At 70.0% G+C, this 57,671-nt stretch carries 51 protein-coding genes and 1 pseudogene (1 of these 52 only partly in view); 28 read left to right on the top strand and 24 right to left on the bottom strand.

Annotated features, from left to right (window positions below):
* Positions 1–292 precede the first annotated feature (292 nt).
* The 3 genes and pseudogenes from ACYVLQ_RS02500 to ACYVLQ_RS02490 all read left to right on the top strand — a co-directional run.
* Positions 293–1,309 (top strand): annotated as a pseudogene (locus ACYVLQ_RS02500) (hypothetical protein); the annotation flags it as partial.
* 294 nt (positions 1,310–1,603) lie between these two features.
* A complete protein-coding gene (locus tag ACYVLQ_RS02495) occupies positions 1,604–2,497 on the top strand; it encodes an HAD-IIA family hydrolase (RefSeq protein WP_460695708.1) in 894 nt (297 codons plus the stop codon).
* Positions 2,498–2,648: 151 nt separating this feature from the next.
* Positions 2,649–3,248, top strand: a complete 600-nt coding sequence (locus tag ACYVLQ_RS02490; protein ID WP_460695707.1) for a GNAT family N-acetyltransferase — start codon at positions 2,649–2,651, stop codon at positions 3,246–3,248.
* A 29-nt stretch (positions 3,249–3,277) separates the two neighbouring features.
* On the opposite strand, the gene ACYVLQ_RS02485 is transcribed toward ACYVLQ_RS02490, so the two are convergent.
* The 17 genes from ACYVLQ_RS02485 to ACYVLQ_RS02405 form a co-directional block, all read right to left on the bottom strand.
* On the bottom strand, positions 3,278–3,946 hold the full coding sequence (locus tag ACYVLQ_RS02485) for a YdcF family protein (RefSeq protein ID WP_460695706.1): 669 nt from the start codon (positions 3,944–3,946) through the stop codon (positions 3,278–3,280).
* A gap of 247 nt (positions 3,947–4,193) precedes the next feature.
* Positions 4,194–5,309, bottom strand: coding sequence for a hypothetical protein (locus ACYVLQ_RS02480; RefSeq protein ID WP_460695705.1), 1,116 nt, complete (start codon positions 5,307–5,309; stop codon positions 4,194–4,196).
* A 24-nt stretch (positions 5,310–5,333) separates the two neighbouring features.
* A complete protein-coding gene (locus ACYVLQ_RS02475; RefSeq protein WP_460695704.1) occupies positions 5,334–5,948 on the bottom strand; it encodes a hypothetical protein in 615 nt (204 codons plus the stop codon).
* Complete coding sequence (locus ACYVLQ_RS02470) at positions 5,945–9,715, bottom strand: LamG-like jellyroll fold domain-containing protein (RefSeq protein WP_460695703.1); 3,771 nt, start codon at positions 9,713–9,715, stop codon at positions 5,945–5,947. The genes ACYVLQ_RS02475 and ACYVLQ_RS02470 overlap by 4 nt, the downstream gene beginning before the upstream one ends.
* Positions 9,712–11,010 carry a baseplate J/gp47 family protein gene (locus ACYVLQ_RS02465; protein ID WP_460695702.1) on the bottom strand — a complete coding sequence of 433 codons (1,299 nt, stop codon included), beginning with the start codon at positions 11,008–11,010 and terminating at the stop codon, positions 9,712–9,714. The genes ACYVLQ_RS02470 and ACYVLQ_RS02465 overlap by 4 nt, the downstream gene beginning before the upstream one ends.
* A 1-nt stretch (position 11,011) precedes the next feature.
* A complete protein-coding gene (locus ACYVLQ_RS02460; protein WP_460695701.1) occupies positions 11,012–11,392 on the bottom strand; it encodes a hypothetical protein in 381 nt (126 codons plus the stop codon).
* Positions 11,393–11,435: 43 nt separating this feature from the next.
* The gene (locus ACYVLQ_RS02455; protein WP_460695700.1) at positions 11,436–11,768 is read right to left on the bottom strand and encodes a hypothetical protein; all 333 of its coding nucleotides are present in this window, start codon (positions 11,766–11,768) and stop codon (positions 11,436–11,438) included.
* On the bottom strand, positions 11,768–13,507 hold the full coding sequence (locus ACYVLQ_RS02450) for a hypothetical protein (protein ID WP_460695699.1): 1,740 nt from the start codon (positions 13,505–13,507) through the stop codon (positions 11,768–11,770). The genes ACYVLQ_RS02455 and ACYVLQ_RS02450 overlap by 1 nt, the downstream gene beginning before the upstream one ends.
* On the bottom strand, positions 13,495–13,872 hold the full coding sequence (locus ACYVLQ_RS02445) for a hypothetical protein (RefSeq protein WP_460695698.1): 378 nt from the start codon (positions 13,870–13,872) through the stop codon (positions 13,495–13,497). Before ACYVLQ_RS02445 ends, ACYVLQ_RS02450 begins: the two co-directional genes overlap by 13 nt.
* A complete protein-coding gene (locus ACYVLQ_RS02440; protein WP_460695697.1) occupies positions 13,869–14,369 on the bottom strand; it encodes a hypothetical protein in 501 nt (166 codons plus the stop codon). Before ACYVLQ_RS02440 ends, ACYVLQ_RS02445 begins: the two co-directional genes overlap by 4 nt.
* Positions 14,366–15,514: a polymorphic toxin type 4 domain-containing protein gene (locus ACYVLQ_RS02435; protein WP_460695696.1), complete on the bottom strand. Its 1,149-nt coding sequence runs from the start codon at positions 15,512–15,514 to the stop codon at positions 14,366–14,368. The genes ACYVLQ_RS02440 and ACYVLQ_RS02435 overlap by 4 nt, the downstream gene beginning before the upstream one ends.
* On the bottom strand, positions 15,514–18,408 hold the full coding sequence (locus ACYVLQ_RS02430; protein ID WP_460695695.1) for a hypothetical protein: 2,895 nt from the start codon (positions 18,406–18,408) through the stop codon (positions 15,514–15,516). The genes ACYVLQ_RS02435 and ACYVLQ_RS02430 overlap by 1 nt, the downstream gene beginning before the upstream one ends.
* A 32-nt stretch (positions 18,409–18,440) precedes the next feature.
* Complete coding sequence (locus ACYVLQ_RS02425; protein ID WP_460695694.1) at positions 18,441–18,707, bottom strand: hypothetical protein; 267 nt, start codon at positions 18,705–18,707, stop codon at positions 18,441–18,443.
* A gap of 2 nt (positions 18,708–18,709) precedes the next feature.
* Complete coding sequence (locus tag ACYVLQ_RS02420) at positions 18,710–19,099, bottom strand: hypothetical protein (RefSeq protein ID WP_460695693.1); 390 nt, start codon at positions 19,097–19,099, stop codon at positions 18,710–18,712.
* Positions 19,100–19,113: 14 nt separating this feature from the next.
* Positions 19,114–20,220, bottom strand: a complete 1,107-nt coding sequence (locus ACYVLQ_RS02415; protein ID WP_460695692.1) for a hypothetical protein — start codon at positions 20,218–20,220, stop codon at positions 19,114–19,116.
* 17 nt (positions 20,221–20,237) lie between these two features.
* Entirely contained in the window at positions 20,238–21,068 is an 831-nt protein-coding gene (locus ACYVLQ_RS02410) for a hypothetical protein (RefSeq protein ID WP_460695691.1), read from the bottom strand.
* A gap of 114 nt (positions 21,069–21,182) precedes the next feature.
* Entirely contained in the window at positions 21,183–22,109 is a 927-nt protein-coding gene (locus ACYVLQ_RS02405) for a LysR substrate-binding domain-containing protein (RefSeq protein WP_460695690.1), read from the bottom strand.
* A gap of 234 nt (positions 22,110–22,343) precedes the next feature.
* Here ACYVLQ_RS02405 and ACYVLQ_RS02400 point away from each other — a divergent pair, with 234 nt between their 5' ends.
* Positions 22,344–22,628, top strand: coding sequence for a UBP-type zinc finger domain-containing protein (locus ACYVLQ_RS02400; protein ID WP_460695689.1), 285 nt, complete (start codon positions 22,344–22,346; stop codon positions 22,626–22,628).
* Positions 22,629–22,971: 343 nt separating this feature from the next.
* Here ACYVLQ_RS02400 and ACYVLQ_RS02395 read toward each other — a convergent pair whose 3' ends face one another.
* From ACYVLQ_RS02395 to ACYVLQ_RS02385, 3 genes are all read right to left on the bottom strand, one after another.
* Positions 22,972–23,460 carry a hypothetical protein gene (locus ACYVLQ_RS02395; protein ID WP_460695688.1) on the bottom strand — a complete coding sequence of 163 codons (489 nt, stop codon included), beginning with the start codon at positions 23,458–23,460 and terminating at the stop codon, positions 22,972–22,974.
* 574 nt (positions 23,461–24,034) lie between these two features.
* Positions 24,035–24,559, bottom strand: coding sequence for an RICIN domain-containing protein (locus ACYVLQ_RS02390; protein ID WP_460695687.1), 525 nt, complete (start codon positions 24,557–24,559; stop codon positions 24,035–24,037).
* Positions 24,560–24,863: 304 nt separating this feature from the next.
* Positions 24,864–25,277 (bottom strand): MerR family transcriptional regulator, encoded by a 414-nt coding sequence (locus tag ACYVLQ_RS02385; protein ID WP_460695686.1) that lies wholly within the window; start codon positions 25,275–25,277, stop codon positions 24,864–24,866.
* 72 nt (positions 25,278–25,349) lie between these two features.
* Between ACYVLQ_RS02385 and ACYVLQ_RS02380 the strand changes: the two genes are divergently transcribed.
* The 7 genes from ACYVLQ_RS02380 (at position 25,350) to recN (ending at position 33,911) form a co-directional block, all read left to right on the top strand.
* Positions 25,350–27,941, top strand: coding sequence for a PEP/pyruvate-binding domain-containing protein (locus ACYVLQ_RS02380; RefSeq protein WP_460695685.1), 2,592 nt, complete (start codon positions 25,350–25,352; stop codon positions 27,939–27,941).
* Entirely contained in the window at positions 27,938–28,660 is a 723-nt protein-coding gene (locus ACYVLQ_RS02375; protein WP_460695684.1) for a tyrosine-protein phosphatase, read from the top strand. The genes ACYVLQ_RS02380 and ACYVLQ_RS02375 overlap by 4 nt, the downstream gene beginning before the upstream one ends.
* 344 nt (positions 28,661–29,004) lie before the next feature.
* Positions 29,005–29,928, top strand: a complete 924-nt coding sequence (locus ACYVLQ_RS02370) for a pentapeptide repeat-containing protein (protein WP_460695683.1) — start codon at positions 29,005–29,007, stop codon at positions 29,926–29,928.
* A 129-nt stretch (positions 29,929–30,057) separates the two neighbouring features.
* Positions 30,058–30,357, top strand: a complete 300-nt coding sequence (locus tag ACYVLQ_RS02365; RefSeq protein WP_460695682.1) for a hypothetical protein — start codon at positions 30,058–30,060, stop codon at positions 30,355–30,357.
* A 1-nt stretch (position 30,358) separates the two neighbouring features.
* Positions 30,359–31,204, top strand: coding sequence for a TlyA family RNA methyltransferase (locus ACYVLQ_RS02360; RefSeq protein WP_460695681.1), 846 nt, complete (start codon positions 30,359–30,361; stop codon positions 31,202–31,204).
* Complete coding sequence (locus tag ACYVLQ_RS02355) at positions 31,201–32,136, top strand: NAD kinase (RefSeq protein ID WP_460695680.1); 936 nt, start codon at positions 31,201–31,203, stop codon at positions 32,134–32,136. The genes ACYVLQ_RS02360 and ACYVLQ_RS02355 overlap by 4 nt, the downstream gene beginning before the upstream one ends.
* Positions 32,130–33,911 carry a DNA repair protein RecN gene (gene recN, locus ACYVLQ_RS02350; protein WP_460695679.1) on the top strand — a complete coding sequence of 594 codons (1,782 nt, stop codon included), beginning with the start codon at positions 32,130–32,132 and terminating at the stop codon, positions 33,909–33,911. Before ACYVLQ_RS02355 ends, recN begins: the two co-directional genes overlap by 7 nt.
* A gap of 1 nt (position 33,912) precedes the next feature.
* Here recN and ACYVLQ_RS02345 read toward each other — a convergent pair whose 3' ends face one another.
* The gene (locus tag ACYVLQ_RS02345) at positions 33,913–34,335 is read right to left on the bottom strand and encodes an SRPBCC family protein (RefSeq protein WP_460695678.1); all 423 of its coding nucleotides are present in this window, start codon (positions 34,333–34,335) and stop codon (positions 33,913–33,915) included.
* A gap of 180 nt (positions 34,336–34,515) precedes the next feature.
* Between ACYVLQ_RS02345 and steA the strand changes: the two genes are divergently transcribed.
* The 15 genes from steA (at position 34,516) to ACYVLQ_RS02270 (ending at position 50,183) form a co-directional block, all read left to right on the top strand.
* Positions 34,516–35,730 carry a putative cytokinetic ring protein SteA gene (gene steA, locus ACYVLQ_RS02340; RefSeq protein WP_460695677.1) on the top strand — a complete coding sequence of 405 codons (1,215 nt, stop codon included), beginning with the start codon at positions 34,516–34,518 and terminating at the stop codon, positions 35,728–35,730.
* Between the two features lie 9 nt (positions 35,731–35,739).
* Positions 35,740–36,663, top strand: coding sequence for a copper transporter (locus tag ACYVLQ_RS02335; RefSeq protein ID WP_460695676.1), 924 nt, complete (start codon positions 35,740–35,742; stop codon positions 36,661–36,663).
* Positions 36,664–36,858: 195 nt separating this feature from the next.
* Entirely contained in the window at positions 36,859–37,464 is a 606-nt protein-coding gene (locus tag ACYVLQ_RS02330) for a CatB-related O-acetyltransferase (protein WP_460695715.1), read from the top strand.
* Between the two features lie 122 nt (positions 37,465–37,586).
* Positions 37,587–39,326: a CTP synthase gene (locus tag ACYVLQ_RS02325; protein WP_460695675.1), complete on the top strand. Its 1,740-nt coding sequence runs from the start codon at positions 37,587–37,589 to the stop codon at positions 39,324–39,326.
* The gene (locus ACYVLQ_RS02320) at positions 39,323–39,976 is read left to right on the top strand and encodes an NUDIX domain-containing protein (RefSeq protein ID WP_460695674.1); all 654 of its coding nucleotides are present in this window, start codon (positions 39,323–39,325) and stop codon (positions 39,974–39,976) included. Before ACYVLQ_RS02325 ends, ACYVLQ_RS02320 begins: the two co-directional genes overlap by 4 nt.
* A gap of 189 nt (positions 39,977–40,165) precedes the next feature.
* Entirely contained in the window at positions 40,166–40,474 is a 309-nt protein-coding gene (locus ACYVLQ_RS02315) for a hypothetical protein (RefSeq protein WP_460695673.1), read from the top strand.
* A 249-nt stretch (positions 40,475–40,723) separates the two neighbouring features.
* A complete protein-coding gene (xerD, locus tag ACYVLQ_RS02310; protein WP_460695672.1) occupies positions 40,724–41,650 on the top strand; it encodes a site-specific tyrosine recombinase XerD in 927 nt (308 codons plus the stop codon).
* A 287-nt stretch (positions 41,651–41,937) separates the two neighbouring features.
* On the top strand, positions 41,938–42,879 hold the full coding sequence (locus ACYVLQ_RS02305; RefSeq protein ID WP_460695714.1) for a ParA family protein: 942 nt from the start codon (positions 41,938–41,940) through the stop codon (positions 42,877–42,879).
* The gene (locus tag ACYVLQ_RS02300) at positions 42,876–43,814 is read left to right on the top strand and encodes a segregation and condensation protein A (RefSeq protein ID WP_460695671.1); all 939 of its coding nucleotides are present in this window, start codon (positions 42,876–42,878) and stop codon (positions 43,812–43,814) included. The genes ACYVLQ_RS02305 and ACYVLQ_RS02300 overlap by 4 nt, the downstream gene beginning before the upstream one ends.
* A 380-nt stretch (positions 43,815–44,194) precedes the next feature.
* Complete coding sequence (scpB, locus tag ACYVLQ_RS02295) at positions 44,195–44,842, top strand: SMC-Scp complex subunit ScpB (protein WP_460695713.1); 648 nt, start codon at positions 44,195–44,197, stop codon at positions 44,840–44,842.
* A gap of 160 nt (positions 44,843–45,002) precedes the next feature.
* Positions 45,003–45,803: a hypothetical protein gene (locus ACYVLQ_RS02290; RefSeq protein ID WP_460695670.1), complete on the top strand. Its 801-nt coding sequence runs from the start codon at positions 45,003–45,005 to the stop codon at positions 45,801–45,803.
* Positions 45,725–46,672 carry a pseudouridine synthase gene (locus ACYVLQ_RS02285; protein ID WP_460695669.1) on the top strand — a complete coding sequence of 316 codons (948 nt, stop codon included), beginning with the start codon at positions 45,725–45,727 and terminating at the stop codon, positions 46,670–46,672. Before ACYVLQ_RS02290 ends, ACYVLQ_RS02285 begins: the two co-directional genes overlap by 79 nt.
* A gap of 89 nt (positions 46,673–46,761) precedes the next feature.
* On the top strand, positions 46,762–47,430 hold the full coding sequence (cmk, locus tag ACYVLQ_RS02280) for a (d)CMP kinase (protein WP_460695712.1): 669 nt from the start codon (positions 46,762–46,764) through the stop codon (positions 47,428–47,430).
* A complete protein-coding gene (gene der / locus ACYVLQ_RS02275) occupies positions 47,427–48,848 on the top strand; it encodes a ribosome biogenesis GTPase Der (RefSeq protein ID WP_460695668.1) in 1,422 nt (473 codons plus the stop codon). The genes cmk and der overlap by 4 nt, the downstream gene beginning before the upstream one ends.
* A 624-nt stretch (positions 48,849–49,472) precedes the next feature.
* Positions 49,473–50,183: a MerR family transcriptional regulator gene (locus tag ACYVLQ_RS02270; RefSeq protein WP_460695711.1), complete on the top strand. Its 711-nt coding sequence runs from the start codon at positions 49,473–49,475 to the stop codon at positions 50,181–50,183.
* A gap of 833 nt (positions 50,184–51,016) precedes the next feature.
* On the opposite strand, the gene ACYVLQ_RS02265 is transcribed toward ACYVLQ_RS02270, so the two are convergent.
* Entirely contained in the window at positions 51,017–53,131 is a 2,115-nt protein-coding gene (locus tag ACYVLQ_RS02265; protein ID WP_460695667.1) for a putative bifunctional diguanylate cyclase/phosphodiesterase, read from the bottom strand.
* Between the two features lie 132 nt (positions 53,132–53,263).
* Between ACYVLQ_RS02265 and ACYVLQ_RS02260 the strand changes: the two genes are divergently transcribed.
* Both ACYVLQ_RS02260 and ACYVLQ_RS02255 read left to right on the top strand, forming a co-directional pair.
* Positions 53,264–54,070 (top strand): SAM-dependent methyltransferase, encoded by an 807-nt coding sequence (locus ACYVLQ_RS02260; protein WP_460695666.1) that lies wholly within the window; start codon positions 53,264–53,266, stop codon positions 54,068–54,070.
* 157 nt (positions 54,071–54,227) lie between these two features.
* Entirely contained in the window at positions 54,228–54,662 is a 435-nt protein-coding gene (locus tag ACYVLQ_RS02255; protein ID WP_460695665.1) for a protease inhibitor I42 family protein, read from the top strand.
* 154 nt (positions 54,663–54,816) lie between these two features.
* Here ACYVLQ_RS02255 and ACYVLQ_RS02250 read toward each other — a convergent pair whose 3' ends face one another.
* Together ACYVLQ_RS02250 and glpK are read right to left on the bottom strand one after the other, a co-directional pair.
* The gene (locus ACYVLQ_RS02250; protein WP_460695664.1) at positions 54,817–56,493 is read right to left on the bottom strand and encodes a glycerol-3-phosphate dehydrogenase/oxidase; all 1,677 of its coding nucleotides are present in this window, start codon (positions 56,491–56,493) and stop codon (positions 54,817–54,819) included.
* A gap of 32 nt (positions 56,494–56,525) precedes the next feature.
* On the bottom strand, positions 56,526–57,671 hold the 3' portion of the coding sequence (gene glpK, locus ACYVLQ_RS02245) for a glycerol kinase GlpK (protein WP_460695663.1). Its footprint extends 375 nt past the window's final position; 1,146 of the gene's 1,521 nt are visible here — the last part of the coding sequence; its start codon lies off the right edge, out of view — the gene reads right to left on this strand; it ends in the stop codon at positions 56,526–56,528.

Here is a 57,671-nt window from a genome sequence, read left to right as displayed (position 1 = left end):
CCGCGGGGAAGGCCGTCGCGGCGACAGCGGCCGCGGCGAAGGGGGTTTCCGGCGCGGAGAGGGGCGTCGGGAGGATGCCGGCCGGGGTGGATCGAACCGCGGCGAAGGGCAGCGTGGCGGCGCGGGCCGTGGTGGTTTCGACCGGGGTGAAGGTCGCCGGAGCGATGCCGACCGCGGCGCGGGCCGTGGTGGTTTCGATCGCGGGGCGGGGCGGCGCGGCGATGCGGACCGTGGCGGGTTTCGCCGTGGTGATGCGGACCGTGGCGGGAGTCGTGGTGGCTTCGATCGCGGAGTGCGGCGGAACGATGCCGATCGCGGCGGCTTCGGCCGTGGGTCGGACCGCTCGTACGGTGCGGGTCGCGGGAGCTTCGGCCGTGGTGAGGGCCGCAGTGGTGATGGCGATCGTGGCGAGGGGCGTCGTGAATCGGGCAGCGGTGGTCCGGGCCGAGGCGCGGACTTCTCGCGTTCGCCGGGTGCGGGCCGAGGCGATGACCGGAGCGGGTCCGAACGTGATGCGGATCGCGGATTCGGCAGGGACAGTGGGGTATTCGGCTCGGGTGGTGACTCCGGGCATCGACGCGGGGGCGAGGGTGCGCAGGGGCCGGGTGGCCGGGGGCTCGACCGTCGCGACGCGCGGCCGGACGAACCGGCGCTGCCGGAGGACGCGCAGGCCGCCGATCTGGATTCGGCAGTTCGCCGCGACCTGCTGAGTTTGGACAAGAACAATGCCGAGACGGTGGCCCGGCATCTCGTGATGGCCGCCCGGCTCCTGGACGAGGACCCGGAGCTGGCGTTGGCGCACGCTCGCGCGGCGCGGCAGCGGGCCGGGCGGATCGCGGTGGTCCGCGAAACCGCCGGTGTGATCGCGTATCACGCCGGTGAATGGGCGGAGGCGCTGTCGGAACTGCGGACCGCGCGCCGGATGTCCGGTGGCTCCGGCCTGCTCGCGGTCATGGCCGACTGCGAACGCGGACTGGGCCGTCCGGAACGGGCGATCGAGCTGGGTCGCAGCGACGAGGCACGGCAACTGGCCGGCGACGAGGCCACCGAGCTTCGGATCGTGGTCGCCGGTGCGCGCATGGATCTAGGCCAGTACGACCAGGCCGTGGTCACCCTGCAGACGCCCGACCTGGATCCCGCTCGTACGGGTTCGACCGCGGCGCGACTGTTCTACGCCTACGCGGAGGCCCTGCTGGCCGCAGACCGCGCCGACGAGGCCCTGAAATGGTTCCTGAACGCGGCCTCCGCGGACCTCGACGGCGAAACCGACGCCGAGGAGCGCGCCGACGAACTCGCGGGCGGCGAGGACTACGCCGAGGATGCCGATGACGAACCTGCCGACGACGAAACCGACGCACGCGGTGGCGCCGATGACCCGAATTCCGGTGTGAATTAGCGTCCTGCGCCGAATCCACCGGTAGGTGTGCCCAACCCGGCGATCGAGCGCCTAGGCGACCTGCGCTGCGGCGCGCGTGGTCGACCGATTCGGGTGAAGGGCGGCCGGACGGGACGCTGCCGCGACGGTATGCGATTGTGCAGGTGGGGGACGAGGACGCGGGAACCGGAAGTGGCATCGCTGCGGGTGCCGGAGTAGGTGGAGCTAGTGACGCGGTTGAGGGAGCGGTTCGGGGCGCTGCTGCTGGATCTGGACGGCACGCTGTATCGCGGTCATGACGTGATTCCCGGTGCGCCGGAGGCGCTTTCGGGGTCGACGAGTGCGCAGGCGCTGATGTACGTCACGAACAACGCCAGCCGGTCGGCCGCGACGGTCGCGGGCCACCTGGCCGAATTGGGCTTCGCCGCAACGGAGAACGAGGTCGTGACCAGTGCGCAGGCGGCGGCGCGTGTGCTGGCGGGACGGGTGCGGGCGGGCGCGACCGTGCTGGTCGTCGGCACCGATGATCTGGCGGCGGAGGTCGAGCGGGTCGGTCTGCGCCCGATTCGCCGGTTCGGCGATGTGACGCCCGACGCTGTGGTGCAAGGACATTCGCCGCAGACGGCATGGCCGGATATGGCGGAGGCGGCGTACGCGTTGCGTGCCGGGGCGCTCTGGGTCGCCGCCAACACCGACGCCACGCTGCCCAACGAGCGCGGTCTGGCGCCCGGCAACGGTTCCATGGTCGCCGCCCTGCGCGCGGCCACCGACCTCGAGCCGACCGTGGCGGGCAAGCCGTACGCGCCACTGCTCGAGGATGCCCTGGACCGTGCCGCCACACGCAATGCCCTGGTGGTCGGCGATCGCCTCGACACCGATATCGACGGCGCGCACTGTGTGGGGCTGCCCTCACTGCTGGTTCTCACCGGTGTCAGCACTCTGGCGGACCTCCGCAAGCAGCCCGCCGACCGCCTCCCCACCTACGTCGCCGACTCCCTCGAAGCGCTGAATCATCCATTGGCGCAGTGCGATTCGATCCGGGCGGAGGACGTCGACATCGCCGACCGTCTGGCCGAACTCCTGCACCAGCACCCCGGCCGAGCGATCCCCCTCGCCGGTTAGCACTCATGCTCCCGCATCACATTCGGGGCGAGGCGCGGTAGGGAGCCGTACCTCGAGAGACCCTGGCGGGAGCTTTCGCCGCGGACTGGGACCGGTTTCGGGCGTGGGCCGCATCGGGAGGATAAGGTCGGATCACGGACCGGGAGGCGCGATGGCGGATGTGGAGATACGTGACCTCGGTCGCGACGAACTCGGTGACGCGGTGACGCTGCTCGGGCGGGGGATGCGGGACAATCCGATCGTGGTGCGGGTCTTCGGCTCCGCACCGGTGGCTCGGGAGCGGGCGCTCACCAGGTTCTTCAGGTCCGGGCTGCCGGGTGTGTTCCGGCACGGGGCGGTGGCCGGGGCATTCCGCGACGGGCGGCTCGTCGGGGTGTGCGGAATGGGGCGGCCCCGCAGCCGTCCGCCGGGGCCGATCGAGAAATTCGCCGCGGTGCCGGTGATCGCGCTCAGCTATCCGCCCGCGACGGCGATCCGCATCCTGCGGTGGACGGGTGCGTGGGGTGAGCACGATCTGATCTCACCGCATTGGCATCTCGGCCCGGTCGCCGTCGACACCGCCTCGCGGGGACGGGGCATCGGCGGCGCCATGCTCGAGGAGTTCTGCGGCCGTATGGAATCCGAGCGCGCGATCGCCTACCTCGAGACCGACAAGCCCGAAAACGTCCGCTTCTACACGAAATTCGGATTCGTGGTCGTGGCGCAGGCCGAAGTCCTGGGAGTACCCAACTGGTTCATGCGGCGTGACTAGCGTGCGGGAACGTGTACGGGGTGCGTGCGTCAGTCGGGTGGGTGGGAGCCGCGGCCGAGGCGGGTCATGAGGGCTGCGCCCGCGCGGCGGCGGGCGATGGCCGCGAGTTCGTGGGCAGCGGTCGGGATCTTCAGCCACCACTGTTCGGCGAAGCGATAGTCGGCGGTGGGGGACAGGCGCGCGGCCAGGTCGGGGCGCTGGAGCAGTAGGTAGCGGCGGGCGCGGGCGGCGTGCATCGGATCCGAGGCGATCTTGATGTGGTCGGCGTGCTCGATCAGCGGAATCGCGAATTCGATGTTCTGCCAAGTGCTTTCGGCCTTGGTCTCGGTCACGATACGGGTGACGGGCACGCCGAGCGCCTCGTGCGCATAGCGGGCCATCACCTCCGCCTCCACCCAGTCGCCGTGGACCGCCCCGCCGGTGCAGACCAGGATGCTGTCGCGGCGCGGGTCCCGCGATCGGGCGGCGATGCGGCAGCGCCAGCGCTGCAGCGGATGCGTGCTGCCATCCGGCCGCGCCGGATAGCCCAGCAGCACAACGGCTTCCGTGGCGCCCTCGGGCACCGGTGGCAGACGGGCGTTCGGATACCTGTGCGACGCGCGCCGGTGCAACCACTCGGCGGCGGCGAACAGCATGACCGGGCCGGCCGCCGCGGTGACGGCGGCCGCACGATTCAGACGGCGTCGATCGGCTCGCACCGCCACATTGTGCCAAGTGGCAGCCGCATGGTCCGAGCACGGGGCGGGGTCGCTGTCCTTTACTGCCGCGCAGCGGTCCGGACGTAGTGAGAGGAGACGCGTCCGGGGAGTGCGCGCGTCCTCGGGACACGTTATCGCTGGCTCGCCGTTCCGAGTGTTGCGAGCGGCCGGTCGTCCTATCGCCGCCCGCCCGGACACACTGGTGCAGTGCGGACGGGCGGGCGGCGCGGATCGGTCGGCGGCACCGTCATTGCGGGCAGCCGCAGGGGTCGAGTATTTCGTCGGTGACCGCAAGGGCGTGCACCCGCAGGCCGCCGACCAGGGCGCCCTCCTCGTCGTACTGGCTGATCTGGAAGGTGTGCAGGCCCCCGGCTCCCGTGTCCTCGGCCAGGGTGACGTCCAGCGCCACCGGGACCAGCGTGCCGGGCCGCACCTCCACCTCGGCCTCCTGATCGCCGTATCGAGAGCCTTCGCCGCCGCGGGGGAGCAGGTTGAAGGAGGAGAGTTCGACCTTCTCGGCGCGGCGTTTCGGCGGTCGCAACTCGTAGGTGTTCTCGGAATCGACCAGGATCGGCACCCCGCCGTTGTCCAGCAGGACTCGCTCCAGCGGCTGGCCCGGATTCTCGCAATCGGCATCGATGCGCATCCGGACCAGGTCGTCCAGGTCGAGACCGGCCACGGTGGCGAAGGAGCGCTGCAGCACCTGCTCGCGCACCAGCGTGTCCAGCCCGTCCTCGCCGAGGATCTCGCGCACCGCGAGCGTGTACCGCTGCGGTGTCGCACCGACGTTGGCGACCCGGAACGCGAACTGCATCTTCCCGCCGTTCTGCTGCGCATCCGCGATGGCGATATTGCGTTGCCCCATGTGCTGATACTTGGCGGCATCGAACGGCGTGGCACCGCCCGCCGCGACGAACTCCACGCCTTCGGGAGTCGAGCCGCCGGTGACGAAGCAATTCGCGCCGATGCACCGATGTGGATGGGCCTGCTCCGGAGTCCACTCGATACTGGCGACACCGAAACCGCGCGGCGGGACGGTGAGCTTGCTCTTGTACGGAATCGGCTGCTGGCGAGGGTTGAACGGGTTGGGACTACCCGGGACTCGGCCCTGTTGTGGTTGGAATCCCACCGTCGGATCCGCTACCCACACCTGCACCTGCACGTCCATATGGTTGTTGTCGCTGTGATTGTCGACCCGCACATTGATGGTGTCCTTCTGATTGACGTGCGCCGTACCTCCGCCCGTGGTGAGCCACAGCGACGGACTCGCCCAGAACACGGTGCCCTGAGGGACGGGTCGGGTGTTGCCATCGTCGTCCGCGGCATATTTGATGTAGACGTCTCCGGGATCGGGTGTTGGCATGGTGATACTCCTTCTTGTGTCGAATTACTGTGGGACGTAGGTGATCTGGAAGAGCTGGAGGGCGACCGGATCGTTCGCCCCGGCGTTGATGACATCGCCGATGAGGTAATAGATGAATGCCTTGTTGTCCACGGTGGCGCGTTGCGCGTCGGCGGCCGCGGTCTGATCGAAGCCTCCGGCCGTCGCGGGCGCCGTGATGTCGGCTATCGACTCCGGGGCGGCCGCTCCGGAGAGCGATTGCCGGAACAGGCCGGCGCCGACGGTGCCGGTGGCTCGCTTCGTCCCGACGAGCCGCATCGATTGAATGAGCGCCCCTTGCGGCAGGGTGACATTGATCAGTCCACCGGCCTGGGTCGCGCCGACCGGTTTGCTGGCCGCGCCCGGATCCAGCGACCACCCGCCGCTGCTCAGCGGCGCCAGGATCGGCGCCAGCGTCAGTGTGACGGGCTTCGGCGGCGGCTTGTGGCCGAGCGTGTCCAGGGTGTCGCTGATGGCCTTGACCACCGCCGCGAGTGCGACGAAATCGGTTTCTATGTTGTGGAATCGGACGTTGAAGCCGTCGTCGCCGGCGGCTTGCACCAGGCTCTGGTTGTCGATCCAATCCTTGTGCGCGAAACGGGGAGTGAAGCTGACGCTCATGACGGTCTCCTGAGATTGCCTGCGGGGAAACGGGTTCCGCCGGGGCGGAATGGCGGGTAGGTGTAGGCGGGGTCGACATCCTGCAGCCCGGCCCCGCGCAGTTCGAGGACGTGGGCGCGCAGCACCCGGGTGTCGATCTCCACGCCGATCGGATGCAGTTCGTGCAGGACGTTCATCACCAGGTCGTACTGGTCCTTGCGCAATACCACCGGTTCGGTGAGCGCGGGGGAGAGCCGGATCGCTGCCGTGTAGGGCTGGTTGTGGTCGCGCCAGACGTAACCGGCCTCCACCAGCAACGGCCCGGGCGACCGCGCGATCAGGTCGACGTCCGGCGCGGTGGTGCTCGACACCTGCCCGGCGGCGTCGCCGACGGTGTGCACCGTCCAGGTCAGCCGTTCGCCGTGCCCGGTGCCCAGCGGCCAGACGGTCGCCAGCGCCCGCGGGTGGGCGAGGTCGAGGACCGCGATATTGTCCCCGCCGCCGTCGACGGCCTGGTCGACGATGTACAGCCGCGCGGCATCCGCCAGCAGGGCGACCGGGGTGCGGCCGGTGCGCACCGGATCGGCCGCCGCGGTGCCGTCCGGCAGTCGCGGCCGGATCGTTCCCTCGGCCCGGTCGGCGACGAAAACCCTGGTGCCGTCCGGGATTACGGCGATCGGGCCGGGCGCCGCGCCGACATCGGCGAGCTTCGCCGGATCCGGCGGGACTACGACCGTCCGGGTGCCGGTGTCGATCACCACGAGCTGCGGCGGCGCGGTCACCGTGACGTATGCGCGACTGGCGGAGACCGCGATGCCACCGGCCGGGCCGGGCAGCGTGATCGATGCCGCGACCGTGTTCGTCGCGGTGTCGAGCACCTGCACGACCGGGGCGCCGGCACACGCCACCCACACCGCCGCGCCGCCCGGCTGCACGGCCAGCGCCACCGGCTTGCTGCCGGTCGCGACGGTCGCCTGCACCGCCAGCGTCGAATCGTTCAGTACGGTCAGGCGATTCGTGCCCTGCGCGGCCACGTAGAGCCGGGGCGCGGTCGGATGGTGCGCGACGGCCGCGGGTTGTCCCGGAATCGCCGCCGTCCGCCCGGACGGCAGCGCGGTCACGGTTCCGGCCCGATCGGCGGTGTACACAGTGGCCGAGGCGGGGTCCGCGGCGATCGAGACCGGGCCGAACCCGGTCTTCAGCACCCGGGTCACGGTGCCGTCGGCGGCCAGGACCGACACCGTGCCGGTTCCCGAATTCGCCACGCACACAGTCGTTCCGGACAGCACGGCCGCCGCCGGAAGCGCTCGCGGCAGCACCGACAGCGGAATCGCCGCCCCCTCGGTCGCCGTGTCGGGGCCGGTGATCACCACCGGGTCGCCGGATCGGGCGGCCACCCGCACTGCGGTCCCGGTGTTGCGGACGTAGTCGAATCCGACGGCGTGCGCCAGCGCCGCGAGCCGTCCGACGGTCACCGGCGACGTCCCGGGCTCGACGGTCGCCGCGCGTCCGACGGTCTCGAGCCCGGCCCCCGCGGGATTCCACGCGGCGGTGAGGGCGGGCGTCCCGGTGGCGGCCGTCGCCAGCGCGGTGAACAGGGCCGCCGTCGCCGGTTGCAGCCGGTGCCCGGCGATATCGACGAGGTAGGCCGGATCGGCGAATCCGTCGTCGGGCGTGCCCGCGACCGATTCGCCGACGCCGCGGCGGCCGTCCGCGGCGATCGAATCGCCGGACGCGAGCGCATCGAGGCCGATGCGCAGTGTCGTGGTGGCGCTGAAGGCCCGCGCCCCCTTGTTCACCTGCGCCTCGACCGTGACCGTGCCGGTGTGCCTGGCGGTCAGCCGCGCCTGCGGGCTGTCGGGCGTGGTGATCAGCTCGGCGCGTCCGGCGCCGGTATGGACGATCGTCCACCGGCAGCGCGCACCCGGCGGCGGCGCCGGGTCGACCCGCACCGAGATCGTCTGCGACTCGACGAGTTCGGTGCTGTCACAAACTATTTCGATGGTCTCGAGGCTGCGCACCGAGACCTGCACCGCCCGCCGATCGGCGCGGTTGCGAACCCAGGAGAATCCGGCGCGATGGGCGAGCACGGCCAGCTGGTCCGGCGGCACCGTCGGATGCGACAGCAGCAGGGTGCGCCCGACGGCCCGCAGGTCCGCGGCGGCGGGATCGTATCCGGCGTCCACGCGCAGGCGGGCGGGCGCCAGGTCCAGCAGGGCACGCAGGCTGCGGCGGGTGCCGACGCGCATGCGCGTGGCCCCGGCGGCGAAATCGGCGCGGGCATCGCCGCCGTCGGCCAGCAGCGCCGGATCGAACCGGTCGTCGTCGGCGACGGTCCCGCACACCTGCGCCTCGGTGCTGCGCCGCCGCCCCAGATCGTCGATGCTGCCGTCGGGCCGGATCGTCGCGGGCAGCACCCGCACCGGATGCCGCCCGGCGGCGAGGGTGCTGGTGACGTCGTCGACCACGAGCGGCTTCTCCACCCCCTGTACGGGCCCGGCGACGGCATTGACGGCCTCGGACAGGGCGCCCGGTGTGGGCAGGATCCACCGCTGAAATATGGTGAGCCGCTTGCGATATCCGGCGTCGCTCTCCCCGAGCACCGGGTGGAAGCCGGTGCGCGCGGCCCGCGAGTACCGCAATTCGTCCACGGCTCCGGTGAATCCGCCCACGGTGAGCGGTGCGGCGCTGGTCAGCACCCCCGGCGGTGCGCCCGCCACGGCCCGCACGGCGCCGTCCAGCAGCAGCCGCGCCTGTCCGGCGGTGCGGTCGAGGACCAGCGCGACGTGATGGAACCGTGCGGTCTCGAGATTCACATCCGCGAACAGCGTGACCGTCGCGACGCCGTCGGTGAGGATCGCGCTCACGTCCCGGCCGAACCCGCGGCCGAAGTCGCCGTAGTCGATGGACCAGCCTCGGGAATCGCGTTTGGAGACAACGGTTCCCGGATCAGCGGGCCGCACGAACAGCTCCACCGTGACGTCGGTGACCGGCTCGACCGCGAAATCGGGATGATCGGGGACGGTGACCCGCGCGGCCGGGATGGGCAGTGCGCAGCCGGTGCCGAACCGGCCCGGAACCCCGAGCGTCACGCCGCTGCCGGTGCCGTCGTGACCGGCGCCGCCGTAACGCGCCTGCGCGTCGACGATGCGGGTGGGATCGCCGAAATGGTAGAGCGCCACCGTGTCCGCCTCGAAGGCGTAGGGCAGCGGAGGGAAGCGCGGCACGCCCAGATCGGAACCGATCAGGTCGAGGGTGTACCCACCGGCGACGGGCAGCCGGGTGCCGATGTGCACGCGCCGTGCGTGGCCGGCCAGCGCGTCGCGTTCGGCGCCGACGACCCACAGCAGCTTCGCCAGGTTGCCCAGCAGCGCGGTGACCTCCCAATCCCGGTAGTCGCCACCGCCGCTGACGGCCACGGTGCGCAGGCGGGTTCGGATGCCGTCGTCCGCGCCGAGCGGGACGAGCAGGGAGGTGCAGGCGGGGGTGCCCGCGAGGACCCGCACCGCGGTCGCGCCGCTGCGGGGCGGCGCGCCGGGGACGAGTACCTCGTAGCCGATGGTCACCACCGTGTCGGCGGTGACGTCGGTGCGGGCGCGTAGCAGATAGCGGGGATCGGGATCGGTGCCGAATCGGGCGATGTGTTCGCGGAAGTCGTAGGCGGCGAAGGTATTCGGCGTCGCGAACCGGAGGGTGAGCCGGTCGGCGCCCGCGGCGAACGGCGTGGTCAGGTTGGCGGCCATCCGGTCGACGGCGGCGACGGGCAGCGCGGGCAGCGGGGCGGTCACCGGTCCACCACCTGCAGGTCGATCAGCGGGCTGTCGGGTTCGAAGAGGGCGATCTCGGTCGCGCCGATCGGCAGGTTCTCGCCGGGTCCGGACTCGATCGGCCCGGCTTGGAAGGGCACCGGTCCGAAGGTGATCCGCCCGAACTCGGGCGGGAATCGGCGCAGGTGCAGGTTCTGCACGTCGACCACCCCGGGCAGTTCGGTGATCTCCCGCATGACCTGGGAGAACAGCACGTCCCCGCCGAGCTTCAGCGCCCCGATGGACTGCGACAACCTCCGGGTGCAGGCCGCGATCAGCGCGAGCGCGTCCAGCCCGGGCGCGATCGACACCGTCGCACGCAGGCCGACCCGAATATGGTTGGCCTGCACGATATTCGGATGTATGCCGACCGGCCGGACGCGGTCGACCGCGGCGGCGACCCGGTCGAAGATGCCCGGTATCGCGCCGGTGGTGCGCCAGGGCCACGCGGGTTCGTGCGCGACCACGACGTCGAAGAAGTACGGCTCCCCGATCCGCCGCTGCGCGCTGAACAGTCGTTGCGCGAAGGCGAAGATGCCGAAGTAGCTCTGCGCCACGTCGACCCCGCCGAGCGGATCCGACAGCGCCACATCGAGGACGCCGGGCACATCCAGCACCTCGCTGCGCACGCTGTCCGGGGTCCACAGCGTGCGCGGCCGGGCGATGAGTCGGGCTCGCAGCGTCTCGTCGGACTCCTGCAGCTCGCCGCCGGTGAACGCGCGTGCGTTCGTGACCGTCACGGTGGCGGGCGGGGTGACGGTGAGGTACAGCTGTGCGTATACCGGATCGATCCCGGTGACCGCGCCCGGCGCCACATTGCCCGCCGGGCCCGCCGAGAATGCCTGGACCGCAACGGTCGCGGTGGGTGCGGCGGCGGTGAGCGTGACCGCGGCGGTGGTGTGGAAGCTCTGCGTGCCCGCGATCACCACCGTCCCCTCGGGCAGCACGTAGCTGCGGGCGGGTTGCCCGTTCGCGAGGGTGAAGGCGACCTCGCCGGTGGCGAACCTGTGCCGCCGCGTCACGCCCAGGTCCTCGCCGAGCCGATCGAGGTCGGAACCGATCGCGGTGGAGGCGAATCGGCTGTAGTAGGTGTCCTCCAGCGAGCGCCACAGCAGCGCGTCCTGATCGGCGGCGACCTGGAGGATCTTGGTCAGCGCGCTGGTCGGCGCCAGGTCGACCTCGCCGAACACCTGCCGGGCGCGAGCGGCGGCCTCGGTGAGGATCGTGTCGATGTCCTTCGGAACGAATCCGTGTGCGGTGACTCCGTATTCGGGCATCTCAACTCCCGAGGGTGATCGGGACGGTGGCGTCGGCCCCGTCGGCGGTGGTCAGCTCCACGGTGGCCGCCCAGGTCCGGTGGTCGGTGGAGTCGAGGGTGACCCGATGGATCTCGCGGATCCGGCGGTCGGTGCCGATCGCGCGAATGAGGTTGAGCCGCACCAGCTCCGCGATCTCGCGCGCGTTACCGGTGGCGCCGAACACCGTGGCGGCGTCGAAGCCGTACCCGGTGTTGTAGCGATCGCTGCCCAGCGGCGTGAGCACCCGCAGCACCAGGTCCTGCACCAGCGCGGGCAGGCCCGTCACCAATGCCGGTGCGCCGCAGTCGAAGTCGAGGTCGCCGTCGGTGATCCGTAGGCCGGTGCCGAAATCCGTCGTCATCGCGTGCTCTCCTGCGTGGCCGGGACGTTCGTGGCTGGGGCGTTCATGACTCGACCACCACCGTCTGGCCCGCCGCGACGACCGAGAACGTCCCCGGGGGCACGCCGTTGGTGACGCCGACGGCGGTGTCGAGCAGGACCGGGACGCCACCGATGGCGGTGAGTGGCGAGGCACCCCGCACGACCGACACGGTGAGCGTGCAGGGCACGGCGGGTGGCGGCTGCCCGCAGCCGGTGATCGGGGCGCCGATCAGATCCGGCAGCACCAGCACCGCCGATCCGCCTGCGGTGCACAGCGATCGGCTGGGGATCGGGTGCACGGCGCCGCCGTGCGAGCAGATCACCGTCGCGTTCGCGGTGAGCGGGTGGCCGGGCATCACGCACCGCCTTGCTGTAGGGAGATAGAAGTGCCCGACAGCTCGATTCGGCCGTCCGGATGCAATGTGAGAGAGGCCTTCCCGGCGCTCAGCGTGATCGGGCCGGTCTTGGTGGAGACCGAGACGGCGCCCGTGGCGGCGCCGATGGCGACCTCGGTCCCGGTCTCGTGCTCGATCTCGAAGACGCCGGATCCCGGTGGGGTCGGGCGCTTCCCGACCGACGGCAGGGTGCCCTTCCCGACCGAGATCCGCAGGCCCATCGCCTGCAGCACCCGGTGGCCGCCCGCGTCGGTGAGATCGTTGACGCCCGCGCCGGTCGGCAGCCCGTCGCCGCCGAGCCGGGTCGGCAGGCACAGCCACCAGTCGCCGCGCTGGTTGTCGGGCGGGCGGTGCGGTTGCTGCTCCGACCACAGGTATCCGGCCACCACGGCGTCGTTGACCTGGGAGCGATTGTGCGCCAACAGGGCTCGCATGCCCGGATACACCGGGACCATGAGCCCGACGTTGTGCCAGGCGAACGGGCTGGCGACCGGCTTGTCGTGCAGCAACGGTGTGCGGTCCACGGCGGCCCGCACGCTGGCCGCGCCCAGCGGGTCGGCCTCGCGCTGACCGTAATGCAGTGTCGCACGGTGCTTTCCGGGTTCGTAGGTCTCGACCTCGCCGACGTCGACGGCGGGGCGGTCGGCGACCACGTTGGCGGTCAGCTCACTCATCCGCTGCGCCAGTCCCCGCGCGCCGTCGGCGCGGCCCTGGGGCTTGCCCGGATCGGCGGAGAGCAGGTCGACGACGCAGGTGTAGCCGGTGTCGCTGCCGAACCGATGGCGGACCTGTTCGATGCGCAGGGTGCCGGGGATGGCGTTGGCCGAATCCGCGGGGCGGTAGGTCGCCCGCTGTCCCGGGCGCAGCGCCGGGTCGCCCAGCACGGTGAGCTTGTGCTGGTTCTGCGGCTCGGGTCCCGGTGTGCTGCCGCCGAGCAGTGCCGCCGCGGCGGCGGCCAGTCCGGACGCCGCCTCCTTCGCGGGCGGTGCGGGCTGTTCGACCTGGCGCTGCCGCCGGACCACCGAGACGACGTTGTCGCGGTCGGTGAAGGTGGCGCCGGGTTGCGCGCCGACCGAATCGCCCAGGCGGATCGCGCCGTCGGCGATCACGACCGGAACCGGCGCGGACCGCTTGTCGTCCGTCGGCGCGGTCAGCTGGCGCAGCGCCTCCATGCAGGTGCGGGCGCGGAGGGTGACATTGCGGCCGGTGGTGAGATCGCTGCCGGGGACCACGCGGACCTTCGCCGTCTTCCCGATCTTTTCCGCCATCGTGGCGAGCCGCACGGATCCGGCCGCGTGATGGTCGAAAGTCGTTGTCAGCAACGCATATCCGGCGGTTTCGAAACCGCGCAGCTCGGTCACCAGCCGCCCCTGGCCGTCGACGCCGCTGGTGATCGTGTGCACCTTGCCGGTCATCGCCGGGGACCGCTGGGTGCGGGGCAGATCGAAGTAGCCGAGGCTCACCTCGATGTCGAGGGCCTTGGCGCGCTGCAGTCCCACCAGGTTGTCCGCGATGGCCGCGGGCAGGTCCAGCAGCTTCACGTCGAACCAGCTCGCGGTGACCCCGGCGGACATGTCCAGGGTGATCTCGGCGTCGGCGATGAACTCGCCGTCGAGCACCCCGTTGGACACCCGCAGCGGCAGCAGCCCGCCCGGCCCGCCGGACGGGAAGACGACCCGATACCAGATCACGAAGCCCATCGGCGCGTCACCCCGATCACGATCTCCGATCCGAATCGGCCGTGGCCGTTGAGGTTTCGCGGGTCCACGCGCATCGTGGTCGCGACGAGACCGAGTTCCGCGGCCGCGTACTCCAGGCCGGGCACCAGTTTGCGGCGGAAGATCTGCTCGGCGACGGGCTCGTCGCGCTGCACCGTGAGCACCAGATAGGCGCCCGGCAGCGGCAATTCCAGCACCCCGGCGGACAGCAGCGCCTCGTCGAGCACCGTCACCTGCAGGGTGACCGTGTATCCGATGTCGTCCACGACCAGCCGGAACGCCTGCGGAAAACCCTCGTCGGGCGCTACCGGCAACCGGCGGTAGGAGTAGGCGAAAGTCGTACTCACAGCGGCGCTCCCGGGGGACGGGGGACCGGGCCGGGCGCCGGCGGCGAACCGGCGGCGGCGGTCCCGGCGGCCAGCGCCAGGTCGGCGGCCTCGCTGGCGAGGGCCAGCACGCTGGAGCGCGGGACGTACCGCAGCGTCAGGCTCACATCGAGGGCGTCGCGCTTCTGGGTGCTCTGGCTGAACCGCAGATCGGTGATCTGCATGTCCAGGCTGATCGTCATGCCGGTGACCACCGGGATCCCCGAGACCGCCAGCAGGGGCGCGGTCGCGGCCACCAGTACCCGCGACGTCAGCGCCAGCACCTCGAGCGCCTTCTTCAGCAGCAGCCGATTCGGCCCGGGCAGAACCGCCTCTATCGCAATGGTTTTCGTCGTCGGCGCGAGCGCCTGCGAGAAGGCGCTGCCCGCGATCTGCTCGATGCGGTAGCCCTCGCTCAGCGTCAGGCTCTGCACGTACAACAGCGGCACCGGGCCGACGAGGACGGGCGGATGGCTCATCGGGTCCCTCCGGCCGTCGCGGTGCTCACGTGGACATCGGAAACCTTCCCGACGGGCGGCTCTCCCACCGAGAAGTCGACGAAGCCGAATTTCACCGGCGCACCTTCGGATCCGACGATCGAGAACTCGTACTGGGCGTGGGACAGGAACGAACTTCCGCTGCCGCCTTCTAGCGTGCGCACGTGACTGGTTGCCACCGCGCGCAACTCGATCTCCCCGCCCCGGCGGACGGCCTCGTTGCGCAACTCGTCGAGGAATCGCTCCACGCCGCGGTTCTGCCAGATCTGATTGACCTGTTCGGGCGCCAGCATGATGCCCGCGGCCGCCTCGTCGCCCCAGCGCGGACCCCACAGATGCGCCGCCTGCCAATCCGGGACACTGTGCTCGGCACGGAGTCTCGCCCAGAGGGACTCGGTATTGAAATTACGGGCGCTGGCGAGCGGGCCCTGCCGGATGAGCGACGGATGCAACCTCCCGATGATCGCCACCTCGACCCTGTTGTCCCGAGTCAGGTTGTACAGGATGGACCGGATGACGCCGGTGTTGGCGGTGCGTGCGTCGGGGAGCAGCAGGGGAGAACGGCTGCCGACGCGGGGCGGCGCGGGGGCCGCGGGCGGGGTAGGCGCGCCTGGCGCGGGGACGGAAGGCGGTGGCGGTTGCGGCGGTTTCGGCCCCGCCGGTTGCTCGGCCACCGGCGGCTCGGAGAGAGATTCGGCGGTGACCGAGGGTCCGAAACCCTCGACCACCTCGTGCACCCCGTCGCGGCTGACCTTGTGCGACAACGCGTCCAGGCGCCGGTCCAGGTCCTCGAACAACGAATTCAGGTGTGGTGGCGTGAGTTCCGGGGGAAGCGACTCGACGACCCCGCCGGGGTTCTCGAAGAGCTTGTACATCCGCGTGTAGCGGGCCTGCAACTGGATACGCACGTCGTTGATGCCGCGCAGTTCGGTCTCGAACAGGTGCAGCATCGCGCCGGTGACATCGTCGAAGGCGCCGACCACCAGCCGTTCCACCGCCTCCTGCGCGCGCTCGGCGCCGTAGCGGCTCTCGAGATGTTCCCGGAACCGCACCAGCCGTGCGTCTCTCGCGACGACCGCGCGGAGATTCAGCTTGCCCAGGTGGGTTTCGATCAGTGTGCGAGGCATCAGCGTCCCCCCTCGATATCGGTGAGAGTCCGGTTCAGGTCGGGGGTGGGGCCGGTGGCCGCGAGGCGCTGCTCGATGCGGTCCAGCATCGGCTGCATGAGCCGCGCCACGACCACCTGCATCAGCTCCACCTTGACCAGTTCGGTGACCAGTGCGGCGATCAGCTCGCGTTCCAGCGCCTGGATCGTCTGCTCGGCCAGGCCGACCACGACGGTGCGGGCTGCGGTGCGCACCGCGACGGCGGCGCCCTCGGTGGCGGCGGCCGCGCCGAGCTTCATTGCGCCCCGCAGCAACGCGGTCGCCTCCGGGATGAGCGCCAGCGCCGCGCCGAGCGTGGCGGCGAACAGCTCGGTCTCGATCTCGGCGAGACTCAGGAAGGCATCCGGGTCGAGCAGCGACCGGTACAGGTTCTCCCGTTCGGCCGCCTCGTAGGTGTGGTACACGGCCACAACGACATTCACCGCCGCACCCAGCGGCGGGCACAGCACCGAGAGGCCGACCAGGCCCGCCAGCTCGATGAAGCTCAGCAGCTGCTTGCGCCCGTGCTCGGCGCGGAACAGGTAGTCGAGGCCGGAGGCGTAGAGGTCGCTGCCGCCGAACGCGTCCGAGATCGCCTCGTGCGCCTGCAGATGAATGCCGATCAGGGTGTACGGGGTCGCCGCCACGGTCTGCGGGGTGTCGTCGTCCTCGATCGGCACGATGCGGCCGATCCGGAACGCGTACTGCCATTCGGCGGCGACCTTCGTGCGCTGCTCCCTGTTCAGTTCCAGCATCTCGTCGAGCAGGCGGCCCAGTTCGCCCCGCACGCCCCGCTCGGGGTCGGCGAACCGGGCGAGCACCTCCGGCAGGTCGACCAGCTGCTTGATCAGTGGATCGGCAGACTCCAGCAGGGTGCGGCGGATCGCGATCTCGCGGCGCAGGTCGTCCTCCGACCAGCTGCGGCCGAGGCGGTCCACGATCCGCGGCGGTAGCCCGGGCGGCCACAGCATGGGCTCCGCATCGGGCTGGTCCGGCGCGGGTTGCGGCGCGGGCCGCCCCAGTTCGGTCAGTAGATTCGCCCGGGCCGCGTGCCAATCCGCTGGTGCGTCGCGGACATCCGGTGCGGCACTGCCGGATTCGGCTCCGACGCCGCCCGGCAGCAGCAGCGGGCGGTCGTTCCTGCGGGCCTGCAGATGCTCCAGGAGCACGATCAGCTCCTGCTGGCGCCGCAGCCGGGGGAGCAGCACCTGTTCGAACGTGGCCGCGTACGCGCTGAATCGGTCCTCCGCCGGATCGTCGGATCTCGTCCGCCTCGCCTGCAACTGGCGGCGGGAGGAGTCGATGGCGTCCAGCAGCAGCACCTGGCAGGTGGTGCCGAAGAGCTCCACCACCGATTCGGTTGCGGTGGGCGTGAATTCGCGCAGGAACGCCAGGGCCCAGGACGCGGGCTCCGAGTACGAGCGGTTCTTGCAGGCGTGCGCGGGCTCGGCGTACACGCGCAGGATCTCGTTCCGCAGCGACGTGAGATGCGGTGCCGCGGTGGCGAGTTCACTTAGCGCGGGGATCGTCGCGGCGGACCGCACGCGGGTGCCCAGCGCCGTGGCGGCCTCCACGGCGAACCGGCCCGCGTAGTCGCGCACCGGGATCGACAGGATCCGGGCGATCTGTGCCATCGGCTGCCGCAGGCCCGCGGCGTCCTCGCCCAGCGCCGACAGCGGCGGCTCGTCCTCGAAAGGCTCGTCGCCGGACGGGGTGGGGGCGTTCTCGGGCGGCGGGACGCACAGCGGCGGCCGCTTCGCGAGGATGCGGTAGGGCACCACGGGAAACGAGTCGGCGGGATGCATCGACGCCGGTTCCGCGGTGGGGATCAGGAAGGAGCGGTCGTCGACGACGAACTCGAGTAGCCCCCGGGCCGTGGCCGCGCTGGTGGCTGCCTGCTCCGACAGGCGGGCGAGCGTATCGTGTTCGATCTCGGCGAGTTTCGCCGCATCGTTCGCCGTGGTCGCCCGCGCGCGGCGCCGGGTCAGCACATGGTCCAGCTCTGCCCGGATGTGGCGGCGCAGGACCGCCGCGCGGGCGTCGGGGGTCGCGGTATCGCCGACTCCGCGGATGAACAGCACGCCGGTGACCGCGACCGTGACCGGCACGACGCTCATCTCGCCCTCGGCGTTCACGCGGAACTGACGCAGCGCGAAGCCGAAGTCGAACCATCGTCCGGTGGTCTTCTGCTCGGCGGCCGAGGCGATCTCGAATCGCCGGATCCGGAACCCGCCCGGCGTGCGATACAGCAGCCCGGCCGTCATTCCGTCGCGCAGCGCCAACCGGCCCAGCCGGGCCGCCTCGAAGAACTCTTCGGCCCACTGCTTGTCGGACCAGTCCGGGTCCGGCGAGCCGATCGTCTCGAGGAAACCGCCGGTCGACATGTCCGTGACCGGCGTGCGCCGGGCGTGCGCGGGCACCGGCGTGGCGGCGCCGCCGGAGCCGTAGCTGTCGACCAGATAGCCGTCCAGCGGGGACAGATCGCGTGCCGGGTCGTACGGCTCGGCAACGGGTTCGGATATCCGCGGAACCGGCTCGGGGCCAGCCGGATTCGGTGCCGGGCTGCGGTCCTCGGTGTCGGCGACCACGGATTCGAGGGCCGTGTGAATGGCCGATCGCGCGGAGCGGCCCGGATCCGTGCCACTCCATTCGACGGTCACGGTGCCGGCGATCGCGTTGTCCTGGTGCATGATTCGCAGCGCTTGCGCCAGCCGCCGGTGTGCCGCCGCGGCGATCGCGGCGGTCAATCGGTCCGGGTCGACGCGGCCGTGCAGTCTGACCTCGATCGGAATGCGGCAGTGTACCCGCGTCAACGACCCGTTCGGCGCCGCGTCGGGCGGCACCGTTCGGTCGTGCTGCGGCTCGACACTGGCCATACCGTCTCTCCGTCGTTCGTGGGAGCGCCGCGTCAGCCGACGCTGCGCAGGGCGTTGTCCAATTCGGTGAACAGGTGTGCGGCAACGCGATCCAGCTGCTCACCCGCGAGTTCGCCGACGACCTCGATGTGCACCGGGAAGTGGTAGTTGATCGTCCGGCCGTGCGGACCGGCCGCCGACAGCCCGGCGGCACTGCCCGGCGCGGGCTTGATCAGCTCGCCCTCGTGCACCAGCGCGAGACCGGTCCGATCCACCCGGACCTCGTCGGCCGTGCGGTCCGGGCTCTGCGGCGTCTCCATGGCTACTCTGCCCCCGGCGTGAGCGACATGCAGTTGAAGGTCGCCGCGGGCACGCCGTCGATGACCACGTTGCTCGGGTTCGCCGAGGTGATCACGCACCGGGTGAACTTGAGGGCCTTGAACGACCAGTCGGAACCGGCCTTCTCGGTGACCGCGATATCGAATTCCCGGCCGTTGACGGCCAATTCGGTCAGGTCGGCGACCACCGTGCCGATCGCCTGCACCGTCATGGTGAAGGTGAAGGTCTGCGGCTGCCGCACATAGCCGAGGTTGTCGTCACCCACGCTGTGCAGGACCGTGTGCGGGGTGCTGAAGGTCGGCGTGAACTGTGAGATCGGCGAGACCTGCTTGCCGCCGAGTGTGATCTCGAGCCGAGTGTTCCAGTCGGGCATCGCTTTTCGTCTCCTCAGGTGAACTTCAGGGTGATGTCGATGCGATGCACCGCACCGGCGTACTTGACGGTGACCACGAACTCCACCCGGCGGTCGTTGCGCGCGGTCTTGATCGCGGTGTCCTGCGCGGGGGTGAGGGTGGCGGGATCGGCGTCCAGCAGCGGCAGCAGCGGCACCGTGACGTCGTAGCTGTCGATCTCGGCGATCGCGACCAGCGGATTCAGCACCGACTCCAGCTGCAGGACCATGGCGCGCAAACCGGATCGGCTGATCCGCACGCTGCCGATCGCGTTGATCATCCGCGCCTTCAGCTTGAAGGTGACGTCGTCGACCGTGCGCACCACGTCGATGTACTTCTTGTCGTTCTTGTTTCCGGTGTAGCCCTCGCCGAGGTACACGCCGGTGCCCGGAATCAGCGCCGGTGTCGTCAGCCAGTTCACGCCGTTGCCGTTGGGCGGGGAACCGAAGTCCTCGGACCCGTTGATCTTGTTGATCGACGCCGCGGTGAACGGCGGGCTGGTGATCGCGACCTGTTTCAGCAGCATCGACGTCGACGGCGGATATCCGGCGATAGTGCCCGCCACCGCCACGGCGGCGTCCTGGGCGCTGTTGTGCGCGACGTAGACCATGCGCGAGTTGGCGAGCGTGCCGGAGACCACGGCGGGATCGTCGGATCCCTTGGCCAGCATGACGACTCCCATCCGCTCCTTGCCGTCGCCGCCGGTATTGGAGACGCCGACCACGTGCGCGACCAGCTTGCCGATGGGTTTGTCCGCGGCGCCCCCGGCGGCGTCGGCGAGCGGCGTGTTGGCCAGCGCGACGAACTGCACGTCCAGGTTCTCCGCCGCGGTCAGGGCGGCGGCCGGGTCGGTCTTGTAGCGGATTCCCCAGACCCGGCTCGGACCCGGCGTCTGCTGGAAGGCCAGCTGCAGCGCCGTGGTGAGCTCGGATCCGGCGGGCGGACCGAAGACCTCGGCCGCGTTGCTGGGGCTGACCACCTCAGCGGGAGCATCTTCGGTTCCGGCCGAGGCCTTGCCGATCACCACGAGGTTGCCGGTTGCCCGGATGACGGGGGTGAACAGGTCGACGACCGGGTTTACGCGAACGTAGCGCACGGGCATGGTTGTCCTCCAAGGGTTTACGGGGTGTAGACGAAGGCCGCGACGTGCTGTCCGGCGAAGAACTGGGCCAATTTCTCCGGTGTCGTGCCGGGGGGCACCGCGTTGTCGGGGAACAGCGTCGCGGGCACCAGGGCGCCGCGCGGATCCGCGACCCGGTGGTCGCCGCCCGCCGGGGTGTGCGGGATGGCCCGGTCGGCCGCGCGCACCGCGAGGCGGGCGTCGCGCAGCACGGCCGCGATATCGACGGGGTCGCGCGGCAGCAGCGCCAGCCGCAGCGGCAGGCGACGGGTATTCGCCGGATCCGCGGGATCGAACGGCGGGCGCGGCTTGAGCCGCAGGTCCGCCCGCAGATAGGTGCCCGCGCGTTTGAGCTCGTCCACGGTTGTTATCCGGTGGGCGGCCAGGAATGCCGGAAGGTCGAAATACCGGAATTTGGCGGCGAATTCGTCCAGGGTCGAGTAGGCGCCGATATCGCCGAGGGTGACCGAGGCGATCTCGCTCGCGTCGACCTCGAGCACGACGTCGACGGCGAGGTCGACGAGCATGTCCATCCATCGCAGCGCGCCGTTCGCGTCGTTCTCGCTGTACAGATCGGTGCGCGCGTATCCGGGTGAGGTGGTGGTCCAGGTGCCCTTGGTGACCGCGGGGGCGAGAACGGGCTGCTGGCAGCGATAGGACACCACCCGCACGGCGGTGACGTCGTGCACCACCGCGGCGGGAAAATCGTAGGCCGCGGCCAGCAGCGCGCGAATGCGCCGATGGGTCGGATCGCCCGCCGGATGGACGAGTTCGACCAGCGCGGCGGGGTCGGCCAAGGCGACCATCGTCCGATCGACGTATCCACTCATTGCTCCACTACAGCGCGGCGCTGTCGGGCCGGAAACAGGCAATGTGAGCTGAGGTTTTCACGAAAAGTGATCACGGCGGGCAGGGGCGGGGAGCGCACCGCGCGGCGGCCTCGATCAGGCGGGGATTCCCGGTATCCGGGCGTCGGGCGACAGCCAGCGCAGCCGCTGCCCGAGGCGGCGGGCGCAGCAGCGCACCGCGGCGATCGCCGCGGTCTCCGCGCCCGCCCGCCACAGCAGCGACCACGGGTAGCTGGTGGCCGGTTCGACCAGGGGCCGCCAGCGCAGCCCCGAGATGGTCCCGCACGATTCCGGCACGCACAGCAGCGCGCGGTATTCGCGCATCAGCGCCCTCGCCCCGTACACGCTGTGCACGGTGCCCGGATAGGCGCGCGGCGTGAACCCCGCCGCCCGGCACAGCTCTCGCACGAACTGATTGACCTCGGGTGCGCGAATGTCGTCGGCGAACAGCATCGGCTGGTCCGCGAGGTCGGCCACCGCGACCGACGACCTGCCCGCCAGCGCATGGTCGTCGCACATCAGGACGCCCAGCCGATCCTGGCGGATCAGCTCGGAGGCGACCCCGTCCGGGGCGTGCGACACCCGCCCGATCCCGATGTCGAGGCGGCCGTCCAGCAGCATTCGATACTGGTCCGGGACACCGGACTCGACATGGTGGATCGCGGTCAGGAACGGGTGGTGCTCGCGGACCGCCGCCAGCACCAGCGACATCGAGTCGAAGGTGGCGTCGCCGACGCCGACCCGGATGGTCGCGTCGTGGGTCGCGGCGGCGGCCCGGGCGGCCGCGGTCGCCCGATCGATCATCGCCAGGATCCGGCGCGCATCCACCAGCAGCGCCTTCCCGGCGGTGGTGAGCTGCACGTGGTGGGTATTGCGTTCCACCAGCAGCACGGCGAGGTCCCGCTCCAGCCGTCGAATCTGCTGGCTCAGCGCCGATTGCACGATATGTTCCCGAGCCGCCGCCCGACCGAAGTGCAGTTCCTCGGAAAGGGTGACGAAATAGCGCAGCTGTCGTAGCTCCATCGTTCTCGTCCCACCTGCGGTGTCGTGTCGGGGTCGAGTGTCGTCCGGTCCGAGTCTGCTGAATTGAGTACTCGACTACGTGAATTCCACGCCCGCTCGCGCGCCGGGCCTGGATTTATCTCGAATACTGATCGGTTTTGATCGAATCGGGGGTTTCCGCGGGGCTCGGCGCGGGGTTGCAATCGTCACGAGGGACCTTCGGCCCCCCACGGCACTACTCACCCTGGACCTCTGATGCGCACGCCCCACGGAGCACACCCGCAGCGCATGCCGTGCCGCGACGTGCGGCGCATCCGCCCGGTGGTCCCGGCCGCCGACTGCTGTCCCGACTGTCGGCGCGACGGCACGGGCTGGCGCGGCCTGTGGCTCTGCCTGTCCTGCGGCTGGGTCGCCTGCTCCGGCGATTCCCCGGCTCGGCACGCCGAGGCCCACTACCGCGAGACCGACCATCCCATCGCCACCGCGCTGGACGATCCGGACGGATCCCGCTGGTGCTTCGTCCACGGCCGGTACGTGTGAGGAGCGTGTTGTGTTCTGCCACAAGGGCATAGGGGGTGTCGTTGGCCACGGTCCACGCCGGTGGCGAACGGGCCGCCGCGGTCTCCGGGCGAATATTAGGCTCGGCGGCGCTCGAGGTCGTCACCGGTTGCGGGAGTACGCGATGCCGCTGAAAGCCGTGGGCCTACGCCGGGTTCCGGCGCAGGACCGGAGCAGGATGACCCGTGAGCAACAAGGTCTGTGGCCGCCGCCGTCGTTCAGGCCATCGCCTCACTGGGCTGTGGGATGCGGCGGGCATGCCCTGATCGGCGAGCCCGAGGATGCGCCTGTCGAGCAGCATCAGCGGCTGGATCAGCAGATCACGCTACAGTCGGTCACGGAGTTCGGAGAGCAGGTCCGAAGCACGCGACCCGGCGCCGCCGAACCGCACAGTGAGCTTCTGCGGAACGCCCGCCACCTCGAGGCTTGCCTCCCCGTGCAGCATGACCTGGTCGCCGGAGGCGGTCCCGTCGATCGCGCTGATACCGATCGATCTCACATCCGCGATGCGGCGGCGCCAGCTGCCGAACGCGGAGGGCGGACGATGACCGATATTGCCCTCGCGGCTTCCGGTCCAGTTGGGCTCGCCATAGGTAGCCGACACATGGATCAGCCCGGCAGGGACGAGCCACAGCCCGAACCAGTTGGTTTCGCGTCCCTCGGTCGTGTATCGGACATAGCTCGCCTCGATATCCTGCCCGCCCGCCAGCGCCGCGAGGGCGTGCACGACATCGGACGGGGCCTTGCTGACGTAAGGTTCGGCGGTTTTGGCGAGGTCGGCGAACCGCTGGTAGCTGTCGGAGCTGACTTCCACTCCTCAAAAATACCGGTTGGGTCAGTCCTCGGTCTCCATGTATGGGTCCAATCGGGCGAGGATGGCCCGCCGGAACAGCAGGTGGCTCAGCCGCTGCCGACAGGTGTGTGGTTCAGCAAGCGGTGTTGCTCGGGGCGGGATTGAGGCACGTGGAAAAGGTGCTGTAGGAGCCGAGCGCCTCGAACAGACCGGCCACGCCGGTGCTGTGCACCGGTCGCGAGGACGGTGCCGAGGCGGTGTCGGCTGACTCGAGGGGTAAGCCGGAGGCCGCAGCCGGCCCGGCGCCGATCATTGATCCGGCCACGATCGCCCCGGCGAGGATTCCCATACCGATGTTGCGTTGCACAGCTTGTGTCCTTTGGTCGTTCGGCGAGTTCGGCCATCGAGAAGGGAAGATGGCGCAAGCCTGCGCTGCCATGCGGCACCGCGAGGCCGAACGCAGGTTACTTGACCAGCAAAGAGGTCATATCGGTCATATTGCCGGCCATGTGGTGACGGACTGAGACCGGCAACTTTGCTTGCCCACATGCCCGGCGAGCCTGGTGATTGCGAATCAGGTGTTCTGCCGGGAGGGTCACCGGCGGCGCGCGATCGGCTCGAGGATCCAGCGTGCTGCCGGTTGGTCGCCGATCTGCGCAAGCGCCGCAGCGGGTTCCGAGGCGCCGAACCGGTCCGCGTACAACGCGGTGCGGGGATCGGAGGCCAGTGTGATGCGGTAGTTGCGGCCGGTTTCGGTGACATTCCAGGTCTCGGAGTCTCCCACCCCGCAGGTGTTCTGTTCGACCCCGACGATGCCGGAGCGGGGCTGGGACGGGTTGAGGCACAAGCGACTTGCCATGTTGCGCATCTGGAACACCGGCTCCCCGGCGCGGTAGTCGATGGCCACGAATTCCCACTGGTGGACGTCGACGGTGTCGTCCCGTCCACCGACGGGCCGCGATACTCCGTCCGCGTGCGGGAGCACCACGGAGTTGGGGCGGGGCTCCCAGTACACGCGGTATCGGCCCGGTGGAATCGACGCCGCGGACGCGGATGCGGACACGGTGAGCACCGAGGTGATCACGCCCGCCGCTGCTGCAAGGAGAATCCGGGCGACCAAGCGCACATCCTTTCGCGGATAGAATAGTGGCGGTGCTGCACAACGACTTTCGAGAGGCGTCGGTCGGCCCTGTACCCCGAGCGATTTGGAACTGTAGCGGTACTCCGCGTGCTCGATGTCCCTGAACCATCGCGACCGCGCGTGGGATGTCCTCTGGTGATTGCTGGCAATGCCTGCCGAAGTCGCTGTGCGGCACCGTCCGTCGCCAGGGGCATGTAACGGAGTGCGCACAGGACACCGCCGGTCAACCACATCGCCTCGATCGCGTGGCTGGACATCCCCGCGGTCGGACCACAATCGCGCATCAGGACGGGGTCGGCGATGTCGCCGTAGGGGGCAATTTCACCGTGGACCGGAATTCCGGGCACCGTTCGGGTGCGTTGTCCTGCGGGCATTCGAGCAGGTGGGTGAGGTAGGTGCGGGCGGTTGTCAGCCTGTCGATCTGATCGTTGACCGCGTCGATGCGTGTGGCCACCGTGTCTCGCCAGTCGTGGGTCGCGGTGCGGCCGCCGAGGATCGTCGCGATCTCGTCGAGGCTGAGCTGTCCGGTGTCGCGCCAGAGCCGAATGAGGGCGATTCGATACAGCTGGTCGCGGTCGTAGTAGCGCCAACCGGCCCGGCGGTGCGGCGTGATCAGGCCGCGGCGCTCCCAGTAGTGCAGTGTCGAAATGGGCAGGTCGAACTGGGTGGCGACCTCTCTGATCGAGGTGTGCTCCATGACGCTATTGAACTCAACCCGGGTTGAGGAGGCAAGCTTCGGCTCACCGAATATCTACGGGAGGTTGTGGACGTGACGATCGACGGCGCTGGCCGGAGTGCTCCCCTCGTTCTCGAGCTGGCCGAGGGGTGCGAACAGGAGTTGGCCGGTGGGAAGGCGGCGAATCTCGCCGCGCTGATGTCCGCGGGATTTCCGGTGCCGGACGGGTTCTGCGTGACGACGGCCGCCTACCGGCAAGTCGTGACGGCCGACAGTGCGCTCGACGAGATCGCCGAGACCTCCGATGCCGTCCGGCTGGGTGAACTGGCAAGGAAGTTGCGGGAACATGTTGTCCGGACGCCGCTGCCCGCCCAACTGGAGGCCGCTGTCATCCGAGCGTATGAGCGACTGTCCGGCGGGGAACCGATCGCGGTCGCCGTGCGATCGTCGTCGACGGCCGAGGATCTCCCGGACGCCAGTTTCGCCGGTCAGTACGACACCTTCTTGAACGTGCGAGGCGCCGCGGATGTGGTGGCGGCGGTACGCCGGTGCTGGGCGTCGCTGTGGTCGGAGCGCGCGACCCGCTACCGTGCGGCTCACGACATCGATCGCCACCACCCTGCCATCGCGGTGGTGGTGCAGCGCATGGTGGACGCGGAGAACGCCGGTGTGCTGTATACGGCCAACCCCGTCACCGGCGGGCGCGGTGAGGTGCTCATCGAAGCTACGGCGGGTCTGGGGGAAGCGGTCGTTTCCGGAACTGTCACGCCGGATCATTACCGACTCACCGCTGCCGGCGACCTGCTCGACGCCTCGGACGACGGGTGTCTGCCTGCCTCGCGGTTGTCCGATCTGGTTGCGCTGGGCGGGAAGTTGGAGAAGCACTTCGGCGCACCCCAGGACGCCGAGTGGGCGTTCGACGGCATCGGCGAGCTGTGGCTGACGCAGTCGCGGCCGATCACCACGTTGTTCCCGGTGCCGGAGTCCGGCGGTGCCGCGCGGGCGTACTGGTCGGTGAACGTCTATCAGGGCATGAGTCAGCCGTTCACGCCCATGGGGGCGTGCATGATTCGGGAGCGGCAGCGCGGCATGCAGACATATATGCAGGCCATCGGCTTCTCGCCGGAGATCATCGACGTGCACGGTTGGCTCTACTGGGATATCACCGACGGGGTACGCAGCCCGGCGAAGCGGCCGAAGATGGCGGCGTTCATGAACAGTCTCGCCGCGCCGACCGGCCGGATCGTCGAACAGTTGGGGAGTGACTCTCGTTTTCCGGCCGTGCCGTCGGACTCCGGCGCGGAATCACCACCGAAGCCTCGCAGGCGTCGCTGGATACCGATGATCGCGGCATGGATCTGGCCCGAGACAGCTCGTCACCGGGTTGTCCGCGATGCCGAACGACGCCTCGCCGGGTTCGTCGGTCCCGGTGCCGAAGCCAGTCCGGGGCAACGGCTTTCGTTCGTGGAGTCGCTTCAGCGCACCGTATGTCAGATCGAGGCCGAGCTGCCGCGCGACGCCAATACCGCGGGCGCCGTCGGTGCGCAGCTGGCCTCCGATCTCCTGCGGGGGTACGCCGACGAGGCGGAGGTCACCGCGGTGTTTCGCGGTGTCCCGCACAACCCCACCACCGAGATGGACCTCGTGCTGTGGCGGCTCGCCGCGCTCATCCGCCGCGACGCTGCGGCCGGTCGCCTGCTGAGGCGGACCGCGCCGGACGAACTGGCCGCCGAGTACCTGGCTGGCGGACTGCCCGAGGTCGTGCAGGGCGGCGTCGCCGAATTCCTGCGCGAGTACGGTTGCCGGGCCACCTCCGAGATCGACTTCGGTGTGCCGCGCTGGTCCGATGATCCCGAACCGATCTTCACCATGCTGGCCAACTTCCTCCATGCGGACGATGCGGAGCACGACGCCGAAGTGCGGTTCGCCGCCGCGGCCGCGGCCGCCGAGGCGCAGATCGACGAACTTGTCGGCCGGATACCGGCCGTTCGCGCGCCGCGCGCGTGGGCGGCCGAATTCTTGCTCCGCCGCTCTCGTGCGCTGCGCGGATTGCGTGAGTTCCCGAAGCTCTGCCTCATGCGCGGCTTCGCTCTGTTGCGGACCCAGCTGCTGCTGGTCGGCGCCGACATGGTCGCGGCCGGGAAGCTCGAGCATGCGGACGATGTCATGTTCCTCGATCTCGCTGAGGTGCGGGAAGCTCTGAACGGCAAGGACTTCCGTGCGCTGGTGGTCGAGCGCCGCGCTGTCTACGACCGTGAGTCGCGGCGGCCGCGGGTGCCCGCGATCCTGTTGTCCGACGGCACCACCCCCGAACTCGAGGCCGAGAACGGCGCTCCCACCGGCGATCTCATCGGCCTGGCGGCAGCGGCCGGTGTCGCGACCGGGCGGGTCCGCGTCGTCGACGATCCCGCCGGCGCCGAGGTGGCGCCCGGTGAAATCCTGGTCGCCGCGACCACGGACCCTGGCTGGACACCACTGTTCCTGACCACGGCGGCCCTCGTCACCGAGACCGGCGGGATGATCTCCCACGGCACCACCATTGCCCGCGAGTACGGAATCCCGGCCGTCGTCGGGGTTCCCGATGCCACCCGACAGCTCCGCACCGGGCAACTGATCACTGTGGACGGCACCGCCGGGACCATCACCATCGTCGAGGACGCGCCACCGGAGGGACCCGGACAGTGACCACATCCGCGTCACCGCTCGACGGTGCGTTCAACTTCCGCGACGTCGGCGGTGCCACGATCCGCCGACGCAGACTGTTTCGCAGCGATACCCTGCAGTTCCTGACCGCGGGGGACAAGCGACTGCTGACCGACCGGTTCGGTATCCGCTGCGTCCTCGACCTGCGCTCTACCGCCGAAACCAGCGCCGAAAGTAAGGTCGGGTTGCCCGACGACGCGCGGTATGCGCACATTCCGCTCGGCACCGCGCAGAGCGGACGATCGCATCGGCTCGAGGAGATCTACATCGACTACCTCGAGCACGACGTCAATCTGCCCGCCGCCATCGAGGTGCTGTCGGTTCTCCTGCCGCGACCGACCATCGTGCACTGCGCCTCCGGCAAGGACCGGACCGGAATCGTGACCGCGCTGGCCCTGGGACTGGCCGGGGCGCCGCGCGAGCTGATCGTCGAGGACTACCTCCGCAGCGCGGACAACATGCCATATGTCGTCGAACGATTCCGTCACCTCGACCTGCCCTCCGCGCTGTTCCAGTGCACCGAATCCGCCATCGGAGCACTCCTCGACGCCGTCGAGGACACCTACGGTGACTTCACCGGCTGGGCCGAACACTCCGGCATCTCGGGCGAGACCATCCTCCGGCTACGCCGATCGCTGACGTTCGGCCTGCCCCGCTGTCGGTTCACCGTGACCCGGTTGCCCGGTGGACGGCTCTCATGAACGACGCACGACAACATGTGGTGTCGACCCGGCTCCGTGAAAACCAACCAGTCGTCATCACACGAATAGCCAGGGGCACAGTAGGTTCCGGCTGGTAGCCTGGTCGAGGGTGTCCTGGCCGGTGGGAATGGGGGTTCAGAGGTGGCGGCCGACGGTTCGAATCAGCGGCGTCGGCCCCTGGCGCGGCAACCACGGCTGCGAGCACCCGCGAGACGGCCGAGTGCGAGAAGGGTGGTGCCGCGCCGGCGGCCCGCCGCCGTTCGTCGGCGCGGTGTCGCGGGCCGGTTCCCGGGACGGTTGACACTCCGCCGCCGCCGGTGTGGTGGCGCCGCGTCGGTGGGCTGGTGCGGCGGGGCTGGGTGGCGATGTTCAGCCCGGGGTGGTTCGGTCGGCTCATCCCGTTGATCACCGCGCTGACGGCGGTCGCCGCGGTGGTCTATTCCGGGAAGGCGTTGCAGGCCACGGAGTCCAGTGGGCAGCGGCAGCACAGCTTGGCCGAGCGCGGCCAGGTGGCCGACCGTTTCAACAAGGCGGTCGAGCACCTGGGTGTCGCGAACAGTCTCGATGTTCGGCTCGGAGGTATCTACTCGCTCGAGCAGGTAGCGCGGGACTCTCCGCCCGAACAACCTACGGTGATCGATGTGCTGGCGGCCTTTGTGCGGTCCCACGCCCGCATCCCCGATGACGGCCAGTGCGGTCCCGCGAACGCACCCATCGACATCCAGGCCGCGGTCACCGTGATCGGACGGCGAGCACTCGACCGGGGACCGCAGCGGCCGATCGACCTGTCCCGCGTCTGTCTCATCGGTATCGACTTTCGTGGATTGCGCTTCCCCGGGGCGGTCATGACCGATTCGATACTGCGGGACTCGATCCTCGCCGATGTCGACCTGAGCCGGGCCGATCTGGCGCACGCGGATCTGAGCAGCAATGGCGGGCTGTTCGTGCGCTTGTTCGTCGCACCGTCGATGTCCGGCGGTCACGGCGCCAATCTGGCGGGGGCGGACCTGTCCACAGCGAAGTTGACGGCCACGCCGCTGGCGGGCGCCGATTTGCGTGGTGCTTCTCTGTCCGGGGCGGATCTCGGTTGGGCGAGCCTTTCGGATGCGAAATTGTCGGCGGCCGTTCTGAGCGGTGCGACGCTCGACAAGGCCCACCTCGACGGCGCGGACCTCACCGACACCACGTACGACGACCGAACAGTTTGGCCGGCCGGCTTCTTGCCACCGGCAGCCGCCAGGAAATGTCCCGTGATGCAAGCGTGTTGAGCCGCCTGAACTCGTGCGCGTCGCCGGTGATCGGATCATGCCGCGCGGTGGCGGCCGGCGGTGGAGTTCTCCCCGACACCCCGTCAGTACGTGTGTTCGAATGTGAACTCCGGTAGCGTTGTCCGCACGATGAGTACGCCTACGCCCCGCCCACACGCACCCGGATCGAACGGGCCCCACCCCGGCATCCCGATGCCCGGCCAGCACCTGGCGGGCGCGAATCCGGCGGAGTTCGCCGACCCGGAGCAGGTGCGCGCGGAGATCGACGCGCTGCTGTCGGAACTGTCTGCGGGAGGGCGTCGTTCGGACCTCGAGGACGCCGCGCCCGGCGACGCGCAGGCCGGGACCGACATCACCCGCCGCGCCCGCATCCTGGAGCAGGCGCACGAGGTGCTGGTCCAGGCCCTGGCGACGGTGGACAAGATCTGAGTTGGCCAGGCGCGCGCGGGTGGACGCCGAACTGGTTCGCCGCGGATTGGCGCGGTCGCGGGAGCACGCGGTCGAGCTGATCGGCGCGGGCCGCGTCCTGATCAACGGTACGGTCGCGTCGAAACCGGCGACGGCCGTGGAACTCGGCACTCCGCTGCTGGTGCGCGACCAGCCCGACGAGGTGCAGTGGGCCTCGCGCGGCGCGCACAAGCTGCTGGGTGCGCTGGCGGCGTTCGAACCCCACGGTGTCACGATCGCCGGGAAACGCTGCCTCGATGCCGGGGCCTCGACCGGTGGCTTCACCGATGTGCTGCTGTCGCGGGGCGCCCGCGAGGTGGTGGCGGCCGATGTCGGCTACGGCCAGCTGGTGTGGCGGCTGCGCGGCGACGAGCGGGTGCGCGTGCACGACCGTACCAACGTCCGGGCGTTGACCCCCGAGGCGATCGGCGGAACCGTCGAGTTGGTGGTCGCCGATCTGTCGTTCATCTCCCTCGGCCTGGTACTGCCCGCGCTGGCGCGGTGCTGCGCGCCGGGCGCCGATCTGCTACCGATGGTGAAACCGCAGTTCGAGGTCGGCAAGCAGCGAGTAGGCTCCGGCGGCGTGGTGCGGGATCCGGCATTGCGGGCCGAGGCGGTACGCGAGGTGGCGGGCGCGGCGGCAGCGCGGGGGTTGCGGCCCCGGGGCGTGGTGGCCAGCCCGCTGCCCGGGCCGTCCGGGAATGTCGAATACTTCCTGTGGTTACGCAAGGAGGCGCCCGGCGCCGCGGACGCCGTCGGGACCGATGATGCCGGCGCGAGTGAGATCGCGGCGCTGGTGCAGCGGGCGGTCGAGGAGGGACCACAGTGAAACGGGAGATCCTGCTCGTCGCGCACCCCGGCCGCCCGGAGCTGACCGAGACCGCGCACCGGGTGGCGAAGATCTTCGAGGATGCCGGGATCGGCCTGCGCGTGCTGGCGGACGAGGCCTACAGCACCCGGCTGGACTGCGACGAGACCGGCGCGCCGGACGGTTATCCGGTGCAGGCGGTCGAGCACGGACCCGACGCCGCTGTCGGCTGCGAGATGGTGCTGGCGCTCGGCGGCGACGGCACGTTCCTGCGCGCCGCCGACATGGCTCGCTCGGCGCGGGTGCCGGTGCTGGGAATCAACCTGGGCCGCATCGGCTTCCTCACCGAGGCGGAGGCCGAGCATCTCGACGAGGCGCTGGGCCAGGTGGTGCACGGCGACTACCGCATCGAACAGCGGATGACGATTGATGTCAGTGTCCGCGTCGATGATGTAGTGGTGGAACGCGGATGGGCCCTCAACGAGGCCAGCATCGAGAACGCCGCCCGGATGGGCGTGCTGGAGGTGGTGCTGGAGGTCGACGGCCGCCCCGTCTCCCAATTCGGCTGCGACGGAGTGCTGATCGCGACCCCGACCGGATCCACCGCGTACGCCTTCTCGGCGGGCGGTCCGGTGGTGTGGCCGGAACTGGAGGCGCTGCTGGTGATCCCGAGCAACGCCCACGCCCTGTTCGCGCGCCCGCTGGTGACCAGCCCGGATTCCCGGATCGCGGTGGAAACCGTTGCGACGGGCCATGATGCGATAATTTTCCTGGACGGCCGCCGCACGCTCGCGCTGCCCAGGGGCGCCCGGTTCGAGGCGGTCCGCGGGACCGAGCCGGTGCGCTGGGTGCGGCTGGATTCCGCGCCGTTCGCGGATCGGATGGTGCGCAAATTCCAACTGCCCGTGACAGGCTGGCGAGGTCGTCCGCCGAACGGAGAGCGCCAGTGCTGACAGAGATCAGGATCGACGGCCTGGGGGTCATATCCACCGCCACGGCCCACTTCCACGAGGGGCTGACCTGCCTGACCGGCGAGACCGGCGCCGGGAAGACCATGGTGGTCACGAGCCTGCATCTGCTCGGCGGCGCCCGGGCCGACGCGGGGCGCGTGCGCCAGGGCGCCGCCCGCGCCGTGGTGGAGGGCCGCTTCACGGTCGAGGACGTACACGACGGCGCCCGCGACGAGGTCGCGAAGGTGCTGGAATCGGCTGGGGCGCAGCGCGATGACGACGGCAGCGTCATCGCCGTGCGCACCGTCGGCAGCGACGGGCGCTCGCGCGCGCACCTGGGCGGGCGCGCCGTCCCGGCGGCGGTGCTGGGTGATTTCACCGCGCCGCTGCTGACCGTGCACGGCCAGAACGATCAGCTGCGGCTGCGACGTCCCGAGCAGCAGCTGCGGGCGCTCGACCAGTTCGCGGGTGGCCCGATCGACGGCCTGCTGCGCAAGTATCAGCTGGCGCGCCGCACCTGGCTGCAGGCGCGCGAGGAGCTGATGGAGCGCACGGCCCGGGGCCGCGAACTGGCGCTGGAGGCGGACCGGCTGAAATACTCGCTGGACGAGATCGACGCCATCGCACCGGAACCCGGCGAGGACGAGCGCATCGTCGCGGAGGTGCGCCGGCTGTCGGATCTGGATTCGCTGCGCGAGGCGGCGACCGCGGCGCACGACGCGCTGGCCGGTGCGGCCGACGCGTCGGGCGAGGGCGCGGGGGCGCTGGACATGCTCGGCACCGCCCGGGCCCGGCTGGATGCGGCGGAGGACCACGCGCTGGCGGATCTGTCGCCGCGGTTGGGCGAGGCGATCTCGGTGGTGGCGGACTTGACCACCGAACTCAGCACCTACCTGTCGGACCTGCCCTCCGATCCGAGCGCGCTTGATTCGCTGCTGAACCGCCAGGCCGAATTGAAAACGCTGACAAGGAAATACGCGCCCGATATCGACGGCGTGCTGGCCTGGGCCGACGACGCGCGCGGCCGCCTGGATTCGCTCGATGTCTCCGACGAGGCGCTGGCCGCCCTCCGCAAGGAGGTGGAGGCGGGCGCCGAGCAGGTGCGCGAGACGGCGAAGAAGCTGACCGCCGCGCGCACCAAGGCCGCCAAGAAGCTGGCCGCCGCGGTGAGCGCCGAACTGTCCGGCCTGGCGATGGGCCGTGCGAAGCTCGAGGTCGCGGTGCGCCCGGTGCCCGCCGCCGCCGTGGATTCGGCCCCGATCACCGTGGGCGGCAAGGAATTACACGCCGGATCCACCGGCGTGGACGAGGTGGAGTTCCGGCTCTCGGCGCATTCGGGCGCCCAGTCGCTGCCGCTGAGCAAGAGCGCCTCGGGCGGTGAGCTGTCGCGCGTGATGCTCGCGCTGGAGGTGGTGCTGGCCAGCTCCGACCACGGCACCACCATGGTCTTCGACGAGGTCGACGCCGGGGTCGGCGGCCGCGCCGCGGTCGAGATCGGTCGCCGCCTGGCCCGCCTGGCCCGCACCCACCAGGTGATCGTGGTGACCCACCTGCCGCAGGTGGCCGCCTTCGCCGACACCCATCTGGTGGTGGACAAGGTCGACGACGGCAAGGGCGTCAACAGCGGCGTCCACGCGCTGGCCACCGACGAGCGCGTCAAGGAACTGGCCCGCATGCTGGCCGGTCTCGACGACACCGAAACCGGCCGCGCCCACGCGGAAGAACTCCTGGAAACCGCCCGCTCCGAAAAGGACAGCGCCGAACCCGCCGCCAGCTGAGCTAGCTGGCCACCGCCTTCTTGGCGGCGCTGAGGAACGGGGTGATCAGGCCCTTGAGGGCGAGTTCGGTGAGCTTGGCGGGGACGGGGATCTTCGGGTCGGAGTCCATGCGGTAGGTGACCAGGGTGCCGCCGGGGGCGTCGGCGAAGGTGATGGTGCCGGTGTGGCTGCGGACCGGGGCCCCGGCAATGATCTTGTACTCCATGCGCTCACCGGGGACCAGCGCGGTGGTCTCCTCGGTGACGCCCACGCCCGCGACGCCGACCAGGTACCGCGCGCCGACCCCGGCGGGCTCGGGTGAGCCGGGCTGCTTCATGGTGAAGTTGATCGGCAGGTACTTGTTGAGGCTGTCCCGCTCCGTGAAGAGCTTGTACACCTCGTCGCGCGGCGCCGGGATGACGGTGTCGATCGTGGTGCTGGCCATGTCAATCTCCTTACGAAAGCGGTGCGTCGTGCGCCTGCGGGGCGAGCATATCGGTACCGGACATATCGGTACCGGTTCGGTAACCCGTAATGCGTCCCTGGCATCACTGTGACGAATCTGGTAGCGGAATTCGGCGCGCCTCCACCAATGGTTGAGGGTTTGCGCTCATCATCGGACCTCATGAAGATGCTGGCGCTGCTGTCGAAAAGCACCGAAACGCTGCCCGGCCTGTCCGGGATAGCCCGGGTCGACCGCAACACCCGGCGTCTGCTCGCGCGTGTCGGACCGGGCGACGTCGTGGTGCTCGACGAGCCGGATCTGGATCGGCCGACCGCCGACCGGCTTGTCGAGGCGGGCGTGGCGGCGGTGATCAACGCTTCCCCGTCCATCTCCGGGCGATATCCGAATCTGGGCCCGGAAGTGCTGGTGGCCAATGGAGTCCTGCTGCTGGACGCGGTGTCCACCGACGTGTTCACCAAGTTCAAGGACGGCGTCAAGGTCCGCATCGACGAGGGTGTCGTCTACGCCGACCGGGTCACCAAGAAGGCGCCGGAGGTGCTGGTGGAGACGATCGAACTGAGCGAGGCCGCCATCGCCGAGCGCATGATCGAGGCCCGCAACGGCCTGGCCGACCACCTGGAGGCGTTCGCGGGCAACACGATCGAGTTCATCCGCACCGAAAGCGCCCTGCTGATCGACGGCCTCGGGGTGCCGGAACTGGCCGTGTCCATGCGCAAGCGGCACGTCGTGGTGGTCGCCGACGGGCCCGACCATCGCGAGGACCTCGAGTCGCTCAAACCGTTCATCAAGGAGTACGCGCCGATCCTGGTCGGGGTCGGGCGCGGCGCGGATGCGCTGATACGCGGCGGATATCGGCCCGATCTGATCGTCGGCGACCCGGAGGAGATCACCGCGACCGCGCTGAAGTGCGGCGCCGAGGTGATCTTGCCCGCCGATACCGACGGCCACGCCAAGGGCCTGGAGCGCATTCAGGACCTCGGCATCGGCGCCACCACGTTCCCGTCGTCCGGATCGGCGACGGATCTGGCGCTGCTGCTGGCCGACCACCACGGGGCCGCGCTGATCGTCACGTGCGGCGCCGCCGCCTCGCTCGACGACTTCTTCGATCGCAGCAGGCGCGAATCGAATCCGGCGACCTTCCTCACCCGGCTCAAGACCGGTTCGAAGCTGATGGACGCGAAAGCCGTCGCCACGCTGTACCGGCAGCGCACCGCCGGCTGGGCGGCCGCACTGGTGGTGCTGGCCGCGCTCGGGGCGCTCATCGTGGCGTTGCTCGCCTCGCAGCACATGGGTGGTGAGGTGCTGGACTGGGTGCGCGACACCTGGCAGCACGCCGAGTCCTGGGGCCGGGGCTTACTCGATCGGAAACAATAAGGGGGAGCAGTGATTTCGTTACGCCAGCATGCCGTCTCCATCGCGGCGATCTTTCTGGCGCTGGCGGTCGGGCTGGTGCTCGGCGGGCAGGTGCTCGGCGGGGGCTCACCGCGGGTGGACCGCGGTGACGGGCGCGGCGCCGAGTTGAGCGACGAGAACGCCGAGCTGACCGTGCAGCTGAACGCGGCCGACGCGTTCGTCGCCCGGTCGGCGGGACGGCTGCTGGGCGGCACGCTGGCCGACCGCAGCGTGCTGGTGTTCACCACCCCCGACGCCGACAACGCCGATGTCGACGCCGTCACCAAATCGCTGCTGGCCTCGGGCGCCACGGTGGCCGGAAAGGTCTCGCTGACAGCGGCTTTCGTGGACTCCGGACAGGGCGATCGACTGCGCACGGCGGCCACGAACATGATTCCGGCCGGTGCCCAATTGCCGACCGGCGCGGTCGATCAGGGCGGTCTCGCGGGCGATCTGCTGGGCTTGGCGCTGCTCACCGATCCAGGCAGCGGCCAGCCGCGCGCCACCGAACAGGAACGCGGACTGATCCTGGACACGCTGCGCGGCGGGGGATTCCTGAACGCCGACACCGTCCACCCCGCCCAGCTGGCGGTCGTCGTCACCGGCGACGGGGCCAAGGCGGATCAGGACAACGAGGGGTCGATCGTGGGCCGCTTCGCCGGTGGGCTGAAGGGCCGCGGCGCGGGGGTGGTGCTCGCCGGTCGCTCGGGCGCCGCGGACGGCTCGGGTCCGATCGCGGTGGTGCGTGGCGACTCCCAGCTCGGCTCCGCGGTCACCACCGTGGATAACGTCAACCACGAAATCGGCCGGGTCACAACGGCTCTCGGTCTCAGCGAGCAACTGAACGGCATCACCGGCCGCTACGGCACAGGCGCCAAGGCCAACTCCCTCACCGTGGCCGCCATGCCCCGCTGAGACCAAGCCGGATTTCGCCCCGCGCCACCCCAGCCAAGGCTCGCCCTCTTTCGTCTTGCCCGGCCAAGGCCTGCTCCCCCTGGTCATTCCGGCATGCTCTTGGCCGGAATCCAGTGTTTGACATGATGGGCCAGTTGTCCGTACGAAAGGGATTCTCTCGTGCCTGTGCTGCCCGATCCGACCGTGCTGCATCCCATGCCCGAGCAGCCGCGGGTGGTGCTGTTGCAGCCGTTGATCACCTCGCCGCTGATCGAGGCGGGGGAGTTCTCCTATTACGACGACCCGGATGATCCGACCGCCTTCGAGACGCGCAACGTGCTCTACCACTACGGTCCGGAGAAGCTGATCATCGGCAAGTTCTGCGCGCTGGGGGAGGGCGTGCGGTTCATCATGAACGGCGCCAACCACCGCATGGACGGTCCGTCGACATTCCCGTTCCCGATCATGGGCGGGTCGTGGTCGGACCACTTCGATCTCATCGCCGGGCTGCCGGGGCGGGGCGACACCGTGCTCGGCAACGACGTCTGGCTCGGGTACGGCACGCTGGTGATGCCCGGCGTGCGAATCGGGCACGGCGCGATCGTCGCCTCCGGTTCGGTGGTCGTCGACGACGTTCCCGATTACGCGATCGTGGGCGGCAACCCGGCCCGGGTCATCCGCTACCGCTACGAGCCCTGCCGGATCGACCGCCTGCTTGAGCTCGCGTGGTGGGACTGGCCATTGGAAATGATCACCGCACACGTCCGGACCATCATGTCGGGCAGCGTCGACGACCTGTCCGCCGCGGCCGCTGCCGGGTAAACCGGGACGGGAGTGCCGACAGCGCCGGATGGGACGGATGTGACGAAAGAACTTCCAGCCATCGCGTGGCTACCTCGCGTGGCGTCGATTCGCCGCGGATTTTCGTGTTAACGTGAAGTCCCGTGGGTCAATCACGGATTCCGGCGCTCTCTCCTAATCAGACGGCCACCAAGCTCATCTTCGTCAGCGGTGGTGTCGCCTCCTCCCTGGGGAAGGGACTGACTGCCTCCAGCCTCGGCCAACTGCTCACCGCGCGCGGTCTGCGCGTCACGATGCAGAAGCTCGATCCCTATCTGAATGTCGATCCCGGCACGATGAACCCTTTCCAGCACGGTGAGGTGTTCGTGACCGACGACGGCGCCGAAACCGATCTGGACGTCGGCCACTACGAGCGGTTCCTGGATCGCAATCTGTCGGGCGACGCGAATGTCACCACCGGGCAGGTCTACTCGACCGTGATCGCCAAGGAGCGCCGCGGCGAGTACCTCGGCGATACGGTGCAGGTGATCCCGCACATCACCGACGAGCTCAAGCGCCGCATCCTGGCCACCACGGGCCCCGACATGTACGGCCACGTGCCGGACGTGGTGATCACCGAAATCGGCGGCACTGTCGGCGATATCGAATCGCAGCCGTTCCTGGAGGCGGCCCGGCAGATCCGCCACGAGGTGGGCCGGGAGAACGTCTTCTTCCTGCACGTGACGCTGGTGCCGTACCTGGCGCCGTCGGGCGAGCTGAAGACCAAGCCGACCCAGCACTCGGTGGCCGCGCTGCGCAATATCGGCATCCAGCCCGACGCGCTGATCCTGCGCTGCGACCGCGACGTGCCGCAGCCGCTGAAGAACAAGATCGCGCTGATGTGCGACGTCGACGTCGATGCCTGCATCTCCACGCCGGACGCGCCCTCGATCTACGACATCCCGCGGGTGCTGCACCGCGAGGGCCTAGACGCCTACGTGGTGCGCAAGCTGGGCCTGCCGTTCCGCGACGTGGACTGGACAGTGTGGGGCGACCTGCTCGATCGGGTGCACAACCCGCGCGAGCATGTGACCGTCGCACTGGTCGGCAAGTACGTCGATCTGCCCGACGCCTACCTGTCGGTGACCGAGGCGCTGCGCGCGGGCGGATTCGCGGCGCGGGCGAAGGTGAATATCCGCTGGGTGCAGTCCGACGAGTGCGAGACCCCCGCCGGGGCCCAGCACCATCTGCACGACGCCGACGCGGTCCTGATCCCGGGCGGATTCGGCATTCGCGGCATCGAGGGCAAGGTCGGGGCAGTCCGCTACGCGCGCACCCGCGGCATCCCGCTGCTGGGGCTGTGCCTGGGCCTGCAGTGCGTGGTGATCGAGGCGGCCCGCTCGGTCGGCCTCGAGGATGCCAACTCGGCCGAATTCGAGCCCGAGACCCAGCATCCGGTCATCTCCACCATGGCCGACCAGGAACAGGCCGTCGCCGGTGAGGCCGATCTGGGCGGCACCATGCGGCTGGGCGCGTATCCCGCCGTGCTGCAGCCGGATTCGGTGGTCGCGCAGGCCTACGGCGCCACCGAGGTGTCCGAGCGGCACCGGCACCGCTACGAGGTGAACAACTCCTACCGGGACAAGGTCGCGCAGAGCGGGCTGCGGTTCAGCGGCACCTCCCCGGACGGGCACCTGGTCGAATTCGTCGAACTGCCCGCCGACCAGCACCCGTACTTCGTCGCCACCCAGGCGCATCCGGAGCTGAAGAGCAGGCCCACCCGGCCGCATCCGCTGTTCGCCGGACTGATCAGCGCGGCGCTGAAATACAAGGCGGCCGAACGGCTTCCGGTCGATATCGAGGGCGAGGTCACCCTCGGCGAGGGGGAACGGGTGGCGCGGTGAGCACCCCCGGATCGCACGATTTCGAGACGGTGTCCAGCAGTACGGTGTACTCGGGCGCGATCCTGGCGCTGCGGCTGGACCAGGTGGCGATGCCCGGCGGGCGTGTGGTCGAGCGCGAGGTGATCGAGCACCACGGCGCGGTCGCGGTCGCCGCCCTCGACGACGACGGCGATATCGTGCTGATCAACCAGTACCGGCACCCGCTCGGCCGCAGGCTGCTGGAGCTGCCGGCGGGCCTGCTCGACCAGCCGGGCGAGGATCCGCTCGCCGCGGCCCGGCGCGAGCTCGCGGAGGAGACCGGCCTGGCCGCGTCGGAGTGGGCGGTGCTGGTCGACGTCGCGCTGTCGCCCGGGTTCACCGACGAGTCGCTGCGCATCTATCTGGCCACCGGCCTGCGCGAAACCGACCGTCCCGAACCGGAATTGGAGGAGGCCGACCTCGAGATCGTGCGCATGCCGCTCGACGAGGCCGTCGACGCCGCCCTGGCGGGCGAGATCGTCAATGCCACCGCGGTGGCGGGCGTGCTGGCGCTGGCCACGGCGCGCGGCCGGGGGACCGCGCCGCGCGCGGCCGATGCGGCCTGGCCCGGCATGCCGACCGCGTTCCTGACGCGCAAGGCCCGCGCGACCCCGGCGGGCGGCGCGGAATAACGGGACAGGTCGGTGGACCCCGCGGACGCGAGAACGCGTGTGACTCATGCAATCCGAATCATTCGCATACGCGGTTGCCGCCGGGTTCCTGGTGCCGCGCCGCTCTGGTATGCATGAGCGTATGCGCGAGCTGAGCCCGGTGCCGGTCATCCTGATTCCACCGGTGATTCCCCGCGCGCACGGCGCCGCATGAGACGCGGCGAGGTCTGGCAGTACGCCCCGGTCCTGCCCGACGGCACCCCGGCCCCGCGACGCACCACCGTCGTCCTGGTGTCGGACCCCGCGGTGATCGTCTCGCCCTACCGCTGGCTGCACGTGGTGCCGATCGTCGACGCGGATCCGGGGCACGTGCTGACTATTCACACCTGTCACGGGTGGGCGGACGCGTTGGAGTTTCATCGGGTGTATCGGGTGTGGCTGGCGGAGCTGGCCGGTGAGCTGAGCGCCGACGAGATGGATGCCCTGGACACCCGGCTGCGGGCGGCGTTGAGTTTGTAGGCGGGACCGCCCGGTTCGCGCACCCGGCGCGCGCTCTCGCACCCGGTGCACGCGCTGGAGAGGGTGCGTGAATCAATGCGGGGTGCGGGAACCGCGGGGGAGGGCGGCTGGTGGGTGGGCGCGTTTCGGTCTGCGCTGGGTGGGGTGGGCTGACATTATGTGAGCCGTGAATGCCGAAACCTTGCCGCTCGCGTCGAACCGGTCGGTCGTGCCGGTCGGCGGGATGCGGTGGCGGTAAGGGGGCGGCGGGTGTTGCAGCGGGAGATCGAGGCATATCTCGACCATCTGACGGTCGAGCGGGGCGCGGCGCGCAACACCTCCAGCGCCTATCGGCGCGATCTGGATCGGTATCGGGAATTTCTGTCGCAGCGCGGGATCGAGGGACTGGACGGTGTCGGCGAGGGCGATATCGCGGATTTCGTGGTGGCGCTGCGGGCGGGAGGCAACGGATATCCGCCGCTGGCCGCCAGTTCGGCCGCGCGGGGGCTGGTCGCGGTGCGCGGGCTGCACCGGTTCGCGGCGGCCGAGGGCATCGCCACGGCCGATGTCGCCCATGCGGTCAAGCCCCCGGCTCCGGCCCGGCGGCTGCCGAAAGCACTTCCCTACGACCAGGTTTCGGCGCTGCTGGAGGCGGCGGGCGGTGCCGGGGAGGCCGACGGCGGACCCCGCGGGCTGCGGGACCGCGCACTGCTGGAGCTGCTGTACTCCACGGGCGCGCGCATCTCCGAGGTGGTCGGGCTCGACGTCGACGACATCGATGTCGGCGACCGGGCCGTGATTCTGCACGGCAAGGGCGGTAGGCAGCGCATGGTGCCGATCGGCCGCCCCGCCCTGGACGCCCTGGACCGCTATCTGGTCCGCGGCCGTCCCGCGCTGGCGCTGCGCGGCAAGGGGAACGCTGCGCTGTTCCTCAACGCGCGCGGCGGCCGCCTGTCCCGGCAGAGCGCCTGGCAGGTGCTGCAGGATTCGGCCGAGCGGGCCGGAATCGGCGCCGCGGTGTCCCCGCACACGCTGCGCCATTCCTTCGCCACGCATCTGCTCGACGGCGGCGCGGACGTCCGCGTGGTACAGGAGTTGCTCGGGCACGCGTCGGTGACGACCACGCAGATCTACACGCTGGTCACGGTGAACACGCTGCACGAAGTCTGGGCCACCGCGCACCCGCGGGCGCGATGAGGGCCCGGAGTGGATTCGCCGCGGAATCGGCCGTGGTCTCCGGTGCCGCGGTTACTGTTGACGGCAACGCCGTACTCATGGTCACACTCGACGTCCAGGCGTGCCGCGGCATGTTCGCAGAGCGTGTCCGAGCGTAGGTCTTGCGCTCGGAAGCGGTAGCGTCTATGGGGATCCTGGTGCGACCCTGGGAGCGCCAGGCGGGACTGTCCCGCTCGCTCGGTGGGGCATTGGGCAGGAAAATTGAAGGAGCAGCGGATATGACGACAGCCGGTGCGGCCGAGCCGCCGATGAGCGCTGCGGCAGACCCGCTTTCACAGACCCGGTCAGGCCCGCGGACAGAGCAGGCGGCCCAAACACTATGGGAGGCGAACGACATCGTGGCGGACGGCACGGAACTCGGACCGACCGGACGCCCCTTGCGCGAGATTCCGGAACCTCCTCCGGCGCCCGCCGAGGGGGAGGCGCAGATCGTCGCCATGTGCAACCAGAAGGGCGGCGTCGGCAAGACCACCTCCACCATCAATCTCGGCGCCGCGCTGGCCGAGTACGGCCGCCGGGTGCTGCTGGTCGATCTGGATCCGCAGGGTGCGTTATCGGCCGGTCTCGGCGTGGCCCACCACGACCTCGACCTGACCGTGCACAACCTACTGGTCGGCGGCCGGGCCAGCGCGAGCGACGTGTTGTTGAAGACCAAGGTCGACAACATGGACCTGCTGCCCAGCAACATCGACCTGTCCGCGGCGGAGATACAGCTGGTCAACGAGGTCGGCCGGGAGCAGACGCTGGGTCGCGCGCTGGCCCCGCTGCGGGGCAGCTACGACTACATCCTCATCGACTGCCAGCCGTCACTGGGCCTGCTCACGGTCAACGCGCTGGCCTGCGCCGACGGCGTGGTCATCCCGATGGAGTGCGAGTACTTCTCGCTGCGCGGGCTCGCCCTGCTCACCGACACCGTCGAGAAGGTGCGGGACCGGCTGAACCCCCGCCTGAGCCTGTCGGGCATCGTGGTCACCATGTTCGACGCGCGATTGCTGCATTCGCGGCAGGTGATGAACCGGGTGGTGGAGGTGTTCGGGGATCTGGTGTACGACACCGTGATCAACCGGACCGTACGTTTCCCGGATGCCAGTGTCGCGGGTGAGCCGATCACCACCTGGGCGCCGAAATCCGGTGGCGCGACGGCGTATCGGGCGATGGCACGGGAAGTCATCTACCGGTCGGGCCGGTGACGGAACCGGCCACACCAGCCGCCCAGGATTCGATCGACCCCGCCCCGCCCGCCGAGCCGACTCCGGACTCGGCGGCGAACGATGCCGCCGCCCCGGACAATTCGGACAGATCGACCGGATTCCGCCTGCGGCTGAGCAACTTCGAGGGTCCGTTCGACCTACTGCTGCAGCTGATCAGTCAGCGGCGCCTGGACGTCACCGAGGTGGCGCTGCACAAGGTCACCGACGAGTTCATCGCCTACACCAAGGTGCTGACCGCGAGCCTGGACGCCGACCCCACGCTGCGCGCGGACAAGATCCTCGACCAGACCACCGAGTTCCTGGTGGTGGCGGCGACGCTGCTGGACCTCAAGGCGGCCCGGCTGCTGCCGTCCGGCGAGGTCACCGACGAGGACGACCTGGCGCTGCTGGAGGCGCGGGACCTGCTGTTCGCGCGGCTGCTGCAGTACCGGGCGTTCAAGCAGGTCGCCGAGCTGCTGGGGGAGCTGGAGCAGGCCGCGCTGCGGCGGTATCCGCGGGCTGTCTCGCTGGAGGAGCGGTTTCTGGACCTGCTGCCGGAGGTTACGCTGGGTGTCGACGCCGCCGGCTTCGCGGAGATCGCCGCCACGGCGTTCCGGCCGCGACCGGTGCCGAAGGTGGGGCTCGACCATCTGCACGCGCACGCCATCTCGGTGGCCGAGCAAGCCGCGCTGGTGCTGGAGATGCTGAAGGACCGCGGGGCGGGGGGCTGGACCACGTTCCGCGAGCTGTGCGCCGACTGCGCCGTGCCGATCCAGATCGTCGCCCGCTTCCTGGCGCTGCTCGAGCTGTACCGCGGCAAGACGATCGAATTCGACCAGCCCGACCCGCTCGGCCCGCTCGCCGTCAGCTGGCTCGGCGAATCGGACGGGAATCAACCGGCGCAGGAGATCACAATCGACGAGGATTACGGGTGACGATGGCGGAAACCGACGCAGGGGAGCCGACCGGACGCGGCGCGGTGGAGGCCGTGGGCGCCGGTCCGGAGCGCGGCACCGAGAGCGCACCCGGTCAGGCGGGGGACTCGGTAATCGGTGATCGGGGTACCGGCCCCGGTGGTGCGTTCGGCGCGGATGCCGAGGGCGACGCTGATCCTGACACCGCAGCCGCTTTCGACGCCGGCGATGACGCTGGTTCCGTCGGTGTCTCCGGTGATCGGGAGGGCGCTGGTGCGGCCGCATCGTCGTCGGCTCGCGACGTCATTGTCGATCTCGATGCCTTCGGTGATGTCGACACGATCTCCGATGCCGACCGGACGTCGCCTGCCGATGCGAACGCCGCCGCCGATCCCGATGACGTGGACGAGCCCGCGGAACCGGACGCCCTCGACGACGCCGAATTCCGGGCCGCGCTGGAGGCGATGCTGCTGATCGTGGACGCGCCCGCGCCGGTCGAATTGCTGGCGTCGGCGCTGGACGACAGCGAGCAGCGGGTGGGGGAGGCGCTGCGGAAGATGTCGGCGGAGCTGACCGCGCGGGGCAGCGGGATGGACCTGCGGTTCGTCGGCGACGGCTGGCGCTACTACACTCGCACCGACTACGCGCCCTACGTCGAGCGCATGCTGCTCGACGGCGCGCGCTCCAAGTTGACCAGGGCCGCTTTGGAGACGCTGGCGGTGATCGCGTACCGTCAACCGGTTACGCGAGCACGGGTGAGCGCCGTGCGCGGTGTGAACGTGGACGGTGTGATCCGCACCCTGGTGGCGCGCGGGCTGATCGCCGAGGCCGGGACCGATCCGGAGACCAACGGCACCCAGTACATCACCACCGAGCTGTTCCTGGAGCGGATCGGGCTCGCGTCGCTGGCGGAATTGCCGTCGCTGGCGCCCTTGCTGCCGGGCGTCGACCTGATCGATGAGATCAACGAGAGCCTGGAGACCGATCCGCGGTACACCAGACTGAAGAAACCCGCCGAGGCAGATATCGACCTCGGCTCCGAGGATTGACAGGACACCGTGAATACACCCGCTCGCCGAGATGGCACACCGGATCGCAGAAAACGCAGCGCGGAACCACCCCGCGGAGGAAACAGCAGGGGCGGCGCCGACAGCCGCGGTGGAAACTCGGGGCGCGGGGGGAACAGCCCGCGCGGTTCCGAAGGACGCGGTGGATACGCGGGGCGCGGTGGAGCCAGCGGCGGCGGTTCTGAAGGGCGCGGCGGGGCCAGCGGGGGCGGTGATTATCGGAGCGAGCAGGGCGATCGCGGCGGCTTCGGCGCGCGGCGCGGGGGATCGGACCGATCCGATCGTGGTCGCGGCGGATCGCAGGGCGGCTACTCCCAGGACCGTGGTGGCGCGGGCCGCGACGATCGCGGCGGCTTCGGCGGCGGGCGCGGCGGGTCGGCCGCAGGCGGGCGGGGTGGCTACGACTCCGGCCGCGGCGGCTCTCAGTCCGGTCGCGCTGGTTCGCAGTCGGGCCGGGGCGGCTTCCAGGATCGCGGCGGCGCCGGTGGTGACCGGCGCGACTACGGCGCGGGACGCAGTCGGTCAGGCCCAGGTCGTGGCGGCTTCGATTCGGGCCGCGATAATTCCACGGGCGGTCGTGGCGGCTACGATTCCGGCCGCGGTGGATCCACGGGCGGTCGTGGTGGTTTCGATTCCGGTCGTGGTGGGTCTCCGGGCGGTCGTGGTGGTTTCGGTTCCGGCCGTGGTGGTTTCGAATCCGGCCGTGGTGATTCCACGGGCGGTCGTGGTGGCTACGGCTCTGGGCGGGGTGGATCCGCCGGCGGGCGTGGGGGATTCCAGTCGGACCGTGGCGCGAACTCGCGCGGCGAGCGTGGCTCCGGGAAGGCAGACCGCGGATCTCAGCCGCGCGGGGGTGGGCGCCGGGTGCCCGACGCGCTGCCCGGGCGCGGTGAAAGCCGTTCGTTCGCAGGGAAATCGGGTATCGGCGGCGGGCGGCCGCTGACCCCCAAGCCCGCGCCCAGCCGCAATCCGAAGCCGAAGGCGAAGCGCAAGCAGCCGACCGTGCTCAGCTTCGCCAAACCGGCACGCCACCAGCACGCCGAGCCCGAGCAGACCGGCCCGAAGAAGCTGCCGTGGGGCGAGGGCGAGCGCCTGCAGAAGGTGCTGGCCAAGGCCGGAGTGGCCTCGCGCCGCGTCGCCGAGGAACTGATCGAACAGGGCCGCGTCGAGGTCGACGGCGCCATCGTGCGCGAGCAGGGCCTGCGCATCGACCCGAACACCGCGGTCGTGCGCGTCGACGGGGTGCGGATCGTGGTGCGCGACGAACAGGTGTACCTGGCGCTGAACAAGCCCAAGGGTTTCCAGTCGACCATGTCCGACGAGATGGGCCGCCCCTGCGTGGGCGATATCGTCGCCGAGCGCGTGATGGCCGGACAGCGACTGTTCCACGTCGGCCGCCTGGACGCCGAGACCGAGGGGCTGCTGCTGCTCACCAACGACGGCGATCTCGCGCATCGGCTGATGCACCCGTCGTTCGAGGTGGCCAAGACCTATCTGGCGACCGTGAACGGCGAGGTCCACCGCGAGGTCGGCAAGCGACTGCGCGCGGGCGTGGAGCTCGACGACGGCCCGGCGACGGTAGACAAGTTCACGGTGCTGGAGGTCGGCGAGGGCAAATCGCTGGTGAAGGTGGTGCTGCACGAGGGGCGCAAGCACATCGTCCGGCGGCTGCTGGACGCGGTGGGCCATCCGGTGATCGCGCTGGTGCGCACCCATATCGGCCCGGTCGCGCTCGGCGACCAGCGGCCCGGCACGCTGCGGGTGCTCGGTCGCGGCGAAATCGGAAAGCTCTACGAGGCGGTGTCGTTGTGAGAGGCGGTGTCGGTGTGAAGGGTGTGCAGGCAGGAGGGGTCGTCGTGGACGGTATCGAGCTGTCCCGGTCGTCGTCGCTGATCGTCGCGATGGACGGCCCGTCGGGCACCGGCAAGTCGAGCGTGTCGCGACGACTGGCGACCAGGCTGGGTGCGCGCTATCTGGATACCGGTGCGATGTACCGAGTCGCGACACTGCGCGTGCTACGCGGCGCCGTGGATACGGCCGACGCGGCCGCGGTGGCCACGGCGGTGAAGGATCTGCCGCTGACCGTCGGCACCGATCCGAGCCACGAGGTGATCGAACTCGACGGCGAGGACGTGTCGGGGGAGATTCGCGGCAACACGGTCACCCGCGCGGTGTCCGCGGTGTCGGCGGTGCCCGAGGTGCGCGAGCAACTGGTGGCGCTGCAGCGCGAGATCGCGCTCGCCGCCGGGCGGATCGTGGTCGAGGGCCGCGATATCGGCACGGTCGTGCTGCCCGACGCCGACGCCAAGATCTACCTTACGGCGTCCGCGGAGGCGCGGGCCTGGCGCCGCAATCAGCAGAACATCGCCGAGGGGCGCGGCGACGACTACGAGGCGGTGCTCGCCGACGTGCAGCGCCGCGACAACCTGGATTCCACCCGAGCCGTCTCGCCGCTGCGTCCCGCCCCGGACGCGGTGCTGGTCGACACCAGCGAGCTCACCCGGGACCAGGTCATCGACGAGCTGTACCAGGTTGTGGCGCAGCAGGTTTCGGCAGGAGGTCGGCAATGACCCAGGAGACCTTCGCCAGCGACGGGGTCTGGACCGACGAAACCGAGTGGGAGATCGCGGATCTCGAGGGCGACGTCGAGGCGCACGAGCACGTCCCGATGCCGACGGTGGCCGTCGTCGGGCGGCCGAACGTCGGCAAATCCACTCTGGTGAACCGGATTCTGGGCCGCCGCGAGGCCGTGGTGGAGGACGTGCCGGGCGTGACCCGCGACCGCATCTCCTACGAGGCGTCCTGGTCCGGCCGACGGTTCCTGGTGCAGGACACCGGCGGCTGGGAGCCCGACGCGAAAGGGCTGCAGCAGGCGGTGGCGCGGCAGGCCGAGCTGGCGATGCGGACCGCCGACGCCATCCTCCTGGTCGTCGACGTGACGGTGGGCGCGACTGCGACCGACGAGGCCGCGGTGAAGGTGCTGCGCCGCTCCAAGACTCCGGTGATCCTGGTCGCCAACAAGGTGGACAGCGAGAAGCTGGAGGCCGAGGCGGCCACACTGTGGTCGCTCGGGCTGGGGGAGCCGCGGCTGGTCTCCGCCTCCCACGGCCGCGGCACCGGCGATCTGCTCGACGACCTGCTGGAGGTGCTGCCGGAGACGCCGCGGGAGGGCGGCGGCGGGGTCGGCGGCCCGCGCCGGGTGGCCCTGGTCGGCAAGCCGAATGTGGGCAAGTCCAGCCTGCTGAACAAGCTGTCGGGCGACGAGCGCTCGGTGGTGCACGACGTCGCGGGAACCACCGTCGATCCGGTCGACTCGCTGGTCGAATTGGGCGGTAAGCCATGGCGTTTCGTCGATACGGCGGGACTGCGCCGCAAGGTGGCCAATGCCAGCGGCACCGAGTTCTACGCGTCGCTGCGGACCAAGGCCGCCATCGAGGCCGCCGAGGTCGCCATCATGCTGATCGATGCCGCACAGCCGATCACCGAGCAGGATCTGCGGGTGATCAGCATGGTCGCCGATTCCGGCCGGGCCCTCGTGATCGCCTACAACAAATGGGATCTGGTCGACGAGGATCGCCGGTATCAGCTCGAGCGCGAGATCGACCGGGAGATGGTGCAGGTGCCCTGGGCGCAGCGGGTGAACATCTCCGCCCAGACCGGGCGAGCGGTTCAGAAGCTCGTTCCCGCAATGGAAACCGCGCTCGAGTCGTGGGACAAGCGCATCCCGACCGGTCGCCTGAACTCCTGGCTCAAGGAGGTCGTCGCGGCGACCCCGCCGCCGATGCGCGGCGGCCGGCTGCCGCGGGTGCTCTTCGCCACCCAGGCGACCACGCGCCCGCCGACCTTCGTGCTGTTCACCACCGGCTTCCTCGAGGCGGGCTACCGCCGCTTCCTGGAACGCCGCCTGCGCGAGGAGTTCGGCTTCGACGGCTCCCCGGTGCGCATCTCGGTCCGCGTCCGCGAGAAGCGCGACCGCCGCAACCGCTAACCGCCGACAGCTTCCCGCACCCCGCACCCGTTCCCGCACCCCGCACATGACGTGTACGGGGTGCGGGAGCCAGCACGGGGTGCGGGAAGTGTTGTGTTGCTGTGGGATTCGGCGGATCGGGGCATGTTCAGGATGCTCGGCGATGTGGCCAGGGCTTATTCAATACCTATACCTTGATATGCGCATCTGAACATTGATGCGCAGAATGTTGGGCTGCCGCGGCTGTGTACGGTGCCGTCGGACTGAAAACAGCAAAGAGATCGAGGGGCTGTGGGCCCCGCGCGCGGGGATTCTCCTGCGGCCTGGGCGGATTCCGTTCGAGTGGCAGTGTGACTCGGCTCACGGTAGGTTGAATTCGCTTGGCACCCAACTGAAGAGGGTTCACATGTGGAGTATCGCCGTCATCTCCGTGATCAGCGCCGCCCTGATCGGGGCCGCATTCGTGGTGTCCTTCCCGGATCGCTGAGGCGCTGTATCGTGGGCGACTTCCGACATCCTGTGGCGGCATGACCCGAGCATTCGGGCGCAGGTGATCTCGATCGAGGAGTACGTGGCCGAAGCGTGACCGTCATCAGGCTTGACCTTCCAGTCGAATCGAAGGTTTACCGTCGACGTGTGCGTACGATGCGGATTTCGGAGCTGGCGGAGCGCAGCGGCGTCCCGGCGACCACCCTGCGGTACTACGAGGGTGCCGGGCTGGTGCCCGCCGCGCGGAACGAGGCGGGATATCGGGTCTACCAGGAGGATTCGTTGCGGCGGCTGGCGGTCATCGGTGCGGCGAAGGAACTCGGGCTGCCGCTGGCCGATATCGCCGAGGTGCTCGCCGTGTGGGACGGCGGCGCCTGTGCCGAGGTGAAATCGGAGCTGCGGCCGCGGGTCGCCGCGAGCCTGGAGAGGGTCGAGGGGCGGCTGGCCGAGCTGGCGGATTTCGCCGGGGGAGTGCGGTCGGCGCTGCGGCGGCTCGATGCGCTGCCCGAACGGGACGGGCCGTGCGATGACGAATGCGGGCTGGGCGAGGGCGGTCCGGCCGTGGCCGGGGATTCGTGGCGGGCCGCGCCCATTGCATGCTCGCTCGACAGGGCCGCGGAGGCGGAGCGAACCGAGCAGTGGCACAGGGTGATCGAGGGCGCCGAACGGGTCGCCCTCCCGAACGGCCTGCGCCTGACGATATCGGCCGATCGAGCGAGTTCGCTTGCGGCACTGGCGGCGGCCGAACAGCACTGCTGCCCATTCTTCGGATTCACCTTGCATTTCGACGGCCCCCGACTCCACTTCGACGTCCACGCTCCAGAATCCGCAGCGGAAATACTCGCCGAAACCTTCGGCGCTACGTAGCGGACGATCCTCCGATATTTTCGCCACCCTGTTGGCTGGAATCCACACGCACGGTGGAGATCCCGGCCAAAAGCGTGCCGGGAATGTGGAGCGAGCTGATATGCCGGAATGTGGGCGGGCTGGTGTGTCGGGAGTGTGGGGCGGGTTTGTTCGGTGGCCTAGAGTCGAAATCGGACCAGCCTGTAGGCGCGACGGCATGTTCGGAGCACCGAGTGGGCGTGGATGTCGCGCTCTGTGGGAGACGACCGGTGAATCGGAGGCCGAACGCCGTGACCAGTGCAGCCGGACCTGAATTCCAAGACCGTACTCAACAATGTTCGGGTCTTCGATGGCCATCGCGTAGGTGAACCGGTGACGGTTGTGATCGACGGCTGGACGGACGGGATTAGCGCTGCCGGACCGGCGGGCGCTGGACAGAGGGGGTGAGTGCTGGACAGACGGGGTGGGCGCTGGCCGGACCGGTGGGCGCTGGACAGAGGGGGTGAGTGCTGGAGTGACGGGGTGGTGGGGAACCTACTGTTGCAGGATCTGCTCCAAGAGTTTTTCGCCCTCCAGAAGGAGGAGGAACATCCCGTAGTAGATCCAGAGCATAGTGACTAAGTGTGCAACACGTTGCCGTCGTGGGGGCGGGGAGCCGCAGATCTTAATGTGCGTGGCGACGTGGCGTGACCAGCGTGCTGAACCCCGCACGGTCACACTGACCGGGCTAACACGTTCTACCAGGGGAAGCGGGTGTGACACGGTTCACGCCATCTTGTTCACTTCCCCCGGAAGGACACATGTCCACCTCCCTCGGATCCACGGCGCCCGAACGGTCGAAACGACCGAATGACTTACTGACCCGGCGGTGCCCCGGCGAGCAGGTCGGTGATCCGCTCGCTGGGCATCGGGTGGTGGAAGTACCAGCCCTGGGCGGTGTCGCAGCCCAGCTCCAGTAGCCGTTCGGCCTGATGGGGAGTCTCGACGCATTCGGCGGTGACGGTGAGGCCGAGCTCGTGGCAGAGGTCGATGATGGTGCGCAGCACCAGCAGATCGCTGCGGCCCGCGGCGCCGGCGGTGCGGATGCGGTGGATGAACGGCCCGGCGAGCTTGACCACGTGCAGCGGGAGCCGCCCGAGATACGCGAGATTCGAGTAGCCCGTACCGAAATCGTCGATCGCGATGCGCACCCCCGCCTCGGCCAGCGTCCGCAGGGCCTGCAGCGGCCGCCCCGAGGCGTGCATGAACGCCCGTTCGGTGAGTTCCAGCTGCAGCCGCGCGGGCTCGACCCCGGTCTCGGCCACGAGGTTCTGCACCCCGTCCAGCCAGGCCGGATCGGCGACCTCGGCCGCGGAGACGTTGACGCTGAGCACCGGTGTGCGGGATCCGAAACGGTCGTACCAGTCGCGGGCGGCACGGCAGGCGTCCTCGAGCACCACCATGCCGAGCGCGCCGATGTGCCCGCTGTCCTCGGCCAGATCCACGAACCGCGCGGGCGTGAGGGTGCCCAGTTCCGGATGCCGCCAGCGCACCAGCGCCTCCACCGCCACCGGCGTGCGGTCGGCGAGCGCGACGATCGGCTGGAAGTCGAGGAAGAACTCGCCGCGACCCAGCGCCACCGGCATGGCCGCAGTCAGTTCGGATCGGGTGTGCTCGCGGCGGCGACGGTCGGCGTCGAACACCGCGTAGCGCCCGCGCCCGTCGGCCTTGGCCCAGTACATGGTGGTGTCGGCGGCCTGCAGCAGTTCGTCGGTCGTGGTGCGCCCGGAGCGCTGGGCGGTCACCCCGACGCTGGCGGTGACGGTGAGCCGGTGGCCGTGGATGTCGAACGGCGCGGCGAAGGCGTCGAGCACGCTCCGCGCGAGCCGGGCCAGTTCGCCGTTGCCCGACGACCGCGGCACCAGCACCACGAATTCGTCGCCGCCCATGCGCGCGACGATGTGGTCCGGTCCGGTGACGCAGGCGGCGAGGCGGTCGGCGGCCTGGGTCAGCAGTTCGTCGCCGGAGGCGTGCCCGAAGGTGTCGTTGACGGCCTTGAAGTGGTCGAGGTCGACGTAGCACAGTCCGACCAGGGCCTCGGGGTCGTCGAACGCGGCGGCGAGTGCGTCGAAGAAGCGGGTGCGATTGGCCAGGCCGGTGAGCGGGTCGTGGTGGGCGCGGTGGTGCAGTCGCTCGCGCAGTGCACGCTGTTCGGAGATGTCCTCCACCAGCACGAGCGTGTACTGCGGCTGGCCCTGCTCGTCGCGGATCAGCGAGACGTTGATGTTGGTCCACACCGTGTGGCCGTCGCGGTGCCGGTACGCCTTCTCCAACTGCACGTTGTCGTGGTCGCCGCGCAGCACCCCGGCGTAGAGCTGCCACATGCCGGGCGAATCGTCGGGGTGGGTGAGTTCGGCGACGTTGAGTTCGGCCATTTCCTCCCGGCTGTATCCGAGCATGCTGGCGAAAGCGGTGTTGACCTCGATGATCCGGCCGGCCATATCGGACAGTCCGGTGCCGATTCCGGCCTGCGAGAACACGCCCCGCAGCCGCGCCTCGCTGGCGCGCAGCTGCTGCTCGGCCGCGCGCCGGGCCGCGATATCGGCGGTGCGCACGCTCTCCTGCTCGCTCAGCAGCCAGGCCCGGAATGCGCGCATATAGCCGGTGGCGAACGCGGCCAGCACCTCGCCCGTCCGATCGCCGGGTACGCCGGTCGCGGCGAAATGGGTGGTCAGCACGTCGATGCTGCGGCCGAGGACCTCGTCGCCGACGAAATGTGCGCGCGCCAGCCGCACGCCGGCCGCGCCGGCGCGCGCGGTGCCGCCGGTGCGGGCGACGGCATCGAGTTCGGCGGCCAGCCCGGCCAGCAGTTCCCGCACCTCGCCGACGCTCAGGGGCACGACGTGATCGCGGGTCCCGCCGCCGAGTGCGGCCGCCCAACGCTCCGCCAGTTCGGCGTGCAGGACGTCACCTGACCCTTCCCACGCCATAAAGATTGATCGTAGTCCGGCGGTCCGACACGTGTGAACCACGCGTGTTTCGCCGGCTGCTCGAATACGATTGCGATGCTTTGCCTTCCGGTACCCGCGGCGGCGGGTGACGTGTTCTCCAGAGAGGTTTCGATGACCAGACCGAGTTGGGCGCCCGAGGGGATCGACCTGGACCGGCCCAGTGCCTCGCGGGTCTACGACTATTTCGTGGGCGGTATGCACAATTTCGAGATCGATCGGGTGCTGGCCCGCCAGATCGAATCCTTCACGCCGAACGTCGCCGAGGTCATGCGCGCCAATCGGGACCTGCTGCGCCGGTGCGTGCGCGGCCTGGTCGACGCCGGGATCACGCAGTTCCTCGACCTCGGCTCCGGCATTCCGACGGTCGGCAACGTGCACGAGGTGGCCCAGGGCCGCAATCCGGAAGCGCGGGTCGTCTACGCCGATATCGATCCGGTCGCGGTCGCGCACAGCCAGGCGATCCTGGCCGACAACAAGTACGCGAGCGTCATCCAGGCCGACGTCGCCGATCCCGAGGCGATCCTGGCCGATCCGGAGACGACACGGCTGCTGGACTTCGACCGGCCCATCGCGGTGCTGCTGCTGGGGGTGCTGCACTTCGTGCCCGACGAGGCCGACCCGGCTGCCCGGGTGGCCCGCCTCCAGGACGCCGTGGTGCCCGGCAGCTACCTCGCGATCACCCACGCCACCGCCGACGGCCAGCCCGCCGAGGTGCTGGAGGCGCAGAAGCTGTCGGGCCGCACCTCCACCGAGATCGTGCTGCGCTCCAGGGACGAGATCGCCGCGTACTTCGGCGACTGGGAACTCCTGGACCCGGGCCTGGTGCACCTCCCGCTCTGGCGGCCGGAGAACCCTGCGGATGTGGGCTCGCAGCCGGAACTGTCGGGCGCCTACGGCGGGCTCGCGCTGAAGCACTAGCGCGTTCGCGCCCCCGTGTTCGGTGCGGGAGGGCTGGTGTGCGGGAGTTGGTTGCGTTCGGAAGGGTTGCCGGGGAAGTGTTTTGGTGGCTATCCGAACGGTTGCTCGGGGGGCGACTGTATGGTGTGAGCGCCCTGTGATGGATGGAAGGATTGTGGTGCGTACACCTTTTCTGATGGTTGTGTTCGGCTTGGCGCTGGCCGCCGGTGGCCCGAGTGCGGTGGCCGTGGCGGCCCCGGCTCCCGCTCTGCCGAATCTCGTTGTGCCCGTGGCGGAACCGATGGTGGTCGGTACCGACGCCAATGGTACGGCCGTGACGCTGTCGGCCGGGAACGAGTTGGTGGTGGCGCTGCCGGACAACCCGTCCACCGGCTATCGCTGGCAGGTCGCCGAGACCGATGAGAACGTGCTGCACCAGGAGGGCGAGCCGCAGTTCCGGCCGAACCCGGGCGACCTGCTCGGCACCGGCCCGGGCACCTCGGTGTGGGCCTTCACCGCCGCCAACCCGGGCACCGTCCGGCTGTCGATGGTCTCGGTGCGCCCGGGAGCGGCCCCGGCACAGGAGTTCACGCTGAACGTCACCGTGAACTGAGCGAGTCTCCGCGAGACCGAACTGCCCTGTCATTCCGGCGAACTCCGGAATCGAGTCGTGCCGTTCGTGCTTCAGGATCCGATACGGTCCCGGCGTTCGCCGGGACGACGGGCGTACTCGACGTTCGTGAGGACGACGAGTACGCCCACGTGGTTCAGGACGCCGCGACCAACCGCGCGGTATTCGCGGCCTCGTCGTCGGTTGCCTCGTTGGCCGCCAGTTCCGCCTGCACGCGGTCGCGGTAGCGGGCGAGCTCCGCGGCCTTGGTGGGCTCGTCCCAACCCAGGTGCGGGGCCACCAGATCCGCCACCGCCGCGGCCGCGGTGAGGCCGCGGTCGGGCACCTCGATGGAGATGCGGGTGCGGCGGGTCAGGATGTCGTCGAGGTGCAGGGCGCCCTCGTGCGTCACGGCGTAGACGGCCTCCGCGTTCAGATATTCGCCCGCGCCAGGCAGCGGCATGCCCAGTTCCGGTGCGGCGTCGATCATTGCGATCAGCTCCGTGGTCAGCGCGCCGTAGCGTTCGAGCAGGTGCGAGACGGTCTCCACCGGCAGCCCGGCCCGTGCCGCGACACCCTCGACGTCGTCGAGCATCTCGTGATAGCCGACCGCGCCGAGCAGCGGCAGGTTCTGCGTGACCGACGGCGCCATCCCTTGGCCGAAGCCCGCCACCGCGGCGTCCACCACGTCGGCGGCCATCACCCGGTAGGTGGTGTACTTGCCGCCCGCGACCACGAACAGCCCCGGAACCGGTTCGGCCACAGCGTGTTCGCGTGACAGCTTCGAGGTGTCGCTGGAGGCGCCGGACAGCAGCGGGCGCAGACCCGCGTAGGTGCCGACGATGTCGTTCTCGGAGATCGGTTCGCGCAGCAGCGAATTCAGATGATCGAGGATGTAGCGCACGTCGGTGGCGGTGGCCACCGGATGGTTGCGGTCCAGCGACCAGTCGGTGTCGGTGGTGCCGATGATCCAGTGTTCGCGCCACGGGATCACGAACAGCACGCTCTTCTCGGTCTTCATGATCAGGCCGGCGCCCAGGTTCAGCCGCTCGCGCGGCACCATGATGTGCACGCCCTTGGACATGCGCACGTGAAACGGGAAATCCACGCCGGTCATGGCGTTCATCTCGTCGGTCCACACGCCCGTCGCGCTGATCACGCTGCGGGCCCGCACATCGTGGGTGCGGCCGGACTCCAGATCGGTCACCGTCGCCCCCACGACCTGCTCCCCCTCACGGAGTAGGCCGGTCACCCTCGTCCGGGTGAGCACCGTCGCGCCGTGCTGGGCGGCGGTGCGGGCGAGCATCATGGTGTGCCGCGCGTCGTCGACCTGAGCGTCGAAGTAGCGGATGGCGCCGGTCATGGCGTCCGCCCGCAGCGCGGGCGCCAATTCCAGTGCGCGCGTGCGGCTCAGGTGTTTGTGCATGGGCAGCGCGCGGGCCCCGCCGAGGGTGTCGTAGAGCGCGACGCCCGCGCCGATGTAGGGGCGCTCCCAGTGGTGTCGCAGCGGGAACAGGAACGAGACCGGGCGCACCAGATGCGGGGCCAGGCGGTTCAGCAGCAGGCCGCGCTCCTTGAGCGCCTCCCGCACCAGCGCGAAGTCCAACTGCTCCAGATAGCGTAGGCCGCCGTGGATGAGCTTGCTGGAGCGGCTCGAGGTGCCGGCCGCCCAGTCGCGGGCCTCCACCACGACGGTGGTCAGCCCGCGGGCGGCGGCGTCGAGCGCGGCGCCCGCGCCGACCACGCCGCCGCCGATCACCAGGACGTCGATGTCCTTGCGGCCCAGGGAGTTCAGCCCGTCGGCGCGGTACTGCGAATCCAATTGTGTTGTCACTGCGGTATTTCTCTCTCGTACTCGGTGATAGGTCACTCGTCGACGTCGACCCAGTCGAGGGTGCGCGAGACGGCCTTCTTCCAGCGGGCATAACCGCGCTCGCGCTGCTCGTCGGTCCAGGTCGGCGTCCAGCGCTTGGATTCCTGCCAATTCTGTTCCAGCTCGCTGACGTTCTTCCAGAACCCGACGGCGAGCCCGGCGGCGTAGGCGGCGCCCAGCGCGGTGGTCTCGGCGACTACCGGACGCGACACCGGCACGCCGAGGAAGTCGGCCTGCAACTGCATGCACAGCTCGTTTGCGGTGACGCCGCCGTCCACGCGCAGCACGTCCAGCTCGACCCCGGAATCGGCCTCCATGGCCTCCACGACATCGCGCGTCTGGTAGCAGATGGCCTCCAGGGCGGCGCGGGCGAGATGGGCATTGGTGCTGTAGCGGGACAGGCCGACGATCACGCCGCGTGCGTCCGAACGCCAGTACGGCGCGAACAGCCCGGAGAACGCGGGCACGAAGTAGACGCCGCCGTTGTCCTCGACCTGGCGGGCCAGCGATTCGCTCTGTGCCGCACCGGAAATGATGCCCAGCTGGTCGCGCAGCCACTGGATGGCCGAACCGGTCACCGCGATCGAGCCCTCCAGCGCGTACACCGGCTTGCCGGTGCCGAACTGGTAGGCGACGGTGGTCAGCAGGCCGTGCTGCGAGCGCACGATCTCCTCACCGGTGTTGAGCAGCAGGAAGTTTCCGGTGCCGTAGGTGTTCTTGGCCTCGCCGGGCCGGAAGCACAGCTGGCCGACGGTGGCGGCCTGCTGGTCGCCGACGACGCCCGCCACCGGGATCTCCGCCTGGAACGGGCCGTCGGCGGTGGTGGTGCCGAACAGCGCCGGATTCACCGACGGCTGGATCTCGGGCAGCATCGCGCGCGGCACGCCGAACAGCTCGAGCAGCTCGTCGTCCCAGTCGAGGGTCTCGAGATTCATCAGCATGGTGCGGCTGGCGTTGGTGACGTCGGTGACGTGGTGGCCGCCGCGGGAGCCGCCGGTGAGATTCCACAGCACCCAGGTGTCGGCGGTGCCGAAGAGCGCGTCGCCGCGCTCCGCCGCCTCGCGCACGCCGGGAACGTTGTCGAGAATCCACTTCAGCTTGCCGCCGGAGAAGTACGTGGCGGGCGGCAGTCCGGTCTT

This window comes from Nocardia thraciensis, from assembly GCF_054782435.1.
Note: the sequence above shows the minus strand (reverse complement) of the source record. Positions and strands in the feature narration are given on the sequence as shown.

What these genes read in the sequence shown, in the direction of transcription:
- ACYVLQ_RS02490 (WP_460695707.1), top strand. Translation starts at nt 2,649, where the DNA reads ATGGCGGATGTGGAGATACGTGACCTCGGTCGCGACGAACTCGGTGAC.
- ACYVLQ_RS02480 (WP_460695705.1), bottom strand. Translation starts at nt 5,309, where the DNA reads ATGCCAACACCCGATCCCGGAGACGTCTACATCAAATATGCCGCGGAC.
- ACYVLQ_RS02475 (WP_460695704.1), bottom strand. Translation starts at nt 5,948, where the DNA reads ATGAGCGTCAGCTTCACTCCCCGTTTCGCGCACAAGGATTGGATCGAC.
- ACYVLQ_RS02465 (WP_460695702.1), bottom strand. Translation starts at nt 11,010, where the DNA reads ATGCCCGAATACGGAGTCACCGCACACGGATTCGTTCCGAAGGACATC.
- ACYVLQ_RS02460 (WP_460695701.1), bottom strand. Translation starts at nt 11,392, where the DNA reads ATGACGACGGATTTCGGCACCGGCCTACGGATCACCGACGGCGACCTC.
- ACYVLQ_RS02455 (WP_460695700.1), bottom strand. Translation starts at nt 11,768, where the DNA reads ATGCCCGGCCACCCGCTCACCGCGAACGCGACGGTGATCTGCTCGCAC.
- ACYVLQ_RS02450 (WP_460695699.1), bottom strand. Translation starts at nt 13,507, where the DNA reads ATGGGCTTCGTGATCTGGTATCGGGTCGTCTTCCCGTCCGGCGGGCCG.
- ACYVLQ_RS02440 (WP_460695697.1), bottom strand. Translation starts at nt 14,369, where the DNA reads ATGAGCCATCCGCCCGTCCTCGTCGGCCCGGTGCCGCTGTTGTACGTG.
- ACYVLQ_RS02435 (WP_460695696.1), bottom strand. Translation starts at nt 15,514, where the DNA reads ATGCCTCGCACACTGATCGAAACCCACCTGGGCAAGCTGAATCTCCGC.
- ACYVLQ_RS02430 (WP_460695695.1), bottom strand. Translation starts at nt 18,408, where the DNA reads ATGGCCAGTGTCGAGCCGCAGCACGACCGAACGGTGCCGCCCGACGCG.
- ACYVLQ_RS02425 (WP_460695694.1), bottom strand. Translation starts at nt 18,707, where the DNA reads ATGGAGACGCCGCAGAGCCCGGACCGCACGGCCGACGAGGTCCGGGTG.
- ACYVLQ_RS02420 (WP_460695693.1), bottom strand. Translation starts at nt 19,099, where the DNA reads ATGCCCGACTGGAACACTCGGCTCGAGATCACACTCGGCGGCAAGCAG.
- ACYVLQ_RS02415 (WP_460695692.1), bottom strand. Translation starts at nt 20,220, where the DNA reads ATGCCCGTGCGCTACGTTCGCGTAAACCCGGTCGTCGACCTGTTCACC.
- ACYVLQ_RS02410 (WP_460695691.1), bottom strand. Translation starts at nt 21,068, where the DNA reads ATGAGTGGATACGTCGATCGGACGATGGTCGCCTTGGCCGACCCCGCC.
- ACYVLQ_RS02405 (WP_460695690.1), bottom strand. Translation starts at nt 22,109, where the DNA reads ATGGAGCTACGACAGCTGCGCTATTTCGTCACCCTTTCCGAGGAACTG.
- ACYVLQ_RS02400 (WP_460695689.1), top strand. Translation starts at nt 22,344, where the DNA reads ATGCGCACGCCCCACGGAGCACACCCGCAGCGCATGCCGTGCCGCGAC.
- ACYVLQ_RS02385 (WP_460695686.1), bottom strand. Translation starts at nt 25,277, where the DNA reads ATGGAGCACACCTCGATCAGAGAGGTCGCCACCCAGTTCGACCTGCCC.
- ACYVLQ_RS02365 (WP_460695682.1), top strand. Translation starts at nt 30,058, where the DNA reads ATGAGTACGCCTACGCCCCGCCCACACGCACCCGGATCGAACGGGCCC.
- ACYVLQ_RS02345 (WP_460695678.1), bottom strand. Translation starts at nt 34,335, where the DNA reads ATGGCCAGCACCACGATCGACACCGTCATCCCGGCGCCGCGCGACGAG.
- steA (WP_460695677.1), top strand. Translation starts at nt 34,516, where the DNA reads ATGAAGATGCTGGCGCTGCTGTCGAAAAGCACCGAAACGCTGCCCGGC.
- ACYVLQ_RS02330 (WP_460695715.1), top strand. Translation starts at nt 36,859, where the DNA reads ATGCCCGAGCAGCCGCGGGTGGTGCTGTTGCAGCCGTTGATCACCTCG.
- ACYVLQ_RS02315 (WP_460695673.1), top strand. Translation starts at nt 40,166, where the DNA reads ATGAGACGCGGCGAGGTCTGGCAGTACGCCCCGGTCCTGCCCGACGGC.
- ACYVLQ_RS02305 (WP_460695714.1), top strand. Translation starts at nt 41,938, where the DNA reads ATGAGCGCTGCGGCAGACCCGCTTTCACAGACCCGGTCAGGCCCGCGG.
- cmk (WP_460695712.1), top strand. Translation starts at nt 46,762, where the DNA reads ATGGACGGCCCGTCGGGCACCGGCAAGTCGAGCGTGTCGCGACGACTG.
- der (WP_460695668.1), top strand. Translation starts at nt 47,427, where the DNA reads ATGACCCAGGAGACCTTCGCCAGCGACGGGGTCTGGACCGACGAAACC.
- ACYVLQ_RS02270 (WP_460695711.1), top strand. Translation starts at nt 49,473, where the DNA reads ATGCGGATTTCGGAGCTGGCGGAGCGCAGCGGCGTCCCGGCGACCACC.
- ACYVLQ_RS02265 (WP_460695667.1), bottom strand. Translation starts at nt 53,131, where the DNA reads ATGGCGTGGGAAGGGTCAGGTGACGTCCTGCACGCCGAACTGGCGGAG.
- ACYVLQ_RS02260 (WP_460695666.1), top strand. Translation starts at nt 53,264, where the DNA reads ATGACCAGACCGAGTTGGGCGCCCGAGGGGATCGACCTGGACCGGCCC.